Below are 57,671 nucleotides of genomic sequence, written 5' to 3' on the forward strand. Positions count from 1 at the left end.
CCACCGAGCCCTCCGCGCCGCCCGCCCCGCGCGTCGAGCCGGAGGTCATCCTCCGCACCCACGGCCTCACCCGCGCCTTCGACAAGGTGAAGGCCGTGAATGGCGTGGACCTCGAGCTGCGGCGTGGAGAGGTGTATGGCTTCCTGGGCCGCAACGGCGCGGGCAAGACGACGACGCTGCGGATGCTGATGGGCATCCTCCGCCCGGATTCGGGTGACATCGAATTGATGGGCGAGCGCGTGGGCCGGGTGCGCGCCGCGCAGAAGCGGCGGCTGGGTTACGTGTCGCAGGAGCAGGTCTTCTACCCGTGGATGACGGCGGTGGAGCTGGGCCGGTTCGTCTCCGGCTTCTATCCGGACTGGGATGACGCGGCCTTCCAGCGGCTATTACGCGTGCTGGACGTGCCGGCGGACCGCAAGGCGGCGCAGCTGTCCGGCGGCACGCGGATGAAGCTCGGGCTGGCGCTGGCCCTCGCCCACCGCCCGCCGCTGCTCATCCTCGACGAGCCCACCGCCGGCTTGGACCCGGTGGCGCGGCGCGAGTTCCTCGACATCCTCCGCGACCAGGTGCGCAGCGAAGGCCAGACGGCGCTCTTCTCCTCCCACCTCGTGGGCGAGCTGGAGGAGGTGGCGCACCGCATCGGCATCCTCCACGAGGGCCGGCTGCGCTACCAGGGCCCGCTGGACACGCTCCGTCAGTCCGTGCGCCGCGTGGTGCTGGACGCCGCGCCGGAAGTGCCACCGCCCGGCCTCTCCCTGGTGAGGCGCGAGCGCCTGCCGGATGGCCGTGCCGGCCTGGTGTTCTTCGGCGCGCCGGAGGACTGGGCGGCGAGTCCCTTCCCGCCCGAAGCGGTGGAGGCGCTCTCGCTGGAGAGCATCTTCCTCGCCTACGCGCGGCGCTCGGACGAGTCATGAGCACGGGCCTGCTACGCAAGGAGTGGCGCGAGCACCGGGGCGCGGGGCTCCTCTTCCTCATCTTCTACGGGCTGCTGCTCCTGCTGCTCGTGACCGCAGGAGACCGCTACGCGACGCGGGGCAGCATCTTCGAGCTGCTCAAGCTGCCCACGGTGATGCTGAGCACGGTGGGGGCCATCTTCGTGTCCCACCGGCTCGTGGTGCGTGAGTACGGCCAGCGCACGCAGCTCTTCCTGGAGGCGCTGCCCCTGTCGCGCGCGCGCATCCTCGTCACGAAGCTGGTGCTCGGCGCGGCCGTGCTGCTCCTGCCGCTCGCGCTGACCCTCGGCATGCTGGGGAGCATGGAGGCGGTACACAAGGACGTGACGCCCCACTCCCTCCTCCCGCTCTGGCTGCGCTCGGCGACGCCGGTGCTGCTGGGCTGGACGTTCTTCGCGCTCGCGGGGCTCGTGGGCCGCTTCCGCAATCCGCTCTACATCCTCCTCGTCATCGGCCTCTTCGCGGCGGACCAGCTCACCGACTTCGAACTCGCGAAGTCGGGCCCCTTCGCGCTGCTCGGCCCCGACTTCTCCTTCGAGCGCCAGCGCCTCCCCTGGGAGCACCTGGCCACGTGCTGGGCCCTCATCGCCGTGGCCACGGGGTTGTGCTTCGGGCTCGTGCTGTACCGGGACGGGACGCTCACGGAGCTGCTCTCCCAGCGGATGAGCCACCGCGAGAAGGTGTTCGTCGCGTGTGTCCTCACCGGGCTGTTCGTCGTCATCACCATGATGGACCAGGCGAAGCGGCGGCAGCCCTTCTCCCTGCGCGACGCGGCCCGGGGGCAGGTGGCGCACTCGACGGTGCAGGTGGCCTCCGGCATCGGGTTCCCGAGGGAAGATGCGGAGCGGATGGCGGAGCGGCTCGCCACGGACCTCGGGGCGCTGAGCGGCTATCTCGGACTGGAGCGGCTGCCGGCGGTGGCGGTGATGCCCATCCGCGAGCTGGACGCGGACGTGTTCCAGCGCGCGAAGCTGGAGGAGGCGGACGGCGTGGTGGTGCGCGCCAACCTCGCGGCCCCGGACTTCGACGTGCGTGCCTTCGAGGCGTTCCTCTTCCGGGAAGTGCTCATCTGGGCCAGCGAGGGCGTCGTGCTGCGCGAGGAGCGGCAGTGGCTGCTGGACGGCTTCACCACCTGGTGGGCGCACCGCGACGGCGAGGCGCGGCTGTCCCCGCGCGCGGCGGTGGCCTCGCGGGACGACTTCGACACGCGGCGCTGGCTGGGCACGCGCGAGCGGCTCGGGCCCTGCCTGTCGGGCGCGCTGGCCGCGCTAGGCGTCCAGGTGCTGCGCGAGCGGCTGGGGGACGGGGACTTCCAGTCGCTGATACAAGGTCTCCTCGCGCCGCCCCGCCGGACGGGCTTCTGGGGTCTCGCGATGGAGCCGCGCCTGGGCGCGCTGCTGAGCGAGCACGGGGGACTCACCGAGGACGAGCTGGCGCGACGGTGGCGCGAGGCGCTGCGCGGTGAGCGCGAGGCCCACGCGGCACTGGTGGAGTCGCTCGCCGCGCTGAGCCCCGCGCTCTCGGTGGTGGCGGAGTCGGAGGAGACCTTCCGCCTGGAGCACGCGCTGCGAGGTTCGAAGAACGTGGAGCTGCCCGCCCGGTACGCGCTCCTCTACGGCAAGCTGACGCCCTTCGGGCACGAGGTGTCCCCCGACACGCTGTCCCGGCAGGACGCGCCCTCCTCCGCTCCGGACGGAGCACGGCTGCCGCGGACGCTGGTGCGGGGAGAGCGCTGGCTCTTCGTGATGCAGGTGGAATCCGCCCCGCTCGGCTGTCCCGTGCGCGTGCTGGCGGAGCGGAGGGCCATCCCATGAGACACCCGCTCGTGGCCAAGGAGCTGCGCGACCAGCGGCCATTCCTCTGGCTCGCCCTCTTCTTCATCGCCGTCGAGGTCATCTCCACGCTGTGGACGGAGCCCCTGGGCTTCGCCCCCTATGCGAGCACCTTCGTGGAGCGCTTCAAGGCGGGGGGCGACCTGTCCATCCTGACGTCCATCTTCACGTTCGCGCTGGGCAGCGGCCTGATGGTGCGTGAGCAGGACGACCGCACGCTGGAGTTCCTCGACGCGCTGCCCACCTCTCGCTTGCAGCTCTTCGGAGTGAAGGTGCTCGTCGCGCTGGGCACGGTGCTGGTGTACCCGCTCGGGGTGAGCTTGTGGCTCCTGGGAGCGCACGTGCTGTCGCGCACCTCGCTGGACCCGGGGCTGCACCTGGACATGCTGGCCGTGGGCACGGTGCTGCGAGTGGCGCAGGCCTTCACGGTGCTGGCGCTGGCGCTGGCGCTGGCCCCGCTGCGGCGGCTGGGCTGGACGGCGCTGGCGGTGCTGATGCTGGCCCAGTCGCTGCTCCAGGAGCGGGTGCCGTGGCTGTCCGCGCTCAACCCGCTGCGCCTCACCGAGCCGGAGTTCGAGGGCACGCGCTGGCGCTGGCCCCTGGAGGCACTGGGGCTCCAGCTCTCCGTGGCGTGCGTGCTGATGGCGCTGGCGCTGGCGCAGTTCCTCGGGCTCGGGGAGCGGCTGGCCGGCGCCATGCAGCGGCGGCTTCAGGGCTCGTGGATGGGCACGCTGGCGACGCTGGCGACCATCGGGATGTTCTTCGCGGTCCTGGTCCAGGTGTTCGAGAACGAGGGCGAGGAGGCGAAGGAGGACGTCGGCGGCAGCTCCAAGGTGGAGTTCCCCTCCATGACGTCCGCGCAGGCGGACACGGGGCACTACCGGTTCACCTACCCCTCCCACCTGAGCCGGCGGGCGCAGCCGCTGCTGCAAGACGCGGACTCCGTCTTCGAGGAGGTGCGCACGTTCCTCGGCGTGGAGGCGGGCGCGCCCATCCAAGCCGACCTCGGCGGCAGCGCGCGGCACACGGCGGGCACGGCCTATTGGAACACCCTGCGGCTGAACCTCGCCGGGCTCGACGACGCGAGCGGCGCGCGCGACGTGCTCCGCCACGAGACGACGCACGTGCTCGCCCAGCGCATCACCGGCGTGGAGGCCGCGCCCCGCCTGTCGGCCATGAGGCTGCTGAGCGAGGGACTGGCCACGTATGTCGAGCACCGCTTCGGTGCGAACGCCGAGGAGCTGGAGGCGTACGAGGTGATTGCCGCGGCGGCCCGGGCGCGGCGCGAGGTGAAGACGGAGGAGCTGCTGGACCTGGACCGGCTCGCGGCGGAGCGGGACGAGAACTGGGTGTACCCGCTGGGCCGCGCCTTCATCGAGGTGCTGGTGCGGCGGCACGGGGACGGGGCTCCGGCGCGCGTCCTGGCGGCGCTCGGGAGGAAGGACGCGCCCGAGGGGCTGGAGGGCGCGCTGGCGTGGCAGGACGCGTTCCAGACCGCGGGCATCGACCTGTCGCGGGTGTTCGACGACTTCTTCGCCTACCTGGACGAGCAGGCGCTGCGACACGCGAGCGTCATCGACTCGCTGCCGCGCCCGCGCGGCGCCGTGGAGCGGAAGGACGAGCGGGTGGGCATCCGCGCCGTGGTGGATGGACCCATTCCAGAGGGGTGGCGTGTCGTCTGCCGCTTCCGGCCGGAGGAGACGTCGGAGCCGCACGAGGTGGATGGGCCCTACTCCGGGCCCGGGCCCCACTGGCGCGAGCCGTCCGAACTGTCGGAAGGAAATCTCTGGTACCAGCTGGGGCTGCAGGGACCGCACGGTTTCGTTCTCTACGAGCCGTGGACGCTGGTTCGCGCCCGCTGAGTGTGGACTGATGGCGGCCGTGGAGGGCCTTGGGATGGCGCACTCACGGGACTACATGGCGAGGCTGGGCTTCGACGCGCGGGAGCTCGCCAGCCGTCGCCTCTTCTTCCAACTGGGCGATGACGACCTCGCCCGGCTCGCGACGCTGCGGCCCTTCGCCGAGCGGCACAACGACGCCATCGTCGATGCCTTCTACAACGAGCTGCTCCTCCAGCATCCGGAGAGCCGCCTCTTCTTCACCGACCCGGCCGTGCTCCACCGGGCCATGAGCGCGCAGAAGCAGTACTTCCTCCAGCTCTTCTCCGGCGTCTGTGACTTGGACTACGTGGAGGACCGGCTGCGCGTGGGCACCACGCACCAGCGCATCGGCGTGGACCCCAAGTGGTACCTCGGTGCGTATGCCCACTACCTGCGGCTCATCGCCGCACGCCTCTTCCAGGAGCAGGGCTCCACAAGCGATTCCGATGCGCTCTTCCGGAGCATCCAGAAGAGGGTGTTCTTCGACATGTCCATCGCCATCGAGACGTACATCGCGGTGGGCGTGGAGACGATTCAGCGGCAGGAAGCGGCCATCCGGGAGCTGTCCACGCCGGTCATCCAGATTGCGGACCAGGTGCTGCTGCTGCCGCTCGTCGGCGCCCTCGACGCCGAGCGCGCGCGGCAGGTGATGGAGGCGCTGCTGGCGCGCGTGGTGGAGTCACAGGCCCGGGTGCTCATCGTGGACATCGCGGGCGTGCCGGTGGTGGACACCCGCGTGGCCAACCACCTCCTCCAGACGACCGAGTCGGTGCGGCTGCTGGGCGCCACCACCATCCTTACCGGCATCCGCGCCCAGATTGCGCAGATGCTGGTGCAGATTGGCGTGGACCTGTCCGCCATGCACACCTGCGCCAGCCTGCAGGAGGGGCTGGTGCTGGCGCTGAGCATGACGGGCCGGGTCATCCGCTCGAAGTGAGTGGAGGGCCCGCTACTTCGCGGGGGCCGGCGGAGCGATGAGCTTCAGGTCCAGCTGGTCCAGCTTCGACAGGACGCGGTCGAACCGGAAGGGCGGCGGCGTCCGCGGGTACACGTAGGCGGTGTACGGGTCTCCGAGGGTGCGGAAGAACGGCTCGAACAGGCCCGGGGTGAGCAGGCCGACGAAGCGCGTGTAGTGGCTGTTGAGCTGGTAGGCGTGAATCGTGCGCGCGGGCGCGTGGACGAAGTCACCTGGGGACAGCGTCAGCGTCTGGTCATTGACCCGCATCGTCATGGAGCCATCCAGGCACATGAAGGTCTCCGTGTGCTTCTCGTGGAAGTGCGCGGGAATCATCGGCCCGGAGGGGCCCTCGGTCATGACGATGAGGAACCTGCCGTCGCTCGTCCGCGAGTCACCCAGGAAGGAGAAGAGCTGGTCACCCGCGACGAGGCGCTCGCCCTCCCCGGAGGCCAGGACGTAGGGGGCCTTCCTGCCGGGCAGCGTGCCGTTGGTGACGCGCTTCGGGGTGCCCCTGCCCGGTGCCTTGCCCGTGAAGCGGACGTCTGCGCTGGCCTCGGCCTTCTTGAGCAGCTCCCTGGACAGCTCGGGCTTCGCGTCGGGCGGCTGCACATGGCCCGCGTAGGGCTGGCCGAGCGCCTTGTAGAGCGAGGACATCTCCTTCCCGGTGCTCCAGGAGACGAGCCGGGTCCGGTGGCTGCGCATCGAGAAGGCGTGCGGGGTGCCTTCCGGGATGCTCGCGTAGTCCCCCTGGATGAGGAGGTAGTGCTCCTGTCCGAGCCACAGCTCCACCTCTCCGTCGAGGACGAGGAGGGCCTCGTGCGTGCGCGCGTGAGTGTGGAGCGGGAAGTTCGCGTCGCGTCCGCCCGTGAGGACGGCGGCTTCGAAGAGTTCGCCGGTGTCGTTGCCCCGTGCCACCAGGTCCGCCACCAGTCCGCCCACGAGGTACCGCTCGCCCTCCCCGCTCCGGATGAAATAGGGCACCGCCGAGCCCGGCAGCTTGCCCTCGGGAACGACCTTCTGGATGTCCATCGCCAGGGAGCCCTGGCTCCAGCCGAGGGCCATTGCCAGCATCGCCGCCAACATGTGTCTCATTGATTCCTGCCTGTAGTTCGAGATGTGCACGGCAAGAATGTGGAGGGCACGTCGAGCAGTCCAATCGATTAAAAGGGCGTCTGTAATCATTCGAGGTGATGAATGGAGCTGCGCCATCTCCGCTACTTCGTGGCGGTTGCCGAGGAGCTGCACTTCGCGCGCGCGGCGCGGCGGCTGCACATCGTCCAGCCCGCGCTGAGCATGCAGATCAAGGCGTTGGAGGAGGAGCTGGGGACGCGGCTGCTCGAACGGACGCGGCGGCACGTGGAGCTCACCGAGGCGGGAAGGCTCTTCCTGGAGGAGGCCCGTCAGACGCTGGAGCAGGCGGAGCGCGCCGCCCGGGTAGCGAAGCGCGCGGGCCGGGGAGAGCTGGGACGCATCGAGCTTGGCTACTCCGTCAACGCGGCCTACTCGGGCGTCCTGGCAGGGACGCTGAAGGCGTTCCGCCAACGGGCGCCGGACATCGAAGTCCGGCTGCACGAGCTGCATGCGTTCGACCAGCGCGAGGCCCTGTTGGAAGGCCGCATCCACGTGGGCTTCATCACGGCCCCGGGGCTCCGCCTCCCACCAGAGCTGGCCGGGGTCCGGGTGGGAGCCTGGCCGCTCATGGTCGCCCTGCCCTCCGACCACCCGCTCGCCAGGCGGGAGCGCATCCCGGCGAAGCTGCTGGTGGAGGAGCCCTTCGTGGACTTCACCGGCGCGAAGGACGAGCAGGGCCTACCGCTCATGCAGCGGCTCGGGGGCTTCTCGCCCCGAATCCGCTACCGCAGCACGAACATCATGGCGGTCATCAGCCTCGTGGCCGCGGGGTTCGGCGTCGCCCTGGTTCCCGCCTCCATCGTGCCGCTCGACATTGGAGGCGGCGTTGCCTACCGGCCGCTCACCGGCGTCACGGAGGTGATGGAGCTGCTGGTCGCGTACCGCCGCAACGAGAAGGCCCCGGTGGTACGGGCGTTCCTGGAGGTCCTCCGGGCCCGGCCTTGACACCCCGAGGACCCGGGCCCACGCATTGTGCGGCAGGTCGCCCGCCTCACTTCATCGCTTCCAGTCCAGGCGGGCCTCGGGTAGAGGCCCCCCATGGCAATGCTGGACCTGCTGCTCCTCGCGCTGGGACTCTCCATGGACGCCACGGCCGTGTCCGTGGCGAGCTCGCTCGCGGCTCCGCGTGTCCGGGCACGAGACGCCCTGCTGCTGTCCTTCCTGTTCGGCCTCTTCCAGGCCGTCATGCCAGTCATTGGCTGGGCCGTGGGGGCCCAGTTCGCGGCGGCCATCGCCGACTGGGACCACTGGCTCGCCTTCGTGCTGCTGGGAGGCATCGGGGCCAAGATGCTCCACGAGGCCTACACCCACCGTCACCCGGGGACAGACGCCGCGGACAAGGAAGACGCGCGCAAGGCGAACGAGGCCCCTGGTGAGCGCGACCCGTTCCACCTGGGCCGGCTCGTCATCATGGCCTTCGCCACCAGCATCGACGCGCTCGCCGCCGGGGTGACGCTGCCCGTGCTGGACGTCCACATCGCCACGGCGGCCGCCATCATCGGTGGCATCACCTTCGCCCTGTGCCTGCTGGGCGTGAGCGTCGGCCGCCGGTTCGGCGACGCGCTCGAGGGCAAGCTCGACATCGTCGGCGGCCTCGTCCTCATCGGGCTCGGCGTGAAGACCTTGGTCGAGCACCTGAGCGCTGGGTGACGGGAGAGGACGAGGGGCGTCACTCCACTTTGAGCGTGCCGCTCTTCCATTCCTCGAGTGTCATCGACGCACTGAGTCCCATCAAACTCAAAGGCGGGGCCGACAGCGCAGACAAAGTGCGCGCTGCCTCGTCTGGCGCAAACCCCAAGGCAGCGGTTGCCGCCCAGTACCGTGTGCCTTGTTCAGGGTCGGTCAGGAGCCTCAAAATGGGCTCCTGCACTTCAGCCCCACGAGCACGCAACTCCGCCCTGAGGGCCGCAGCCAGATCGTATTCCTTGTTGGCCGCCCTGGTGTTGCGTGCGTTCAGCAGGCGTCCATGCCTGGCCGAAACCTCCCGGAAGCGCTCAATCAGCTCTCCCGCTGTCAGCATCTTGAGTTCGCCGGGTTTCATTGGATGGCTCCGAACCTCCTCATGATTCGCAGCCCAAATGCACGCTGCTGCTCGTACGATTGCTCGCGCAGCCACTCGCGGACGACTCTGCCGCCTGCGACGTCTTGTCTGGATGAATAGAATGCACTGATCTGCTCGTGGATCTGCTCGTCGATCGCGATGACATTTTCCGTGTTGTGAATGGCTTCTGGGCCGAACCGCTGCACATTGCTCGGCGTCTGCTCGACAATGTGGTGCCACTGTTTTCCAGGGCCCGCCGGTCCCATCGCCTTCTTGAAGCCGCTCATGGACTTCCATGCGCGGAATGCAGCCGGCTGAGTGCCAGTCGCAGCGCCGGTCGAGCCGTGCGATGACATGGCCACGGCACCTGGCGCGAGGGCGAACGTGAAGCCGTCCGCGGCGATGGCTACCGTTTCGACCTGCCCCACCGCCGTGTACACCAGTCCGGCTTGCGCCTCGGCCCTCACGGCGGCCTGCGCGGCTCCAGGCAGCCCCCGTACCGTCGTCCCCAGCGTGGCGCCCGTGCTCCCGATGGCCGCTGTCGCCAGCATCACGAACGCCCGCGCCGCGTTCCGGCCCATCACCTTCCCGAAGCGCTCCCCCGCCTCCCGCAGCTCATCGAATGTCACGGCCCGGTCGCATTCCGCCATCAACTGCCGGAAGCCCTGGATGAGCCCCCAGAACGTGTCCACCCCCACGTAGATGATGAGCGCCGCCGTGAGCACCGCCGCCACGCCCTTGGTGGCGGGCTCCGGCACCGTCCAGAGCAGCGCATACGTGGCTGCCGTCCAGAGCGCCGCCTGCATCAGCGCCTCTGGATGGGCCATGTCCTTGACGGCCTCCCAGAGCTCGTTCATCACCGCGCCCTTCGCCAGGGCCAGGGCGAGCGTGAAGCGCGCGTCTCCCGTGACGGAGGGACCTTCCTTCAGCAGCCCCAGGCAGTCCCCTTGACGCCCCGTCCGCTCACACCAGCGCAGGTAGGCGCGCGTCAGCTCGACTTCGGCCTGCGGAAGCTCGGACGCCAGGTGCTCACCGGACCCAAGCGGGGTGATGCGCCGGCTCCTCACGTCGAAGAGGTACGAACCGCTCCGAGGCGCTACTTCGAACAGGCGCCGAGCAGCCTCCTGGGGCCGCTGCGACGGATGAAGGGTCCGGGCCAACCTGGCCACAGCCTCCTTCACTTCATCTTCGTCCAGCGCGACCGGCTCGGCGGCCTGTTCCGAGCGGGGAACGTGGACGCTCGGCGCGCCCCGGCCCGTGTCGAGGCGCACGACCCGGGTGGTGCCACCGCACCCCGGCAGGACCACCCACGCAAGGAGAAACAGCCACCTCAGCAACATGCAAAGTCCCCGGCCCTGATTGCCCTGGCAGGACATACCACGCCAGAAATGCGGGCTGGCTCTGCTCCTCGGCGGTTCAGGACGGTGCTGAGCCGTTTTCTCCTGGCGAACCTCCTCCAGCGCGAAGCGACACCGGGAGGCCCGCGCTATCGCCCACGCAGGCTGCCCATCTCCAGGAGCAGTCCAGGAAGGCTGCTCCGTCGCACGTGCTATCGCCACGCTCCGCCCCACCAGCCGCAGCTCAAGGGTTCCCGCGTCCACTCGAGGCGCCGTAGATCTGCCCCGTGGTGTAGCTCGCGGCGGCGCTCGCGAGTTCCACGTAGACGCTCGCGAGCTCCGCGGGCTGGCCGGGGCGGCCCATGGGCGTGTCCTGGCCGAGCTTCGTGAGCCGCTCCTGCGTCTGGCCACCGGTCACCTGGAGCGGTGCCCAGAAGGGCCCGGCGCCACGCCATTCACGCGGATGCCCTGCTTCGCAAACTGCTTCGCGAGGGACTTGGCGCGCGTCAGACGGGAGCCGTCACGAGGCCCGGCAGGGCGTTGAAGCCGCCTCCGGCGTCTCGTGACAGCACGCGGGCCCGGGGCGCGCCCGTCCACGACGAAGTCAGCGTCTCCGGCGCCACGGGCGACGGCGAGTGCACGCCCACGTCCGCGAGCAGCTCCGCGGGAGGCAGCGTCTCGCGTCCAATCTTGAGGACGGCGCGCACCACCGCGCGGGCACACAGCTCGCCGCGGCGCTCCAGGCGCTGCTCGTAATAGAGCCACTTCTCGTCCCACGCGGCCACCTGCGTCACCAGGGTGCAGCGCTCGAACGCGCGCACCTCGCGGCGGTACTGCACGGACACGCCGCCCAGCAGCGGCCGGCAGCGCCGCTTGAACATCGCCGGGAGCAGCCCCGTGCGCAGGCCATGGTCCAGCCGGCCATGGTCCATCAGCGTGAGATAGCGCCCGTTGTTCACGTGCGCCCAGATGTCGAGGTCCGAGGGCCAGATGCGCAGCGGCAGGTCCACCTCCGCGAGCACATGCGTGTTCGGGCGCGCGAGGCTGCCCACCGAGGTGACGGCCATCCGCGCCAGATAGTTGCTCAACATGTCGGCTCCTCCACTGGGGACTTATACTTCCATCAGCCGACTGATACTTCTATAAGCGCCCCCACTCCTGTCAAGCGTGTGGACTGGTGCCTGCCTGACGGCTCGCTGTGGATTTGGGAAGGACGAGCGCCCCCGGGCGAGCAGGATGGTGGCGTGAGCAAGGAATCGATGCAGAGCGCCGGGCGCGCCGACATCCTCACGGCGGCGCTGCGTGAGTTCGCCGACCACGGCTTCATGGGCGCCACCACGGCGGGCATCGCCCGAAGGGCGGGGGTCACACAGCCGTTGGTTCACCACCACTTCGGCTCCAAGCAGGGCCTCTGGAACGCGGTGCTGGCCGACGTCTTCGGGGACCTCGACTCCGTCCTCGGGCGCACCATCCAGGAGGTGGAGGGCGAGGACCGGCGGACGCGGCTGGCTCGGCTGCTTCGCGCCCTGGTGGGCTTCTTCGGCCGGCGCCCCGAGCTCAGCCGCCTCATCCGCACCGAGAGCAGCGCGGGTGGAGCCCCCTTCGACGAGCTCTACACCCGGTGGCTCTCCGGAATGGTGGACCTCTTCCGGCGCGAAGTGAGTGCCGCCGTGGAGGACGGCGCGCTGCGACCGGTGGACCCACGCCTGGCCTACTCGTTCATCATCGGCGCCTGCGCCCAGCCCTTCGCCGAGCCGGAGACGGTGCGGCGCGCCTTCGGGCTGGACATGCGCGACCCGGCCACCGTCGAGCGGTACGCGGAGTTCGCCGTGGACGTGCTGCTGCGGGGCCTGGGCCTCCCGCCCGAGCCGTCCCGCCCTGCTCGAAAGCGGCGCCGCTGACGGGCCCTCTTGCCAAGAGGGGCTCCATGTCGACTCGGCGCGTCGAGTCACGTCGATGCATCTGCCATTGCATGGCCACGAGGTGGGGGCTGGCGCGGGGTTCTCGTCAGGCTCGCGGCAAAGAACGTCGGGCGGAAGAACCCGATCGGCGGATGCCCCTCACGCAAGAGGCTCCAGGCGTGCTTACGTGAGGCCGTGGTTCACCGACACCGGGTCGCCGGACCCTCGGGGGGAGTCTCCATGGGAAGTGTCGTGGACGGGCAGACGGTCAACGCGGGCAGGGTCCTTCTCCTGCTCTTCCTCGCCAACCTGCTGAACTTCTTCGACCGCACCATTCCTGCGGTCGTCATCGAGCCGCTCCGCAAGGAGTACGCGCTGAGCGACCTGCAATTGGGGCTCGTCTCCGCCGCCTTCACCCTCATCTATGCGGTGGCCGGCATTCCCCTCGGGAAGCTGGCGGACACGGGCTCGCGGCGGAAGGTGCTCGGTTGGGGCCTGCTGGTGTGGAGCGGCTTCACCGGGCTCAACGCCCTGGCGTGGAACTACTGGTCCTTCTTCCTCCTGCGGCTGGGCGTGGGGGTGGGCGAGGCCAGCTACGCGCCGGCGGCGAGCTCGCTCATCTCGGACCTGTACCCCGCGAACCGGCGGGCGCGCGCCACGGGCATCTACATGCTCGGGCTGCCGGTGGGGTTGATGCTCGCCTTCTTCACCGTGGGCGGCATGGTGACGGCCTTCGGCTCCTGGCGGGCACCCTTCCTCATCGCCGCGGTGCCGGGGATGGTGCTGGCGCTCTTCATGTTCTTCATCCGGGAACCGGAGCGCGGGGCGAGCGAGGAGGCTCGCATCTCCCAGCAGCCCGTGGCTCAGCCCATTCGCACGCTGCTGCGCATTCGCACGCTCACCTGGCTGACCCTCTCGGGGGTGACGCTCAACTTCGCCACGTACGCGGGCAACGGCTTCCTGGTGCCGCTGTTGCAACGCTATTTCGAGCTGCCGCTGGTGCAGGCGGCGGTGGTGACCGGCTTCATCACCGGCGTCACCGGGCTGGTGGGGTTGACGCTGGGCGGTTGGGTCGCGGACCGGGCGCATGCGAGGTCCGAGCGGGGACGCCTCACCTTCGGGACGCTCAGCCTGCTGGTGGGCGCGGTCGGTACGGGGCTCGCGCTGCTCTCGGGCAAGGCGTCGGTACCCCTGTTCGCCGTGTGCTTCGGCCTGGGCTGGCTCGGGCTCTACAACTACTACACGAGCGTCTACCCGGCCATCCAGGACGTGGTGGAGCCGCGCCTGCGGGCGCAGGCGATGGCGCTCTTCTTCGCCGGGATGTACGTGCTCGGCGGCGCGCTGGGCCCGGCGGTGGTGGGCGGGCTCTCGGATGTCTTCACCGTCTCCGCGATGCGCGAGGCCGGGGCCGTCGAAGTGACGGAGGCCTTCAAGGCGACGGGGCTGCACAGCGCCATGTTCCTCATCCCCGTGATGCTCCTTCTCACCGCGGTGTTCATGCACCTGGCCTCACGGAGCTTCGTCGCCGACGCGCGGCGGATGCGGGAATCGCTGGCGCGAGTGGAGGTCGATGGGGCGCGGGGACTCCGAGAGGTGGCCTGAGCCGGGAGGGGGGACCTCCTCAGCGGTTGGACGGAGCGCCCGGCAACACGGGCGCCTTCAGCGCGGTGAATGGCACGATCAGGAGTGCCCGTGACTGGAAGGACCCGATCCAGAGCTCGTCATCGACCACGATGGCACTCGTGCCCGCGCTGAAGGTGATGTCCGATTCCCGCTCGTAGAGGGTGGTCGCCTGCAGGGTCGTCGCGTCGACACGGGCCACCTCCGTGGGGATGCCGCACCCGAGCGTGAAGCACAGGCCGAGGCGCGGGAGGCTCACGGGGTGCCCGGTCGCGAGGATTGCTCCATCGGGCGCGAACCGGAGGTTGTCGGGGCGGAATCCGAGCTCCACCGACCGCGCGTCCCCCTCCTTGCCGCCCAGGGGGACCTTGTGGAGCCTTCTGCCCATGTACTCGGCCACGTAGAGCCAGGCGCCGTCCGGCGAGACCAGGATGCCGTTGTCGTAGCTGAAGCGCGTGCCCGGCACCTCGGCCCATTCGCCTCCGGGCGCCCAGCGCAACACCTTTCCCTTGGACGTGGCCGACGGATGGTGCGGAATCGTGATGACCAGTCCTCCGTCCGGCAGCGTCGCAACGGAGTTCGCCGCGTGCTCGGGGGGCAGCACGACGCAGCCGCTCCAGCTCAGCTCCGGCCCCCGGTCCGAGACGCGGACGTCGAACACCTCGATCGACTCGCGGCCACCGTGGTTCACGACGTAGAGCGCGTGCGCTCCGTCAGGCCCGGAGCGCAGGGCGATGCCGTGGGCGGAAAGCGACGCCCTGTCAGGTGCTCCGGGACAATCGCGGTAGGGCGGCGCGGCGGGCCGCGAGAGGTCGGGCGTGATGGCGTGGAACGCCTTGTCGCGAGTCCTGATGGCGTAGAACCCGCCCTGCTTCCACTCGTCGTTGCCCATGTTGCCGGCCAGCACCCACTCGCTGTCCCCGAGTCGGAGCAGGTCCTCCGGCTTGTTCATCGCGCACAGGGCGCGCATGCCGCTCGTGGCCTGGCACGGGCCGCCGACGCCCCGTCCCGCTGGCGTGAAGCCGCCGAGCACCGCGACGACCAGCAGGACAAGTCCGATGAGCGCCACGGCGCCCCACAGGACGCGTCGGAGACGATTACGTGATGGCATCGCGGTTCCTCCTCCAAGGTCGTGGCCCGGCCTCAAGGGCCCGGCGGGTTCGGGCGGTGGGACACCCGGGCTTCGGCGCTTCGTTGCTTCGAATGGCGATTGGCGCGGAGCAGGAGCGCCAGCGCCAACCACAGCGCCAGCACCGAGAGTGGATAGGCGAGCGCGGCGGGAAAGAAGAACCCCAGTGCCGCGACCGCGACCAGGATGGCCGCGAGTCCGCGCTCGATTCCGCTCTCGACGGAGCCGAGCGAGCGCGTCCCGGACGCCGCCGCTGCTCCGACGGCCCGGGCGAACCTCACGAACCCGACGCGTGATTCGCCAGAGCCCCAGGGCAACCCGGCGCTTCGGCGTGACACCGGAACGACGTGGCGCTTGCCACTCAGGATGATCTCGGTGCTGTTCGCGAGGTCTCGCAAGAAGATGGCCGCGAACTCGCGCGCGACCTCGGGGGCTTCGATGGCGATGTCGAGCTCATAGTTGCCGATGAAGCTGGCGAGGTTCAGGTTCGAGGACCCGACCCGCGCCCACCGCTCATCCGCGACCGCGGTCTTCGCGTGCACCATCGAGCCGTTCCATTCGAAGATGCGCACCCCTGCTTCCAGCAGCGGGCGGTACCCGGCCCGCGACAGCCGGCCAATCATCGGCAGGTCCGTGGTCGAGGGAACCAGCAGCCGGACGTCCACGCCCGCGAGCGCGGCCCGCCGGAGCGCCTGGACGTAGGGCGCGAAGCTCACGAAGTAGGCGTCGGTCAGCCACAACGTCCGCTGCGCGGCCGCGGCAATCAGCTGGTCCAGCCGGAACAGGTCCGTGGACGCGGGCTCGCCCGCGATGATGCGCACCGGGACAGTCCCTGCGGCCGGGAGGGCTTCGGGGGCCGAGAGCACATCGACGGGCAGCGGCGCCCCTGTCGCGTCCCAGACCTCCTTGAATGCCCGCTCCGCCCAGGCGACCGCCGGTCCATGCAGCATGACGCCCGTGTCTCGCCAGGGAGGAACCCCCCGCTCGGGCGCTCCGAGCCAGCGCGTGCTGACGCAGAGCCCGGAGATGAAGGCGACCTCGCCATCCATCGCGAGCATCTTCCGGTGGTCGCGGGACAACCAGCCCAACGGACTGCCGAACCGGGGCGGATTGAAGACCCGCACCTCGACGCCCGCGTCCTGCAACGCGCGCCAGAAGGCGCGGGACGCCTCGGAGCGCGAGCCCAGCCAGTCGCGGATGAGGCGGACCTTCACGCCGGCGCGAGCCCGCTCCTTGAGCGCCTCGGCGAACTCCCGCCCCACCTCGTCCTCCGCGATGATGTAGTTCTCGAAGAAGATGGAATGACGCGCGGCGCGAATCGCCTCCAGCCACGCGGGGTAGTTCTCCTTCGCGTCGAGGAGCACCCGAACCGAATTCCCCGGCACCCGCGGTGCACCGGAGGCACGGTCGAACGCGCGATGCACGAGGTCTGAATCCGATGCGCTCATCGAAGGCGACGCTACCTGCATTGGCGCCGCGATGTTCGGAGAGATGTGGAGGCCGTCGGCTACTCACCTCATGTCCCCGCGGCTCACCCGTGAATCAGGCGCCGATGAGCCCCTGGCCGCAGGCGCGCACGGTGTTGCCCGTCAGCCCGTACGCCCCGGGGCTGCCGAGGAAGGTGATGAGCTCCGCCACGTCACGCGGCAGGCCGCCCTGCGACAGGGAGTTGAGGCGGCGGCCCACCTCGCGCGTCATGAGGGGCATCTTCGCCACCATGGCCGTCTCGATGAAGCCCGGGGCCACGGCGTTGGCGCAGATGCCGCGCGGCGCGAGCCTCGGCGCGAGCGCCGCCACGTAGCCGATAAGGGCCGCCTTGGTGGCCGCGTAGTTCGTCTGCCCGAAGTTGCCCGCCACGCCGCTGATGGACGAGAGGTAGACGAGACGCCCCTCGTCCCGCAGTGCGCCGGAGGCGAGCAGCGCATCATCGGCGGCGACGATGGCGGCGAGGTTGACGGCCAGCACCTGGTCCCATGCCTCGGGCGTCATCTTCGCGAGCGTGCGGTCTCTCGTGATGCCCGCGTTGTGCACCACCACGTCCACGCCGCCATGGCGGCCCTTCAATTCCTCCACGAGGCGCGCGGGCGCATCCGGCGCCGTGACGTCGAGCGCCAGCGCCTCGCCGCCGACGCGAGCAGCCGTGGCTCCCAGCGCCTCCTGCAGCGCGGGCACGTCCAGGAGCACCACGCGCGCGCCCTCCTGCGCGAGGCGCTCGGCCGTGGCCGCGCCGATGCCGCGCGCGGCGCCCGTCACCAGCGCCACCCTGCCCCGCAGCGCGGACACCCTGGGCACCGAGGCCGGAGCGCGCGCGGTGGACGTCACCCGCACCGCCTGGCCGGAGACGTACGTGGTCTGCACGCCGCAGAAGTAGCGCACGGGCCCGGCGAGCCGGTCCTCGGCGCCCCGCGCGACGTAGGCGAGATTCGCCGTCGCGCCGCGCCGGCCCACTTCCTTGCCCAGGCTGCGCACGAAGCCCTCCACCCCACGCGCCACGGCGGCCGCCGCGGGCCCCGCCGCCTCCTCGGGCAGGCTCGCGAGCACCAGCACGCGCGCGTTGCGCGCCAGGCGCGGAACCACCGGGTGGAAGAAGTCATAGAGGGCGCGCGCATCGGTGGGGGTGGCGAGCCCCGTGGCGTCGAAGACCACCACGTCCACACCACGGCCCTCCTGTGCCGGCGGCGCGTCCAGCACGCGCGCGCCCGCGCCCGAGAGCGCGCTCCGGGCGGCCTCCGTGGCGAAGCCGCCGGGCGCCGCGCCCAGTACCACCCCGCGGTCCACGAAGGGCTGGGCCACCCAGCCCTCCTTCGCGCGCGCCAGGGCCGGCGGGGTGGGCAGTCCCAGCGCCCGCACGAGTCCGCCCGTCAGCGGGCTGTTGGCCAGCTTCGTCAGCGTGTCAGCCATGGTGTCGTCGCTCCCTAGGTTTCGAGGATGGCGGTGACGGCCTGTCCGCCCGCCGCGCAGATGGAGATGAGGCCCTTCTTGCCAGGGCCCGCCTCCGACAGGGCCTTGGCCAGCGTGCCCACGATGCGGCCGCCCGTGGCGGCGAAGGGGTGCCCCGCCGCGATGGAGCTGCCCTTCACGTTGAGCCGGGCGCGGTCGATGGCCCCCAGTGCCCCGGACAGTCCGAGGCGCTCACGGCAGAACGCGTCCGACTCCCAGGCGGCGAGCGTGCAGAGCACCACCGCGGCGAAGGCCTCGTGCACCTCGACGAAGTCGAAGTCCCGAAGGCCGAGGCCCCGCTTCTGGAGCATGCGCGGGACGGCGTAGGCGCCGCCCATCAGCAGCCCCTCGCGCTCGTCGATGAAGTCCACCGCGGCCACCTCGCCCGCCGTCAGGTACGCGAGCACGGGCAGGCCGCGCGCGCGGGCCCACTCCTCGCTGGCCAGCAGCACCGCGGACGCGCCGTCGGTGAGCGGCGAGGCGTTGGCGGCGGTGATGGTGCCCTTCTCCCGGTCGAAGGCGCCCGGCAGCTTCGCCATCTTCTCCAGCGTGGTGTCCGGCCGCAGGTTGTTGTCCCGCGTGAGCCCCTGGTACGGCATCACGAGGTCCTGGAAGAAGCCCGCGTCGTAGGCGCGCGCGAGGTTCTGGTGGCTCGCCAGCGCGAGCGCGTCCTGGGCCTCGCGGGAGATGCCGTACCGGTCGGACGTGATTTGCGCGTGCTGGCCCATGGATTTGCGCGTGCGCGGCTCGGCGTTGACGGGAATCTCCGGCACGAGCGCGCGCGGGTCGAGCAGTCCCAGGGCCGCCGCGAGCTTCGCCCCTTGCGTCTTCGCGCCGTTCAACGCCATCAGCGCGCGCTGCATCCGGCGGCTCACGGCGATGGGCGCGTCGGACGTGGTGTCGGTGCCGCAGGCGATGCCCGCGTCGATCTGCCCGAGGGCAATCTTGTTCGCCACGAGGATGCAGGCCTCGAGGCCGGTGCCGCACGCCTGCTGCACGTCAAAGGCGGGCGTGGCGGGGTCGAGCCCACTGGACAGCGTGCACTCGCGCACCAGGTTCCAGTCGCGCGAGTGCTTCATCACCGCGCCGCCCACCACCTCGCCCAGCCGGACGCCGCCCAGGCCCGTGCGCTCCACGAGGCCGCGCAGGACGTCCGACAGCATGTCCTTGTTGGACAGGCGCGCGTACGCGGTGTTGCTGCGCGCGAAGGGAGTGCGGAGGGCCGAGACGATGGCGACCTTGCGGACCGGGCCGTGGTTCATGGGCTGTTCCCGTCGGGAATGCGAGGTACCAGGCACTCGCGCCGCGAGGCCTCGTGAGACACCTTGCATTATTGTCTCAGGGTGAGTTGAAGTGTCAAAAGGTTCCATAGGAAGCGGATATGCCCTCCAAAGGCCGCGCCACCCGCCCAGCGCGGGAGGCGCCCCCGAAGACGACCCGGCTGTCGCGCGCGCTCGCGGGCGCCGAGACGCCCGTGCGTGCCACCCCGCTGGACGCCTTCCGGCTGGCCCGGCGCAAGTGGCTCGCCGGAGAGCGCATCGACATGGGGGCGCTGGCCGACGAGCTGGGTGTCGGCCGCGCGACGCTCTTCCGCTGGGTGGGCAGCCGGGAGCTCCTCCTCGGGGAGATCATCTGGTCGGTGCAGGAGCCCTTCATCCAGCGCGCCCGCGCCGAGGTGCAGGGGAATGGGCCCACGGCCATCGCCGAGGTGTGCGAGCGGGTGATGCGGGCCGCGCTGTCGCTGCCTCCCCTGCGCACGTTCATCGAGCGCGACCCGGAGTACGCGCTGCGCGTGCTCACCTCGAAGAGCAGCACGGTGCAGAGCCACAACATCGAGGCCATGCGCGCCGGGCTCGAGGAGCAGGTCGCCGCGGGCCACCTGCGGCCCAGGCTGCCGCTCGACACGCTCGCCTTCGTCATCGTCCGCCTCTCCGAGGCCTTCGTCTACGCGGACGTCATCAGCGGCCGTGAGCCCGCGGTGGACCAGGCCGCCGCGGCCATCCGCGTCCTCCTTGAAGGAAACTGAACATGCCCAATACCCGCCCCAATCCCCTCCTGTCCGACCGCGACATCGCCTTTCACCTCTTCGAGGAGCTGGACGCAGAGAGCCTCACGCGCCTGCCCGCGTTCTCCGCGCACAGCCGCGAGGGCTTCGAGCTGTTTCTCGACAGCTGCCGGCGCTTCGCGCGTGAGCAGCTGTTTCCGCTCTACCGGCCCATGGACGCGGAGCCCCCTGTGCTGCGCGATGGCCGCGTGCGCGTGCACCCGCGCATGGGGGACTTGTGGCGTGGCATGACGGAGCTCGGCCTCATCAACGCCATGCGGCCCGAGGCCGTGGGCGGCCAGGGCCTGCCCGTCACCGTCTTCACGCTGGCCACCGCGTACCTCATGGCGGGCAACCTGTCGGCCTACGGCTACGTGGGGCTGACGGCGGGCGCCGCGCACCTCATCGAGACCTTCGGCGATGCGGCCCTGAAGGACGCCCTCATGCGGCCCATGTACGAGGGCCGCTGGACGGGCACCATGGCGCTCACCGAGCCGCAGGCGGGCAGCAGCCTCGCGGATGTGCGCACCACCGCCACGCCGGCCGCTGACGGCACGTACCGCATCCGCGGCAGCAAGATCTTCATCTCGGGAGGAGACCAGGACTTCGCCGAGAACACGGTGCACCTGACGCTCGCGCGCATCGACGGGGCGCCCGCGGGGACCAAGGGCATCAGCCTCTTCGCGGTGCCCGCGCGCCGGCTGGGGCCGGATGGCCAGCTCGTGCCCAATGACGTGCACGTCGCGGGCGTCATCCACAAGATTGGCTGGCGCGGCCTGCCCAGCCTCGCGCTCAACTACGGCGAGGAAGGCGACTGCCACGGCTGGCTGGTGGGCGCGGCGGGCCGGGGCCTGCCGCAGATGTTCCAGATGATGAACGAGGCGCGCCTGATGGTGGGCATGAACGCGTGCGCCTCCGCGTCCGCCGCGTACCACGAGGCGCTCGCCTACGCGCAGGAGCGCACGCAGGGGCGGCCCCTCACCTCTCGCGACCCATCGAGTGCCCCGGTGCCCCTCGTCGCGCACGCGGACGTGCGGCGGATGCTCCTGCGGCAGAAGGCCATCGTGGAGGGCAGCCTCTCCCTGCTGGGCTACACCGCGCTGCAGGGGGACCTCAGCCACCACGCGGACAGCGAGGACGCACGCGCCCGGGCCTCGCTCCTGTTGGACCTGCTGACGCCGGTGGCCAAGACATTCCCCTCGGAGAAGGGCTTCGAGGCCAACGCCCTGAGCGTGCAGGTGCACGGCGGCTACGGCTACACGAGCGAGTACATGCCCGAGGCATGGCTGCGCGACCAGAAGCTGAACACCATCCACGAGGGTACCAGCGGCATCCAGTCACTGGACCTGCTGGGACGCAAGGCGGTGGCGGGCGGTGGGGAGGCGCTGCGGCTGTACGGCGAGGAGGTGGCGCGCACGGTGGAGCGAGCGCGCGCGGCCGGGGTGGAGGGCGCGCTGTGCGACGCGCTGGCGGCGGCCACGGACGGGCTCCTCTCGCTGACGATGGAGGTCGCGGGCCGCGGCCTGGCCGGGGATGTGGACGGTATGCTGCGCCACAGCTCGCACTACCTGGACCTCTTCAGCACGCACGCGATTGCCTGGCGCTGGCTGGAACAGGCCGCGGTGGCGGAGGAGGCGCTGCGCCGTGGTGCCGGTGCCACCGACGCGGCGTTCTACGAGGGCAAGCGCCGCGCGGCGGCGTACTGGCTGCGCACCGAGCTGCCACGCTGCGCGCCGCTCGCGCAGCTCATCCGGAGCAACGAGGACAGCTACGCGGCAATGCCCGTGGAGGCGTTCTAGCTTCGCGCCCGAGGCGCGCCGGTGAAGCCGGCGCGCCAGGAGCCTATTTCCTTGGCTGGATGTCCAGCTCGACTTGGGCCCGTGACATCAGCAGGAACTTCGTGTCGCTCAACCAAGCCTCGATGGTGCTCTTTCCTGGATGCAGCGCCCGATACGTAGAGGCCGTGCTGGACTGCTTCGTCAAGCGAAGCTCCGCCGGGTTGTTCTGGATTTGAATGCGCAGCTTCTGCGATGCCTGGGACTGCTTGGGATGGACCTGGATCTCCACCTCCTCGTCCACCTGGAGCTGAGACTTCGACACGGTGACCTTGTCGATGCGCGGCAAGCCCTGGGACAGGGTCTGGCTCACGTGCCGCTCCATGAATCCCTGGAGGGAGCGCGCGAGGGGCTCCACCGAGATTCCACTGGTATCTCTCAGCTCGACGTACACGTTGTGGAAGACCCAGAACACCACCTGAAGCGGGGTGCCGGGCATCTGGACGGAGAGCTGACCCAGCCAGCCCGGGCCCCGGACATACGGAATCCTGGGCATGGAAGTGACGGACACGTCCGAGAGGAAGTGTTCCCGCGCGGCGGCGGCCCCGGTGCTGCAGACGTTGATTCTGAGGATGAGAGTGGCCCCACCCCGCCGGAAGCTCCAGCTCCGCGTGACAAGGCCACCTGGCAGCATGGAGACATCCTCCGAGAAGGGTTCCCAGCCCGCCTCTCGCGTGGGGAGGTACTCCTTCACGCCATCCCAGTCCGCCACCACTCCGATATCCGGGTTCGCGCTGACGACGAGCTGATCGAAACCGATCCGCTCCTTGAATTCATTCAACTTCCGTGGATTGACCAACATGGGTTCACCGGATGCAGTGCCACACAAAGCCCAGCCCAGCAGAATCACACCCAGGACCGAACGAATGTCCATGAGTCACTCGAGCGTTGTCACAGGCGGATAGATGAAGATATCGCTTTCCAGCCCAGCTCTTTCCCAGTTGGGATAGGGATAGAGTTTCGGGTCGGGGTCGATGCTGTTGTCGATATACTCCTGGGTCGTTTCCGTCCCGGTGTGGGGCCCCGCGCAAGCATCCAGAATCTTGCCATCCATTCGGCAAAACGCATGGTTGCTGAACGATGTCCGTTTGGGGTCGTAGCGCATGACGACCTTGTCGCTACCCGTGTCCCTGTAGAACGGGTTGTTGCAGGCGCCGACGCCGACCAGGTTCGTCGTGTGGATGAACCCATAGGGTTCCATGTAGAGCCACTCAGTGCTGACCCCCAACGCCGCAGCAAATACCTGCACGGCGGACGCTTGGTCGTAGCAGCAGCACTCGGGGTCTTCACCTTTCATGTAGGAATTGAGCCTGAACTGCCGCGCACGCATCCTCCCATAGCGTGGAGCGCCCTCCTTGGTGTCGTACTCCAGCCCGTGCCCCGTGTGACAGTAGCGGGTGATCTTCTCGATGATCTCCGCGCGAGTCCTCAGGCCCACCACGCCCACCCTGTTGCAGAGGAAGCGGAGTGCCTCGGCCCAGACCGCATCCGCGAATGGGATGATGGGGGCCGCAGGGAGGAAGAAGACCTCCACCTCGGACCCGCCCAGGGCGATGGAAGCGCCCGGATCGGCAAAGGACACTCTCCATTCGATGCTGCCGCGGTACCAGGCAATCTTGTTGGGCAGCGTCTCGAACTGGGCCTGGACGACGTGCTCCCCCGGTCCCAGCGGGAGCTTCGCGGTGATCTCCAGGTCGCTGGCTACTCGCCCTCGAACTTCGCGTCGAAGGAGTACATCATGGAGTCCACCGGTCGGAGTAGGCACACACCGGACCCGGAGCACCTGTCCGGCCGGTGAGGAGCACAGCTCTTGAAATGCATCCGACAAGCCTTCTCCGAGATGCGGCTCCGTTCCCTCCAGGTGCCCGCGTCCCGGTCGGCCCGGCAACATGAAGAGTGATGCCCTCATCCTCACCTGGCGAGTGCTCACGCTCTGCCTGCTGGCCATGACGTGGGCCTGCAGGAGCGAGCCTCCGCCGAGCTACATCCGGCTGGCCGGGCCCGCCCCTGTGCTCGCGGACGTGCCGGGCTCCCGCGCGCTGCTCGTGGTGTTCTGGGCCTCCTGGTGCCCTCCCTGTGTCGAGGAGACGCCCCAGCTCCGGGCCCTGGCTGAGTCACCGCCCGAGGGACTCCAGGTCGTCGTCTTCAGCCACGATGCGGACGCCAGGGCGGTGGAGTCCTTCTTCAAGGGCCCTCCCCCGCCGGACTTCCACCTCCGCGTGGATGTCGGCAAGAAGGTCGCCCGCTCGTACGGCGTGGAGCAGCTCCCGACGAGCATCCTCGTCGTCGATGGGCGGCTGGTCGCACGCTTTCCGGGCCCTCGGGACTGGGACTCGAAGGCAATGCGACGCCTCCTCGAAAGGTTGACCCGCGAGCCCGCCGACCGGGCGGCCGGCCCGGCGGATTGACTCCCCCCGGCGTCCTTTGTAAGCCACCTGTTGGATGCAGCTCTTCCTGCGAATCCTGGCCGTGCTCCTCGTCCTGATGACGGGCGGCGTCTTCCAGACGCTGGCCTTTGCATCGGACACGCACGCCGACTGCGCGGAGGAGGAAGAAGGCGCTGACGACTGCACGGACTGCGCCCCCAGCTGCGCCATGTGCCAGTGCTGCCCGCTGAGAGCGGCCCCCGCGCCGGTGCCCGTCATCGAGCAACCCGAGCCCGGGCCCGCGCTGCCACCCGTCCCCAGCCGCGTGGACGAGCCGGTCCTCTCCGGACCGGGTGCCGACATCTTCCAGCCGCCCAGAGCCTGACGCCGCCCTTCACGGGAGACGTGTGTCCTGCGTGGACCCTCCAGGGCCCATGCGCGCGCACGCGCGTCTTCTCCGCCTGACGTCATGTCCGTCTTCCCGCGCACTCTCGCGCGGGCATTCACCGCCGTGGGCGACGGCCCCGGCTGGAGTTCCCTCATGCGTTCGCTGCGTACGCTGTCCGTGGTCGTGTCCCTCCTGGCCGTCCCCGTCCTCCCGGCCCTGGCCGAGGAGCCCAAGCCCGCCGAGAAGTCCCAGACGGCCGAGGCCGAGAAGCCGAAGTGTGAGCACGGCGTTCAGAAGACCCTGTGCACGCGCTGCAACCCGAAGCTGGCGGCCGTCTTCAAGTCCAAGGGCGACTGGTGCCCCGAGCACGACCGCCCCGAGTCCCAGTGCTCCATCTGCCACCCGGACCTGGCCAAGAAGGGAGTGAAGTAGATGTCTGCCTCCCGTATCGGCCCGGTGGTGCTGGCGTGCCTGCTCGTCATGAGCGCCAGCTGCTCGAAGGAGTCCAGCTCCGCCGCGGCGGAGAAGTCCGCTCCGCCTCCGGCCGCCGCGGGAGGCGCATCCGCCCAACAGGTGAAGCTGTGCGAGCACCGGGTGCCGGCGGAGCTGTGCACCCGGTGCAACCCGGACCTCATCGACGTCTTCAAGGCGCAGGACGACTGGTGCGAGGCGCACGGGGTGCCCGAGTCCCAGTGCTTCCAGTGCCACCCGGACCTCACCTTCACCGCGCGGTCCACCGCGCCGAAGGACTGGTGCAAGGAGCACGCGGTCCCCGAATCCAAGTGCACCAAATGCAATCCCTCCCTCGTCGCGAAGTACATCGAGGTGGGGGACTACTGCCGCGAGCACGGCTTCCCGGAGTCCGTCTGCCCGTACTGCCATCCAGAGTTGGTGAAGGCCGCGGGCGCGGAGCCACCCACGTTCCCCGAGCCGGGCACGCGCGTCCGCCTGGCCTCCGCCGAGACGGTCCGCGAGGCCGGCATCCAGACGCGGCGCGTGGAGAAGCGGCCCTTTGCCCGGACGCTGGACGTCGTCGGCCAGCTCGACTTCAACAACAACCGGCTGGCCTGGCTGTCGGCGCGGAGCGAGGCGCTGGTGCTGGAAGTCCGGGTGGACGTCGGCGACGAGGTGAAGGCCGGTCAGCCCCTCGCGGTGGTGACGTCCGGCGCCGTGGGAGCGGACCAGGGGCGCCTCTCCGCGGCCCAGGCGCGATTGGAGGCGGCTCGCGCCGCGCTCGTACGCGAGCAGACGCTCGTCGAGCGGGGCATCAGTGCACGCAAGAGCCTGGAGCAGGCCCAGGCCGAGGTGGCCGCCGCCGAGGGCGAGCGCGCCGCGGCCCGCGCGTCCCTGACGGCCGCGGGAGCCTCCGTCACCAGCCAGCAGGGCACGTACGTGCTGACGGCGCCCTTCTCCGGCACGGTGGTGGCCCGTGACGCCGTCCCCGGCCGGCACGTGGGCGCGGGACAGACGCTCCTCCAGGTCGCGGACCTGAGCACCATGTGGGCCCTGCTGGAGGTGCCCGAAGCGGACGCGGGCGCGGTGCGCGCGGGCCAGAAGGTCACCCTCACCTTCGAGAGCATGCCCGGCGAGACGCGCGAGGCCACCCTCACCCGCGTGGGCGCTTCCGTCGACCCCGCCACCCGCACCGTGCGCGCTCGCGTGGAGCTGCCCAATCCCGAGGGCTCCCTCAAGGCGGGGCTCTTCCTCCGGGCCCGCGTGCAGGTGGCCGCCGAGCACGAGGCCCTGCTGGTGCCCCGCGAGGCCATCCAGCGCGCCGAGGGCCGCACGCTCGTCTTCGTGAAGAAGGAGCCGGGCCTCTACGAGCCCGTCGCGGTGGAGCTGGGCGCGGGCGGCCGTGAGGAAGTGGAGGTGGTGAAGGGGCTCTCTCCTGGCGTGGAGGTCGTCACCACGGGCGCCTTCCTCCTCAAGACGGAGATCCTCAAGGAGTCCATTGGCGCGGGGTGCTGCGAGACGGAAGGGGGCGAGTAGCCGCCATGCTGACCCGAGTCATCGACTGGTCGCTGGCGCACCGGTGGGCCGTCCTCCTCGCGACCCTGGCCCTCGTCATCTCGGGGCTGCTGGCCTTCCGCGCGCTGCCCATCGACGCCATCCCGGACACCACGCCCACGCAGGTGCAGGTGAACACCGTCGCGCCGGCCCTCACCCCCATCGAGGTGGAGCGGCAGCTCACCATCCCCGTCGAGCAGGCGCTGTCGGGCCTGCCCCACGTCAGCGAGCTGCGGTCCATCTCCAAGTTCGGCCTATCGCAGGTGACGCTCCAGTTCAGCGACGGCACGGACCTGTGGTTCGCGCGGCAGCAGGTGGCCGAGCGCCTGGGCCGGGTGCAAGTTCCGGCGGGCATCGAGCGCCCCTCGCTGGGCCCGGTGGCCACGGGCCTGGGCGAGGTCTTCCACTATCTCGTCAAGAGCCGGACGAAGAGTCTCGAGGAGCTGCGCACCCTGCATGACTGGGTCATCGCGCCCCAGCTGCGCAGCGTGCCCGGCGTGGCGGAGGTGAACGCCTGGGGCGGCGAGGAGAAGCAGTGGCACGTCGTCGTGGAGCCGCGCCGCCTGCGGCAGTTCAACCTCTCGCTGGGAGACGTCTACCGGGCGCTGGAGGAGAACAACGGCAACGTGGGGGGCGGCGTGGTGGAGCGCGGGGGCGCGGCGAGCCTCGTGCTCGGCGTGGGCGTGCTGGAGGACGGCAACGCCATTGGGGACGTCGTCGTCGCGGCGCACAACGGTGTGCCGGTGCGCATCCGCGACGTGGCCCGCGTGGAGGTGGGCCATGAAATCCGCCGGGGCGCCACCACGGCGGACGGCGAGGGCGAGGCCGTCCTGGGCCTGGGCTTCATGCTGGTGGGAGAGAACTCCCACACGGTGACGGAGGCGCTGGCCCGGCGGCTCGAGGAGGTGAAGCGCACCCTGCCCCAGGACGTCACGGTGGAGCCCGTCTACGAGCGCACCGAGTTGGTGGACCACGTGCTGCGCACGGTGCGCACCAACCTCCTGGAGGGCGCGCTCCTCGTCATCGCCGTCCTCTTCTGCTTCCTGGGCAACTGGCGCGCGGGGCTCATCGTCGCGGCGGCCATTCCCCTGTCGCTGCTGTTCGCCTTCAACGCGATGCTGCGCTTCGGCATCGCCGGCACGCTCATGTCGCTGGGGGCCATCGACTTCGGACTCGTCGTCGACTCCTCCGTCATCCTCGTGGAGAACGCGGAGCGGCGGCTCGCCGAGGCCCGAGGGGAGCGCACCCTCCTGGAGGTGGTGCGGGATGCCGCCGTCGAGGTGCGCAAGCCCACCCTCTTCGGTGAGCTCATCATCATGGTGGTGTACCTGCCCATCCTCGCGTTGGAAGGCGTGGAGGGAAAGCTGTTCCGCCCCATGGCGCTCACCGTCATCTTCGCCCTGCTGGGCAGCGCGCTGCTCTCCATGACGCTGATGCCGGTGCTGGCCTCCTTCGCGCTGAAGCGTGGCGTGCGGAGTCACCACGAGCCGCGCCTCGTCCGCTTCCTCAAGCGCTGCTACCAGCCGGTCCTCGAATGGGCTCTCAGCCACACCCGGGCCGTCCTCGCCGGCGCGGGGCTCCTCATCGTGGGCGCGGCTGTCGCCGCCACGCAGCTCGGCAGCGAGTTCGTTCCCCGCCTGTCCGAGGGCACGCTCGTCATCAACACCGTGCGCCTGGCCGAGGTGTCCCTCACCGAGTCCGTGCGCTACGGAAGCCAGATTGAAAAGGTGCTCCTCGCGCGCTTCCCCGACGAGGTGCGGCGCGTGTGGACGCGCACCGGCACAGCCGAGGTGGCCACGGACCCGATGGGCATCGAGCTGTCCGACGTCTTCATCACCCTGAAGCCACGGGAGCAGTGGAAGCGGGCCACCACGCAGGACGAGCTCGTGGCGGAGATGAAGGCGGAGCTGGCGGACCTGCCCGGGATGCGCATGGCCTTCCTCCAGCCCATCGAGATGCGCGTCAACGAGATGATTGCCGGCGTCCGCGGCGACGTGGGCATCAAGCTCTTCGGAGACGACCTCGACGTGCTGAAGGCCAAGGCCCGTGAAATCGAGGGCCTCGTCAGGGCCATCCCAGGCGCCGCCGATGTCACCGTGGAGCAGGTGACGGGCCAGCCCGTGCTGGAGGTGACGGTGGATCGGGCGGCGGTTGCGCGTCACGGCATCCCGACTCGCGCGGTGCTCGACGTGGTGGAGGCGGTGGGCACACGGACCGTGGGCGAGGTGCGCGAAGGCGAGCGGCGCTTCGACCTGGCCGTGCGCCTCTCCGAGGAGTACCGGGACGACCCGGCGAGGCTGGCCACGGTGCCGGTGACGGCGCCGGGCGGAGAGCGCGTCCCGCTGGGGCGTCTGGCCTCCATTCGCGAGGTGTCCGGCCCTACCACCATCCAGCGCGAGTGGAGCAAGCGCCGCATCGTCGTCCAGGCCAACGTGAGAGACCGGGACCTCGGCGGCTTCGTCGAGGAGGTGCGCCACACGCTGGAGCAGAAGCTGGAGCTGCCGGCGGGCTATTACCTCCGTTTCGGCGGACAGTTCGAGCACCTCGAACGGGCCCAGGCGCGTCTGCTCATCGTGGTGCCCGCCGCGCTGGCCCTCATCTTCCTCCTGCTCCACCTCACCTATCGGCGCGTCCTCGACTCGCTGCGCATCTTCGCGGGCGTGCCCTTCGCCCTGGTGGGCGGCGTGCTGGCGCTGCTGCTGCGCGGCCTGCCCTTCTCCATCTCCGCCGCGGTGGGCTTCATCGCGCTCTCGGGGGTGTCGGTGCTGGGAGACATGGTGCTCGTCTCTCGCGTGCGCGGTCTGCTGGACCGTGGCCATGCTCCGAGCGACGCCATTCGGGAGGCGGCCCTCTCGCGGTTGAGGCCCGTGCTGATGACGGCCGCGGTGGCCGCCATCGGGTTCCTGCCCATGGCGCTCAACACGGGGATTGGCGCGGAGGTGCAGCGGCCGCTGGCCACCGTGGTGGTGGGCGGAATCCTGTCCTCGACGCTGCTGACCTTGCTGGTGCTGCCCGTGCTGTATTCGGTCTTCGGCGCCGCCCGGGGAGGACGGGGCGAGAGTGAAGCGCTTGTGGATGGGACCGAGGGCGACCCCGCCGACGAAAAGGAGGAGCCGGTCCATGCCGCGCTCTGAGAAACGCAGCGGTGTCCTCCTGCTGGCGTGGGTGCTCCTGGTCGCGCTGCCTGCCCATGCGGCGGAGCGCGCGCTCACGCTGGACGAGGCGCTGCGCCTTGCCCTGGAGAGGAACCCGGACGTCCGAGCCGTGGAGGCCGAGGTCGGTGCGGCCCGGGCGCGGCAGGCCGGCGCGAGCCTGCTGCTGCGCAACAACCCGGAACTGGAGGCCGCGCTGGGGCCCCGTCGGGACGGAGGCGACAGCACGATGCAGTATGGCGTGTCCCTCACCCAGCCGGTGGAGGTGGGTGGACAGCGGGCGGCACGCAGGGAGGAAGCACAGGCACTGCACATCGCCGCCGAGGCCCGGCTCGTTGCGCAGCGGGTGTCCCTGGTGGCCCAGGTGCGTGAGGCCTTCGGTCGCGCGCTGGCCGCTGGGGCGCAAGTCGAGCTCGCGGCCGAGGCGGTGGAGCTGGCCGGCCAGGCACTCCAGGCCGCCGAGGAGCGCTACCGGGAGGGAGATGCCTCGCGCATCGAGGTGAACACGGCTCGGGTGGAGGCCGGCCGTGCCCGGCGTGAGCGGCTGGTGGCCGAGGGCCGGCGGAAGGTGGCGCTCGGGGCCCTGATGCTGCTGGTGGGGCTGGAGGCCGACGAGTCCGTGGCCGTCCAGGGAACGCTGGAGCCGGCCTCGACCGGCCCGCTCCCGGAGCTGTCCCAATGGATGACACGTGCCCGCGACGGCCGGAGGGAGCTGGTGGTCGCACGCGAGGAGCTGCGCGCGGCCGAGGCGGGAGAGCGGCTCGCGGCTCGCGAGGCCATTCCCTCTCCGCGGCTCGGCGTGGCCTACAACCGCGAGGAGGACGCTCACATCGTCCAGGGCACCCTGGGGCTCACCCTGCCCCTCTTCCAGCGGAACCAGGCCGAGCGTGGCGCGGCGCGGGCCCGTGCCATCCAGGCCCGCGCCGCGCTGGAGGGCATGGAGCGGCGCGTGGCGCAGGAGGTGCAACTCGCCATGGAGCGGCGCCGCGTGGCCGATGAAGCACTCCGGTCCTTCACCGGTGAAGTCCTCGAGGCGGCACGGGAGAACGCGGAGCTGGCCACGGAGGGTTACCGGGCCGGGCAGCTCGACTTCCTCCAGCTGGTGCTGCTGCGCCGCGAGGCGCTCGAGGCCCGGCGCGGCCACATCGAGGCGCTGGAGGAACTGAACGCGGCCAGCGCGGAGCTGGAGCGCGTGGTGGGCGCTGGGCTCCCCGCCCTGGCCAACGAGGAAGCCCGGCACTGAAGCCCCAACGTCAGTGCACCGTGGGAGGAGCAGGCGGCGCGGCGTGGGGCGGCTGTCCGGCGGCCCGGGCCTGTTCCTCCAGGAAGGCGCGCACCGCCGCCTCCACCGTCGGATGGAGGTGCTCCGGCCCCAGTCGCTCCGCCAGCCCCGAGCGCCGCAGCATCCTGCGCAGCGGCGCGCGGGCCTCGGCGATGACCAGGGTCACCCCCTCCTCCTCGAACTCCCGCCGCAGCTTCTCCAGCCCTTCCGCCGCGGTGATGTCCAGGTCGAACACGGCGGACGCATCCAGCAGGAACCACCGCACCGGAGCGAGCGAGCCGGCCACCAGGGCGCGGGCCTCCTCGCGCAGGTGGCGCGCGTTGGCGAAGAAGAGCGGCGCGTCGAAGCGGTAGATGATGAGGCCGGGAATCGTCTCGGCGCCCGCGTACCGCTCGACGTCGTGGTAGCCGGGCATCCCCGCCTTCTTTCCGAGCACCGCGTCGTGCGGCCTCGCGGCCCGCCGGATGAGGTCTCCCAGCGCCAGCACCACCGCGATGAGGATGCCCTGGAGGATGCCCAGCACCACCACGCCCACCATCGTCACCACCGCCAGCACCGCCTCCACGGGCCGCACGCGCCACAGCCCGACGATGGCGGGCACGTCCATGAGGTACACGGCCGCCACGATGACGATGGACGCCAGGGCCACCATGGGCAGGTTGCGCAGCAGGGGCGTGAGGAACAGCGCGAAGACGAGCACCACCACCGAGGCCAGCACCCCCACGAGCTGGGTGCGCCCTCCCATGGTCGCGTTGACGGCCGTGCGCGAGTCGCTGCCCGTCACCGGGAAGCCCTGGGTGAAGGCGTTGGCGAGGTTGGCGGCCGCCTGCCCGAGGAACTCCTGGTTGCTGTCCATCCGGTAGCGGAACTTGTCGGCGAAGATGCGGCCCGTGAGCACGGAGCTGGCGTAGTTGACGAGCGTCAGGCTGAAGGCGGCCGGCAGCAGGGCGCGCACGTCTCCGAAGCCCACGGACGGCAGCCCGAAGGCCGGCGGCTCCGCGGAGATGGTGCCCACCACCTTGATGCCACCGTGCGCGAGCTGGAACAGCTCGCCCGCCACCGTGGTGAGCACCACCAGGATGAGGGGACCGGGGGCCCGGGGCAGCAGCCGCCGCAGCAGCACGAGCACGCCGATGGAGCCCAGGCCCAGCAGCAGCGTCGGGACGTGGACCCTCGAGAGGCCCGCCCCCACCTCGTAGACCTGCCCCGCGAAGCTGTTGGCATGGCGCTCCAGCCCGAACAGCCGCGCGAGCTGGCTGCCGATGATGATGAGGGCGGCCCCGTTGATGTAGCCCACCAGGATGGGCTTGGACAGGAAGTCCGCGAGCGCGCCCGCCTTGAGCAGGCCCCCGAGGAGGCTGACGACGCCCACCAGCAACGCGAGCAGCGCCGCCAGGGAGGCATGACGGGCCGGGTCGGCTCCCGAGCCCACCAGCGCCAGGGCCGACGCGCTGATGATGGCCGCACCCGCCTCGGGACCGACGATGAGGTGACGCGAGGGCCCAAACAGGGCGTAGGCCAGCATGCCCGCGACCCCCGCGTAGAGGCCCGCCGCCGGGCGCACTCCGACAATCTGCGCGTACGCGAGCCCCTGGGGAATCAGCATCGCGCCAATGGTGAGCGCGGAGAGCACGTCCGCCCGGAGCCACCGACGCGGGTAGTCTCGAAGCTGTTGCAATCCGGGGACCCGTCGTCGCACCGCCGGCCACATGTGCATGCGTGCCTCCCCGGGGTTCGACGGCGCGCATGTCGACGTCACCGTGCGGCAAAGCTGGACCTCGCGCTCCATGGCGGCAACACGGGCAGGGACGAGGGAGGTCTGGCCTCCGGGGGGGGACAACGCGCGGATGTCGACGCATGGCACCGCTCTCGGTCCGATGGTCGCAGCGGGCCACGCCTCCCACGTTGGTCACCCATGACACCGACCACTGTGGGACTGCTCTTGCTGCTGGGAATGGCTCCTACCGAGAATGCGTCCGCCGCTGAACGCGACACCGTCGCGGAAGCCCCGGCGTGCCACGACGACGATTCCCGTCGGCTGGGCGGCCACACCTTCCTGTTTCCCATGCTCCAGCAGAGCGCCTTCGTGACCACGCACGTGGGCCTGCGCGAGGGCATCGCGCGCTATGACGTGCCGGACCTGCCCGTGGGCCGGCTGGGCAGGACGGACGTGCTGCTCACGGGTGTCCAGCAGACGCTCGACCTGGAGCTGGCCGTCACGGACTGGCTGGGCCTGGCGGGCTTCGCCCGGGGCACCGTCATCACCGGGGCCAACACCCGCTCGCTGCTGGTGGACGGCGCGTCGGTGAACCTGGTGGGCCAGGCGGGCGCCATCGTGCGCGTGTGGCGCAACGCGAACAGTGGAACGCAGCTCTCGCTTCGCGGCAACTTCGGCTACGAGGACGGCAGCGAGGTCACCGTCCTCCCGCTCGTCAGCGGCATCCTGAACAACCCGCTGCTGACGCTCGAGGACGTGGTGCAGGGCAGCCTCGGCGAGTTCATCCTCGTGCCGAGAACGGAGACCTCGGTGAACGGGGGCGCGTTCCTGGCCCAGGCCCTCGGCCGGACGTTCTCGCTGCAGGCCGCCGCCAACGCCGAGTACGGGTGGCGGGAGCGCGAGCCCTTCGACGCGGAGGCCGGAGGCCGCGTCACCCAGAAGACCCATGCGGCGCGCGTCAACCTCACGGCCGCGCTCACCGCGGACTTCTCGCCCCATGGCGTACCCGTGGCCCTGATGGGCGAGTACCTGTTCTCCTTTGGAGAGGAGACCGAGGTGGGCCTGCCCGACAGGACCTTGAAATCCAGCACCGTCGCACTCGGCGTCTACTACTCCGGCAGGCCCAACCTGCAGGTGGGCCTGGGGGCGGTGACCACCTTGAACGCCGCGCCCCGCTTCGGGCTTGGCGAGGCGGACCAGCGGCTCGAGTCTGACGACCCGACGCTCAGCTATGGCCAGCTCATCCTCCGCTACATCTGGTGAGCCCCGGCCGAGGTCCACCCGGGCGGATGGCCCCGCCCGCGCGCATGCCCCGCCCGCGCTGGCGCCGGTGGTTGCGTGTCCTCGCCTGGGCGATGGGCGGCGTGCTGTTGCTGGAGGTGCTGCTCAACCTCGCGCTCAACACCCCCCTCGTCCCGGCGCTCGTCCACCGTGCCACCCCGCGGACCCGGCTGGGCTGGAGCCGGGCCTGGTGGCCGTGGCCGGGGCAGCTCCAGGCCCGCGACTTCTTCCTGGAGCGGCGCGACGCGCACGCTCGCTGGCGCGTCGAGGCGGAGGACGTGGAGGCACATCTCGACGTGGTCGCCCTGTTCCGCCGCCAGCTCGTGGTCGAGGGAGTCCGGGCCCGGGGCGTCCGTGCGCGGGTGGAACCCCTGCCGTCCGGGGAACAGGCTCCGCCGAAACCTCCCAAGCCGCATCCCTGGCGCATCGAGCTGCGCGGCCTGGAGGTACAGGCCGCGCGTGAGCTCGTCGTCGGCACCGTGCGCTACACCGGCCCCGCGGAGGCTCGGGGCACCGTGCGCCTCATCGCCGGTCAGCGGCTCACGGTGGAGGCCGGGCAGCTCCGGCTGACGGACGGCTTCGTGGAGGTCCAGGGACACCGGGCCGCGCGGCTGGAGTCGCTGTCCACGAACTTCTCGCTCGAGGCCTTCCGGCGCGCTCCGGAAGGGTGGGAGGTGTTCGGAGGACTGAGCGGGCGGCTCCAGGCGAAGGCGGACCTGCTCGCCCTGGACTGGCTCGGAGCCAGCCTGCCGCCGCACGCGCGGGTGGACCTGCGAGAGGGCGCCGGCACGATGGAAGCGGAGGTGCGCATCCAGAAGGGGGTGCTGGAGCCTGGCAGCCGCGTGGAGGCCCAAGGGGCTCCGCTCCAGCTGTGGGTCGGCCCCGCGCACGCGCGGGCGCCCTGGCGGGTCCACGGCACGGTGGAGGCGGACGCGGATGGCGAGGCGCGAGGCCGGCTCCGGCTCTCCTTCTCCTCCGTCCACGTCGACGGGCCCCACGCGCGGCTGCTGGAGCTGCCCGAGGTGGCCCTCACCTTCCACGCGGAGCCCCGCCTGGGGCTCGCGGCGCCAGTCATCCAGCGGGAGCTGCACGTGGCGCCCAGCAAGCCGGTGGACCTGCGGATGCTCAACGCCTGGACGGGCCAGACCTTCCGCGTGGACTCCGGCAGCGCCACCCTGAAGGCCTCCGGCCACGGCGACTCCGAGCACGCCCGCGGTTCGCTGCGCCTCACCGTGGACTCCGACCTCGTCGAGGCCCGGGCCGGGGACACCCGGCTGCTCGGGCGCGCGTCCGCGGAGTTCGACACACGGCGGCTCTCGCTCCAGGGAAGGCGCGTGGGGCTGGATGGGACGACGCTGTGGCTGAGCCAGGTGTCCGCGGACCTGGACACCGCGACGCTCCGCGGGTGGAGCGGCACCTTCTCCCTTCCCCAGGCCACGCTGTTGCTGTCCCCCCCGGAGCTGGAGGCCCGGTTCTCCGGCCGCTTCGCCAGCGCGGCCCCCTTCGTCGCGCTGCTCACCGGCAGCAAGAAGCTGCCGCGCTTCCTCGCCCCGCTGCTCCAGGCCCGGGAGCTGGAGGTGACGGGGCGGGTGCTGCTGGGCCCGCCGGGCCTCCAAGTGCGGGAGCTGCGCATCACCGACGAGAACCTCCAGCTCCAGGGCCGCATGGACCTCTCTCGCGGCGCCACCCACGCCCTGGTGCTGGCCACGCTGGACGGCATCACCGGCGCGGTGGAGGTGACGCCCGAGGACACCCATGTCCAGCTCCACGACGCAAGGCGCTGGTACGAGGAGCGGCTGGCGGCGCCGCCCTGACCGTGCGCCCGGGACACTGCGCGGCGCCATGGGGCGATGGGTTGGAGGGTGGCACGGACCTAACTCCCCGACACCGGACACAGCCCCCCGGACGGAGGCACAAGACTCATGGCTCGGCCTGACGACATCCCGCGCGAAATCCTGCCCATTCCCGACACCCAGCCCTCCGGGCTGCTCACCTACGACGCCAAGGACCCGAACGCGAAGTTCCCACCCATCCGGGATATTCGGCCGCCGAAGGGCGCGCCCAACGTGCTCATCGTCCTGCTGGACGACGTGGGTTTCGGGGCCTCGAGCGCCTTCGGCGGCCCGTGCCAGACGCCCCACTTCGAGAAGCTGGCGGCCAGCGGCTTGAAGTACACGCGCTTCCACACCACCGCGCTGTGCTCGCCCTCGCGCGCCGCGCTCCTCAGCGGACGCAACCACCACTCGGTGGGCATGGCCGGCATCACGGAGGCCGCCACGCCTCCGCCCGGCTACAGCTCGGTGCGCTCCAACGCCAAGGCGCCGCTGGCCGAAATCCTCAAGCTCAACGGCTACTCGACGGCGCAGTTCGGCAAGTGCCACGAGGTGCCGGTGTGGCAGACGAGCCCCCTGGGCCCCTTCAACGCGTGGCCCAGCGGCGGCGGCGGCTTCGAGCACTTCTACGGCTTCATCGGCGGAGAGACGAACCAGTACTCACCCTCCCTCTACAACGGCACCGTCCCCGTGGAGCCGCCGGACGACCCGAACTACCACCTCACCGAGGACCTGACGGACAAGGCCATCGCCTGGGTGCGCCAGCAGAAGGCGCTGATGGCCGACAAGCCCTTCTTCATGTACTTCGCCACGGGCGCCACCCACGCGCCGCACCACGTGCCCAGGGAGTGGGCGGACAAGTACAAGGGCCAGTTCGACGACGGCTGGGACACGCTGCGCGAGCGCACTCTCCAGCGGCAGAAGGCGCTGGGCGTCGTCCCCAAGGACGCGAAGCTCACCGCCCGCCACGAGGGGATTCCGGCCTGGGAGGACGTCCCCGCGGAGATGAAGCCGGTGCTGGCGCGGCAGATGGAGGTGTACGCCGGCTTCCTCTCGCACACCGACCACCACGTGGGCCGCCTGCTCGCCGCCCTCCAGGACCTGGGCGTGATGGATGACACGCTGGTGTACGTCATCATCGGCGACAACGGGGCTAGCGCCGAGGGCACCCTCCAGGGCACCTTCAACGAGCTGCTGTCCCTCAACGGCCTGACGCGGGTGGAGACGCCGGAGTTCCTCCAGGCGCGCATCGACCAGTTCGGCGGCCCCCACTCGTACAACCACTACGCGGTGGGCTGGGCGCACGCCATGAACACGCCCTACCAGTGGACCAAGCAGGTGGCCTCGCACTGGGGCGGCACGCGCAACGGCACCATCGTCCACTGGCCCAACGGCATCGACGCCCGGGGCGAGCTGCGCCACCAGTTCTGCCACGTCATCGACGTGGCCCCCACCCTCCTGGAGGCCGCGCGCATCCCCGAGCCGCGGATGGTGAACGGGGTGACGCAGAGTCCCATGGAAGGCACCAGCATGCTCTACAGCTTCGACGACGCCCGAGCGCCGGAGCGCCACGAGGTGCAGTACTTCGAGCTCGCCGGCAACCGCGGCATCTACTTCAAGGGCTGGTCCGCCGTGACGAAGCACCGCACGCCCTGGGAGACGGGACAGGTGGAGCTGCCGCCCTTCGACGACGACGTCTGGGAACTCTACGACGGGAGCAAGGACTGGACGCAGGCGAACGACCTGTCCAGGCAGATGCCGGAGAAGCTGCGCGAGCTGCAGCGGCAGTGGCTCATCGAGGCCATCAAGTACAACGTGCTGCCGCTCGATGACCGGGGCGCGGAGCGGCTCAATGCCGACCTCGCCGGCCGGCCCCAGCTCGTCCGCGGCAGGTCGCAGCTCCTGTTCAGCGGCATGGGCCGGCTGAGCGAGAACAGCGTCATCAGCGTGAAGAACAAGTCGTTCTCCGTCACCGCCGAGGTGGACATCCCGGATGGCGGCGCCGAGGGCGTCATCATCGCCCAGGGCGGCAGGTTCGGCGGCTGGAGCCTCTACGCCAAGGGAGGCCGACTGAAGTTCGCCCACAACTTCGCGGGCCTGGAGACCTACCACACCGAGGCCACGCAGCCCGTGCCTCCGGGACGGCACCAGGTGCGCATGGAGTTCCGGTACGACGACGGCGGCGTGGGCAAGGGCGGTGACGTCACGCTGTTCCACGACGGCAAGGCGGTGGGCTCGGGCCGCGTCGAGCGCACGCAGCCTTTCACCTTCTCCCTCGACGAGACGACCGACGTGGGCAGCGAGACGGGCACTCCCGTGTCCGCGGACTACGACCGCCGCGGCAGCGTCTTCACGGGGAAGATTCACTGGGTGCAGATAGACCTGGGCAAGGAGGACGCCGACCACCTGGTCTCTCCCGAGGAGCGGCTCAGCGTCGCCATGGCGAGGCAATAGCAACACGGATGCCCGTTCCACCCGGGCGTGCACGGGCAGTCGTCGCGACCCCGAGTCCCCCGGGCGCGCGGCCGGCGGTGGCCGCGCGTCCTCGCCAGGCGTCCACTTCTGGCCCAGACCCTGCCCGTGGGGGCCGGTGCCTTCGGCCCCGTGTCGGTTCAGATTGCCACCCGTGGAACGTGGAGCCCCATCCCCGCCCTTCCCGAGGAGCCAGGCATGAGCACCGACATGAGCAGCGAGGCCGTGAGGCTCGACCCGGAGCCCTCCGGCGCTTCCGAGCCCTCCGCGGGCGAGGCCCCCTTCCCCGACATGGTGTGGATTCCCGGCGGCACCTACTGGATGGGCTCGGACCACCACTACCCCGAGGAGGCGCCCGCCCACCAGGTGACGGTCTCCGGCTTCTGGATGGACCGCTTCACGGTGACGAACATGCAGTTCGCCCGCTTCGTGGACGCCACGAAGTACGTCACCGTGGCCGAGCGCCCGCTGAACCCCGCGGACTACCCCGGCGCGCTCCCGGAGCTGCTGGCGCCCGGCTCGCTCGTCTTCCGCAAGCCCCCCGGCCGTGTCGACCTGCGGGACATCTCGAACTGGTGGGCCTACGTGCCGGGCGCGTTCTGGAGGCACCCGGAGGGGCCCGGCAGCAACCTCAAGGGGCGCGGCAAGCACCCCGTGGTGCACCTCGCCTTCGAGGACGCGGAGGCGTACGCGAAGTGGGCCGGCAAGGCGCTGCCCACGGAGGCCGAGTGGGAGAAGGCCGCGCGCGGCGGACTGGACCGGCGGGAGTACTGCTGGGGGGACGAGCTCGCTCCCGGCGGCAAGCACCTGGCCAACACCTGGCAGGGCGAGTTTCCCTGGCAGAGCCTGCGCGAGGACGGCTTCGAGGGCACCTGCCCCGTGGGCAGCTTCCCGCCCAACGGCTACGGCCTGCACGAGATGGCGGGCAACGTGTGGGAGTGGACCACGGACTGGTTCCAGTCGCGCCACACCGGCAACAAGGGCAAGGCGTGCTGCATCCCCGTCAACCCGCGCGGGCCCGCCCAGCCGGCCGGCAGCCAGGACCCGGCCCAGCCCCAGGTGAACATCCCCCGTCGCGTGCTCAAGGGCGGCAGCCACCTGTGCGCGCCCAACTACTGCCGACGCTACCGCCCCGCCGCGCGCTCTCCGCAGGCCGTGGACAGCGGGGCCTGCCACATCGGCTTCCGCTGCATCGTGCGGCCCGCGGCCCCGTGAAGCCGCGCCCTCAGGTGGGAACGCTGCCGGGAGGCAGCCGGCCCGCCCGCTCCGCTCGGCCTCGCCGCTTCGCCCAGGCCTTGTAGGGAATCAGCCCGAGCAGCCGGACCAGGACGATGGCGCCCACCACCGCCGCCACGTGCAGCGCCTGGAGGCGGGGGTAGCTCTGGGTGATGATGGTCATCGTCAGCGCCGGCGGGGCGAGCGCGGCGGCCAGGGCCACGGCCTTGCGGTCCTCGAGCCGCGGCCCGCCCGCCCAGTGTCCCAGGAAGGCCGAGGCGGACACGAGCACCAGCAGCGCCAGCACGGTGGCCCCCCCGAGGTCCCGCAGGCGCGGCGCCGCCAGGTAGATGCCGAGCACCGCGACCGCCACCAGGAGCACCAGGAACAGGCGGTTGCCCCACACGGCCAGCACCTTCGCCACGCGCGGGAAGAAGTGTTGGATGGTCATTCCCACCAGCAGCGCCGGGAAGATTTTCACCAGCAGGGTGCTCAGCACCAGCCCGGGACGGGCCTGGAGTTCCAGGCCCATCACCCGGTCCAGGATGGCGACCCAGAGGGGCACCGAGACGAGGGTGCACAGGAGCAGCAGCAGCAGCAGGTTGAGCGACGTGGTGACGCTCGCGCCCAGGGACTTCGCATGCCTCACCAGCAGGGGCGCCCCGGGGCAGACGGCCGTGAGGACGATGGCGCCCGCCGCCACTGGAGGGAGCCTGAGCAGCCGCACCAGCGCGTACGCCACCAGCGGCACCGCCACCAGTATCACCGCCAGGGCCCGCCCGTAGAGCGCCGGACGTTGAAACACCTGCCGCAGCTCCGCCGGGCGCGCCGCCAGCCCGGTGCAGAACGTGAACAGGACGATGGTGTTGGACAGGGCGAAGATGGCGATGGCTCTCAACATGCTCCACTCCCCTTTCAGGGCAGCCCTTCGTGAATCTGTTTGAGGACCTTGAGGAACTCCCGGTCCAGCATCAGCAGGATGGCCAGGGGCGCGAGCGCCGCCCCGACGACGGCCACCAGCGAGCGCGGGTCGAACGGGAACAGGCGCATCTTCCGGGCGGTGACGAAGGCGCTGCCCAGGTCGGCCAGGGAGGAGAATTCGGGCGCCCCCAGCAGCTCGCCGCCTTCGCGGTCGGCAAACCACTTCCGCTCGAAGCGCCGCGAGTGCCAGGCGGCGAGCTCGGAGAACCGCAAGTCTCCCCGGCGCTTGGCCCGGACGAGCTGGGGCGTGAAGAAGCCCAGGGGCGCGTAGACGACGATGGCCGAGATGCCCCCGAGGACCGCCAGGGGAACGAGGTACGGCAGCGGCATGCCCACGACGCCATCGGGCTGGTCGCCCCACACTTCCGAGGCCACCGCCGCGGCCAGCGCGAACACCACGGGCGCGAAGCTGGCCTGGCAGATGGCCAGGAACCCCAGGCCCCCTGTCATGTCCGGATGCGTGGGCACCAGCGTGAGCGGCAGCCGCGAGACGCGAAACAGGAAGCGGGCCCACAGCACGCCGCGCCACAGCCAGCGCAGCGCCAGGAATCGGAACAGGGGCTGGCTCACCGCCAGGTACCACCAGCCCGCCAGCGATGGGGACTCCCCCACCCCGTCGAAGATCCACGTCCGGGCGGGGTCGTGCCGTGACAGGAGCCCGAGCGCGAAGGCGGCCACCAGCAGGCAGACCTCGGCGAGCGCCCTGTCGCGCCAGCGCATCGCGTCGCGCGCGGCCTGAACGAAGGCGGGCCGGCTCCCCACCCCCACCAGATGGGAGGCGAGGAACTGGCGCGCGGCCAGCGAGAGGCGCCCGTCGACATACGGCTCGGCGGCGATGAGCACCGCCAGCGCGAGCAGCAACTGGGCGTGGACCTGCAGCTCCGAGAACAGGGCGTCCAGCGCCGTGCCACCCCGGAGCAGCGTGAGGAGGGGGATGGGCAGCCAGGCCAGCATGACGAGGGCCAGCGTGCACCGGAACCCGCCAGGCCGCTCGGACGGGACGAGGCGGAGCGCGCGCTCGACCCTGAAGAGCGGCCCTCCCTTCAAGAGCGAGAAGTCGGGAAGTGGAGCGGACACGTCCATGGGCTGGCATCCACGCAGTCACGGGAGCCCGGCCAGGCGGGCATCCGCGGGCACCCTCCACACAACGGTGCGTCCGCGCCACGGGATTGACAATCCAACCATTCGTCCTGGGGCTCGCGTGCTCCTGCTCGGGTTGGATGACAGCCCCCGCTCGCGGGCAGAGCTTCACGGCATCCGGAGCGCAGCCCGCGCCCGCCGTCTCGCCAGGAGGCTCCCCATGAGTGAACCCGCCACACCCCCACCGCGGGGCGAAGAGGACCAGGCCGTGGCCTTCCTGCTCGACCTCGTGCGGGCGCTCCACCTCGCCTACCTGCCCGCTCACAGGCTGGAGTCACTCGCGCGGGGGGCCGCTCGAGGTCTGGGACTGCGCATGGAGCTCTTCACGCTCCAGAGCTTCGTGGCGACGGAGACCACCTCTGGAAACCAGCGGCGGGTGGACATCGAGCGCCTGCCCTTCAACCCCCACTGGAACCTCCGCCGGACGTCGGGCCTGCTCCTGCTCACCCGCGCGGTGACGGCCGGGCAGCTCACGCTGGCCGAGGCACGCGCCGAGCTGGACCGCATCCTCCACCAGCCCAGGGCCTGGCCGGAGTGGCTGGTGTTCGTCGCCTACGGCGTGTACGGCGCGGCCGTGGCCGCCCGGGTGGGCGGGCGGTGGTGGGAGATGGCCGCAGCGGGCGTCATCGGCGTCCTGGCGGGCCTCATCCACTTCGGCACGCTCCGATCGATGCGCATCGACCTGCAGAAGAGCTTCCTCGCCGCGTTCGTCGGGACGCTGGTGGCCCTGGGCCTCGCTGAGGTGCTGCCACCCTTCGACCTGGTCCGGGCCCTCTTCGGTGGGGTGACGCTGCTCATCCCCGCCATGGTGGTGACGCTGGGCGCCGACGAGCTGGTGAGCGAGTCGGTCGAGGCGGGGATGTCACGCCTCACCTACGGGCTCCTGCGCTTCCTGCTGGTGGGCGTGGGCCTCATCGCCGCGTCCCGGCTCTGGACGCTCTTCCTGCCGCCTCCCGCCCACCTCCAGGCGAGCCCGCTGCCCGAGCCCGTGGTGCTGGCCCTCGTGGCGCTGGGCGGCGTCGCGCTGACGGTCTGCATGGGCGGCCAGCAGCGCGAGCTTCCATGGATTGTCGGCGCGGCGCTGCTGGCCTTCGGCACCCAGGAATTGACGAAGCTCCTCGTCGGGGGACGCGGCAGCCCGCTGCTGGCGTCCTTCGTGCTGGGCGTCGCCGGGGCCCTGTATGCCCGGCTCCCCGGGAGGACCGCGACGACCGTCATCATGCCCGGACTGCTCCAGCTCGCGCCGGGCTTCCTCGGCACCCAGGCCGTCGTGGCCCTGCTCCGGCCGGGAGCGCCCGCCTCCGGAGAGAACTTCTTCGACGTGCTCCTGGTGGCGGCGCAGATCGTCATGGGGCTGGTGTTCGCCTCCGCCCTCGCCCAGCCCCGGCCCCAGGCGCTCAAGGAGGAGGCGCGGACGTGACGAAGACGGTCTTCCAGTCGTCGCGCATGCTGACGACCTGCCAGCCGCCCTCCCGCGCCGCGCGCAGGGAGGCCCCGTCCTTCTCCTGGTAGGCGAACTCCCTCGCCGCGTCGTCGTGGTTGACGAGGAGCTGGAACGAGGGCCCGCGCCGCTGCCGCGAGGCCTCCAGCATGGCGATGTCTCCGCCGCTGCGGACATTGCCCGCGACGAACACCGGGGGCCGGCCGATGTGCAGGTCGTTGCCCACCGGCTTGCCCTCCTTGTCGTTGACGTGGTCCACGCGGGGCTCGCGCCAGAGCACGTCCCTGCCGCCGCGCTTCTCGTACTTCGTCTCCAGGCTGCTGCCGATGACCTGCGCTGGTGGGACGCCGTACAGCTCCTCGGAGAAGACCCGCATGAAGTCGATGCCCCCGCCCGAGCTGACCCATGTCTGGAAGCCGTTGTCACGCAGGTACTGGAGCAATTCGAGCATGGGCTGGTAGGCGAGCTGCGTGTACGGCACGCCGAGCTTCGGGTGGCGCGCGGTGCGAAGGAATCGCCGCACCTCCGCCTGGAACTGCTCCTGCGTCATGTTCGCGTGGGTGGCGGCGAACAGCTCCATCAGCGCCTTCTCGCCCCCCTCCATCAACGCGTCCACGTCCCGCTCCAGCACGGCCTTGTAGGGCTGCCGCTGCCGGAGCGAGGGGTCCTTCTCGACCAGGGCCTGGACCCGGTCGGCCAGGAAGGCGCCCTGGACGGCCGGCTTCTCCTGCCACAGCGTGCCGTCGTTGTCGAAGACGGCGATGCGCTGCTCCACCGGGAGGAAGTCCGGGCCGCCCTCCTTCGTCACGCGGGAGACGAAGTCGATGAGGGCCTGCTTCACCGGGCCGTCATTCCATGACGGGAGCGGATCTGCCTTCGCGGCCTGCGCCCGGGTGGCGGCCGGGAAGACCAGCCCGAGGGCGAGCACGAGCGCGATGAAGGGGGAGTGACGGCGGGGACGGCGCGGGAGCTGGGACATGGATGGGGGCACCTCTCCCGCGACACGCTGGGCCCGCCGTGTCGCCCGCGCAACGCTCGCGGGGAGCCGGGCGGAGGGGGTTCCGGTGGGGCCGCCTACTGCTTCGGCTTCGAGCCCTTGGGAAAGAGGAACGCGAGCTGAAGGCGCAGCTGCCAGTCGGCGCCACCGTCCGGACGCACGACGTTGTAGTACGCGCTCACCGAGCCGTTGAGGGACTGCCCGCCAACCTTGAAGACCTTGCCGGCCCCCGCGCCGAACGGCACGACCCACTTGTCCTCGTCCGCCTCCCAGTTGGCGGTGAGGATGGGCGCCGACGTCACGTACCAGCCGCCTGGCAGGTTGTAGGTGATGAAGTATTGCAGGAGCAACTGGTTCACGGATGCCCGGTCTTCACTCCCGAAGACGGACCACACGTTGTTGGCCAGCACGCCCACCGACCAGGGCTCGGGCTGGACGAGCACCACCGCGGAAGGTCCGATGGACCACTTCCCCGTGCCCAGGACGTCGTCCGTCGCCGTGGGCAGCAGCAGCGCCGGTCCCACGCCCCAGATGAGCGCCCCGGGCTTCGCGGGTGCCACGAAGAACGTGGCGGACGTGTCTCCCAGCCCGAACGTGCCCCCGCTGTCCGCGGCCACATCCGGCTGGTAGGCGATGGGCAGGATGACCCGGGTGATGAGGTTCCAGTCCAGCGTCAGCGGCAGCGGCACCACGGGCTGGATGTTGAGGGTATTGCGCACCCGGTTGAACGGACCGATGCCGAAGTCCACATTGTCCTGCAGCGGCACGCTGATGAGATTCGCGACCGGGTTCTGAACGGCCTTCGCCAGGTCCTGCTCGGCGGGTGGTGTCTCCGGCGCTTGCGCCAGCGAGACGGGCGCCCACGCCAGCAATCCCAGGAGCCCGGCCCCCACGCCCACGTTCCGCCGCCATGAGCGCATCACTCCCTCCAGTCCTCTGCCGGGCAAAGCTGCGAAGCCCCACCCGGCCTGCCCATGGCCCCCGGGTCGCACGTCCCTCCGGCGGGAGGGAACGAGAGGAGGATGAAGCCGAGCACCCGCCTCACTGATGCCCTGGCTCCTCGTGCCCTCCGCGACGCTCCCGCGGCCGGCGCAGGCGCCTTCTGCGGTGGAAGACCCTGCGCTCCAGCAGGCCCACCAGCCAGCTCGTGAGGGCGACGGAGGGGGCCACCACCGAGGCGAGCAACGGGCTGCCCAGCGCCACCTCGCACCCCACGGCCGCAGCAATCCAGATGGACGCGGCCGTCGTGATTCCGAAAATGGCGCGCCCCTTCTTGAGGACGCTCGCCGCCCCCACGAACCCGATGCCGGAGGCGATGCCCTGGATGATGCGGAGCGTTTCGGCCTCCCTTCCCACCAGGTTCGCCCCGGTGGTGCAGAACAGCGCGGCGCCCAGCGTCACCAGGTAGTGGGTCCGGACGCCACCCGGCCGCTTGCGGTACGGCAGGCCCAGGATGATGCCCGCGCAGCCCGCCACGAGCAGCCGCACCAGCAACTCACCACTCCCGACTTCTCCCAGCCCGTCCACGGCGGCTCCCGGCCATGACGTCGGCGACGTGATGCGCTCACGCGCGGCAGGGAGGCCCCCGCGGCCCCCCGCCGCGTCAGCGCCTCAGGAGTGTGCCTGGAGGGCGCGGTGGACGAACTGCTCCACCTCGTTGGCCAGGCTCATGATCTGATCGCCCACCGTGGGCCGGCCGTCACCCTGTCGCTCGCGCATCTTCTCCTTCACCCGCTCCTTGAGGGGGCCGATGGAGAGGCTGCCCGGGGCCTGGCTCGGTGGGTATTCGATGAGGCTCTCGGCGAAGCGCTTCACCATGGCCTGGGCCGGGACGAAGAGGAACATCCGCTCGCCGTACCAGCGCACGTACTGCCCGGAATGTGTCGCGTACTCGAAGGGGTCCGAGCGCAGGTTGAAGATGTAGGGCCAGGCGGGGTTGAAGCGCTTGCCGCTGAACCACATGTCGGGGCCCTCGCCGTCCTGGTAGTTGAAGACGATCTTCCAATCGTCGTACCGGATGGCGGCGAGGTTGCCGCTGTCGAGCACGTAGACGAACTCATGCCGGCGGCCTGGCTCCGTGCCCGCCAGCAGCCCGCGCTGGTCGTAGCCGTCCAGATAGACCCTGAACGTCTTGCTCCCCACGGTGTAGCCCTTCTTGCACCGCTCGGCGAGGTCCTCCGGGCCGCCCGCCGCCGCCACGAGCGTGGGCATCCAGTCCTCGTGGGCGAAGATGTCGTTGATGACGCTGCCCGGCGGGATGGTGCCCGGCCACCGCACGACGCAGGGCACGCGCACGCCGCCCTCCCAGGTGGAGCCCTTCTCGCCCCGGAACGGCGCGTTGCCGCCGTCCGGCCAGCCCATCTTCTCCACGCCGTTGTCCGTGGAGAAGATGACGATGGTGTTGTCGGCGATGCCCAGCTCGTCGAGCTTGGCCAGCAGCGCGCCCACGTGGTCATCCAGCTCCGTCATGGCGTCCGCGTACAGGCCCTTGCCCGTCTTGTTGCGGTACTTCTCCTGCAGGAACGTCCAGACGTGGGTGCGCGTGGAGTTGTGCCAGATGAAGAAGGGCTTGTCGTCCGCCACCGCGCGCTCCATGAAGGCCAGCGAGGACTGGAGGAACTCCTCGTCCACGGTCTCCATGCGCCTGGCCGTCAGGGGGCCGGTGTCCTCGATGCGCTGCCGGCCCACCCGGCCCCAGCGCGCGTCCTCGGTCGGGTCGTCGCGGTCGGTGGCCCAGGTGTGGAGCACGCCCCGGGGCCCGAACTTCGCCTTGAAGGCCGGGTCCTTCGGGTAGTCGGGGCACTCGGGCTCGTTCTCGGCGTTCAGGTGGTACAGGTTGCCATGGAACTCATCGAAGCCATGGACCGTGGGCAGGAACCGGTTCGAGTCGCCCAGGTGGTTCTTGCCGAACTGCCCGCAGGTGTACCCCAGTGGCTTGAGCAGCTCCGCGATGGTGGGGTCCGAGTCCTGGAGACCGTAGTCCGCCCCCGGCATGCCGATGGTCGTCAGGCCGGTGCGCAGCGGGTTCATGCCGGTGATGAAGGCGGCGCGGCCCGCGGTGCAGCTCTGCTGCCCGTAGCAGTCCGTCAGCAGCGCGCCCTCGCGGGCGATGCGGTCGATGTTGGGCGTGCGGTAGCCCATCATTCCCAGGTTGTAGGCGCTGACATTCCAGATGCCGATGTCATCGCCCCAGATGACCAGGATGTTTGGCTTGCGCCCGGCCCCGCTCTTGCCATGGCCGTTGCCGCTGGGGCCATTGGAACCATTGCCTGCCTGTTTCGTCTTCGCCATGGGAGTCCTCTTGCCGGTTCGCGCTCCGCCGCCCGCCGCGGGCCTCCGACCGAGGGAGGGCGTCGCATCACATGAACGGAAAGGTGCTCAGTCCGGTAGGTGGAGCTACCTGTACCCGAGGGTTGGCCACCCTCTTCGGAGCTCGGGGGCCTCGGACATCCCAGGGCCCGTTCCCCTGCCCTTCGGGGTTTGCGCCGGGAAGGAGGTGTCCCTACCCCTTAACGCGACCATCACCTTGCAAACACAATCGCGTGCCAACCGCCGCGGGGTTGTCTTTGTCCAGGAGGAGCGGGCCCCATGGCACAGCCCCAGAAGACGAGGCCCGCGGCCTCCTTGCTTGCCCGTGCGGTGCCCTTCGCCTCCACGGTGCGCGACTACCGCCCCGCGTGGCTGAAGCGGGACCTGGTGGGCGCCCTCACCATCACCGCCCTCCTCATCCCGGAGGGCATGGCGTACGCGGAGCTGGCGGGCCTGCCGCCGACGGCCGCCTTCTACGCGGCCCCCGCGGGGCTGGTGCTGTATGGGCTGTTCGGCAGCTCGCGCCAGCTCGTCGTGGCCGTGTCCGCGGCGGTGGCGGTCCTCTCCGCCGCCACCGTGGGTGCCCTGGCCCAGGCGGGCTCGCCGCGGTTCGTCGTCCTCACCGCGGCGCTGGCGCTGATGGCGGGCCTCATCTCGTTGCTCGCGGGCGTGCTGCGGCTGGGGCGCGTCGCCCAGTTCTTCTCCGCCTCCGTCCTCACCGGCTTCGTCTTCGGCCTGGCGCTCGTCATCGCCATCAAGCAGGTGCCCAAGCTCTTCGGCCTGGAGGCCGGCGAGGGCAACTTCTTCGAGCGGCTGTGGTTCCTCGCCACGCACCTGGGCGGCACGCACCTGGTCACCCTGCTCGTGGGCGCTGGCAGCCTGCTGGTGTTGCTGGGGCTGGAGCGGGTGTCGGAGCGGCTCCCCGCGGCCCTGGTGGTGCTGGCGCTGGCCATTGGCGTGACGGCCCTGTTGGGGCTGGACGGGCGCGGTGTGCACGTGGTTGGCAAGGTTCAGGCGGGGCTCGCGGCGCCCCGGCTGCCGGACGTGGGCTGGAAGGACTTGCTGGGCCTGCTGCCAGGGGCCTGCGGCATCGCGCTGGTGGCCTTCGCCGAGGCGATTGGCCCCGCGCGCATGCTGGCGGCACGCCACGGCTATGAGGTGAATGCCAGCCGGGAGCTGGTGGGCCTGGGCGCCGCCAACATGGGGGCCGGGCTCTTCCAGGGCTTCTCCATCGGCTGCAGCCTGTCCAAGTCCGCCGCCAACGACGCGGCCGGTGCGCGCACCCAGGTGTCCTCCATCCTGGCCGCGGTCCTCACGCTGCTGGTCGCGCTGTTCCTGACGCCTCTCTTCCGCCTGCTGCCCGAGGCCACCCTGGGCGCCATCGTGGTGGTGGCCGTCTCGGGGATGATGGACGTGCGGGAGATGCGGCGGCTGTACCGGCTGCGGCGGGCCGACTTCATCGGGGCCGCGGTCGCGCTGGTCGGCGTGCTCGCCCTGGACGTGCTGCCCGGGCTGCTGCTGGCGGTGGGTGTGTCGCTCTTCCTCACGGTGTACCGCGCCAGCGTGCCCCGCCTGAGCGAGCTGGGACGCGCGCCGGGCACCCTCGCCTTCAGTGACGTGCGGCACTCGCCCCGCCCGCTGACGGTGCCGGGCATGCTCCTGCTCCGCCCCAACGAAGGCATCTTCTTCGCCAACGCCACCTCGCTGCGGGACGAGGTCATCGAGCGGCTGCGCCGCGCCCCCGGCCGCGTCCAGGCCGTGCTGCTGGACCTGGAGGTGACGGCGGACCTGGACGTCCCCGGCGCCGACATGCTGGTCAGCCTGCACGACGAGCTCGCGCGGCGGGGCGTCACCCTGGAGTTCGCCCGCATCATGGCGCCCACGCGGCGGATGCTGGACAGCACGGGCGTGACGGCGAAGGTGGGCGAGGCCCACCTCCATGCCCAGGTGCTGGACGCGGTGGTGGGCCACCTGACCCACTCCTCCTCGGTGACTTCGGAGGAGCACGAACTCCTGCACGACGGCCTGCGCCGGCTACGGGGCCTGGTGGAGGAGGCTGACTCCATGCTCGATGAGAAGGAGACGGCGGATCGCCAGCGGCTCCAGGAGCTGGGCCAGCGCCTGAGGCGGGCCGAGTCCGAGCTGGAAGGCCCGGGAGGCGCGCCGCACTGAGCAGATGCTGTCGCGCTTTCCTCCCAGGCCCGGGCGGTGAGCGCCCTGGACGCCCGTTACTTCCTGGAGCCGTTGAGGGAGGCCTCCATCCGCTCCATCGCCTGGTCGATGGTGAAGCTGGCCGCCTTCTGTCTCGGCGGGAACTCCTTGAACGTCTCCAGGAACCGGGCGACGAGCGCCTGCGCGGCCATGATCATGTAGCCCTTGGTGACGAACCAATCCCAGTAGGTGTTCGAGGTGGTGTCGGCGCGCTCGAACGGGTCGGTGCGCAGGTTGTAGAGCTTGGGGACGCGCAGGGGGGTGAACGGCTCCGCCCAGATCTGCATCGTTCCCGGGACGCGCTGCTCCATGAAGACCAGCTTCCAGTTGTCGAAGCGCATGGCGACGAGGTCCCCGTCGTCGCTGAAGTAGATGAAGCCCTCGCGCGGGCTCTTCTTCTCCTTTCCGGTCAGGTACGGGAGGAGATTGAAGCCGTCCAGGTGCAGCTTGAAGGTGAGGTCGTCTCCCGCCGTGTAGCCCTTGAGCAGCTTCTGCTTGATGTCCGGCTCGCCGGCCGCCGCCAGGAGCGTGGGCAGCCAGTCGTGGTGCGCGACGATTTCGTTGGAGACCACGCCCGCCGGAATCCTGCCCGGCCAGCGGATGACGAGCGGGACGCGGAAGGCCCCCTCCCAGTTGGTGTCCTTCTCGCTCCGGAAGGGCGTCATCGCGGCGTCGGGCCAGCTGTTCATGTGCGGCCCGTTGTCGGTGGTGTAGAGGACGACGGTGTCCTGGGTGACGCCCAGCTCGTCCAGCAGCGCCAGCATCTCGCCCACGTTCTTGTCGTGGTCGACCATCGTGTCGTGGTACGGCGACTGCCACCGTCCGGCCTGGCCAAGGCTCTCCGGCTTCGTGTGCGTCCGGAAGTGCATGTGCGTCGTGTTGAGCCAGCAGAACCAGGGCTTGCCCGCGCCATGCTGGCGCTTGATCCAATCCCTGGCGGCGCCGACGAACTCGTCGTCGCACGTCTCCATGCGCTTGCGGGTCAGCGGGCCGGTGTCCTCGATTCTCTGCATGCCCACCCGGCCCCAGCGCGGGTCGACGGTCGGGTCATCCTTGTCGGTCGCCCAGGAATGGATGACGCCCCGGGGTCCGAAGCGCTGGCGGAACTGGGGCAAGTCCTTCGCGTTCGGGTAGTCGGGGTCCTCCGGGTCCTCCTCGGCGTTGAGGTGGTAGAGATTGCCGAAGAACTCGTCGAAGCCATGGACGGTGGGCAGGAATGGGTTCTGGTCTCCGAGGTGGTTCTTGCCGAACTGGCCCGTCGCGTAGCCCAGGGGCTTGAGCAGCTGCGCGATGGTCGCATCCTCGGCCCGCAGCCCCACGGGTGCTCCGGGGAGGCCCACCTTGGTGAGGCCGGTGCGGAAGCCGGACTGCCCCGTGATGAAGGAGGCGCGCCCCGCCGTGCAGCTCTGCTCGCCATAGGCATCCGTGAACCGCATGCCCTCATTGGCGATCCGGTCGATGTTGGGCGTCCTGTAGCCCATCATCCCCGAGCTGTAGCAGGAGAGATTCCATATGCCGATGTCGTCCCCGAAGATGACGAGGATGTTGGGCTTCTTCGCTTGGGCCATGCCTGACTCCCGTGTGAGGCCTTGAACCCTTCAGGCTGTGGCTTCCCTGGGCGTGGCGGAATCACCTCTCAGCGCACCATGGAGTCCTCGGTTACGCAGTTGCGATGACTTCCTCACGCACGCCTCCAGGCGCGCACCACCAGTATTCCGAGGACGCCTGCCCCCAGCAGTCCCAGGCCCACCAGCGCGTCCTGGAGCTGGGCCAGCAGCGCCCAGGCATCCACCAGGGCGGCCACCGGGTCCGCGCCGCGCCAGGTCGCGCACGCGCAGCGCGCTCACGTCCAGGTCCGAGCGCCCCACGCGCTCGGCCAGCTCCGAGCGGGGTGGATTCAGCGTCGCGCACGCGGAGAGGAGCGCCGCGTGCACCACCGCCGACACGCGGCGCCAGGGTTGAAGGACCGGAGACATGGGACGGGCGCAAGCTGCGCATGCCTGCCTCCTCCGCCGACCCTCACCTGGAGCCGGTGGGCCCGTTCCGCTCCGGACACCCCACGCCACCTGGCGAAGCTCCAATCCGGGTGCAGAAGCCAATCGGTTCGGAAGCACGGGCTCCTGGCTCCCTCCAGTTGGAGGAGATCGAGCCCGAGCAGCACTTCATGTTCAACGTGGGCGGCGGCCTCTCCATCCCCATCTCGGACGCGGGAGACCGCTTCGTGACGGGTGGCGGCTTCCAACTCCGTGCTGGGCTCGCTCCAGGACCGGTTCGAGCCGGGCCCGGACGGCTCGGTGGAGCTCTACTTCGGCCCCAGCGCGCCAGGAGCGTCAGTGGATACAGACGAACCGCCCCGAGGCCGCGAGCCTGGATGGCTCGTGGAGGCTCGTCGACGTGACGCGGGATGAGCACCACCCGCCATGACCACACGGCCACCCGGCTGAAGGACGGGAGGGGGTTGGTGACCGGGGGCAACCCCGTGCAGGACCTCAGCGGCTCGTCCGAGGTGTTCAACGCGGGCACGTGGACGGCCACGGGGGCCACGAGCCAGTCGCGCTTCCACCACACCGCCACCCTGCTGAAGAGCGGCCACGTGCTCATCGTCGGCGGCTTCAGCAACTCGGCCTGGGGCACCTACGAGCTGTACTACCCGCCATTCTACCGGCGGCGGTAGGCGCGCCTCGGCGGAGCCTCCACCCTTCATCTCCGCCTGTGTTGACGCCGTCCACCCGTGGACGCTTAGGATATCCGGAGATTGCGTCAAATGGGACTAATCCGTGAGCACTTGGATCGAGCACCTCGGCCACACCAGCTTCGCCGTGACGCGAGAGAGCCTGAGGCTCCTGCTCGATCCGGTGCTCGTGCGCCAGGACCTCGACTTCCGCCAGCCCACCTGCCCCCGTTGGGTGACCGAGGACCTGACCACCGTGAGCGCGGTGTTCCTGTCTCACGGCCACGATGACCACCTGCATCCGCCCAGCCTCCTCGGGCTGCCGCGGGACACGCCCATCCACTTCCTCGACGAGGACCCGGCGACCTGCTCCTGCGACGAGAGCCCGCGCCGGCTCCTGTCCTCGTTGGGCTTCCGCGTCCTCAACCCCTTCCGCCCAGGCGACGTCATCTCGCTACCCGGGGACGTCCGCGTCCGCATCCTCCCGGCCCGCCGCTCGGCGGAGGGCGAGGAGCAGTGCGCGTTCCTCATCGAGACCCCCGACGTGCTCATGCTGGACGGGGTGGACATCCAGGATGCGTCCACCACGCGCGAGGCCCTGGAGCCGTACCGCGAGCGCGTAGACGTCGCCTTCCTGCCCACGGGCGCCTCGCTCCAGTTCCACGGCTTCTGGAACCAGATGGACATGGTGGAGGCGGGGGCCTTCATCGAATGGCTTCGCCCGGCCCTGGTCGCCACCTGCGGCGGCTCGACGTCCATGTCCGCGCGGCCTCGCGCCGGCACCTTGGAGCGCTACCCGCATGACCGGGCGGACTGGCTCGCCTTCGCCGCGGCGCACCTGGAGCCGGGCCGCTTCCTCGCGGCTTCCCCTCCCGTCCGTCTCCACTACGAGGCCCACCGGCTGGTGCGCACCGTGCCCCAGGTGCCCGGCACCCGCTTCATGCCCGGTGGCGGCGCGCCCCGGCCCCACGCGCTCGTCGCGACGTTCTTCGGCGGCTACCACCCGCGCATTCCCACCCGGAAGTCGTGCTGGCCCAGCACTCCGCTCGCGGAGTGGCTCGAGCCTCTCCAGCCCCTGCGGGATGCCATCCTGGCCGCGCAGCACGAGCTGAAGGCCCTGCTCGCACGCTGCCAGCCGACGGCCAACAAGACGCCCGCCGGCGTCCTCGCGCCGTGCACCCTGCGCCGGCTCGTCCAAGGCGGGGCCCTGGAGCTCGCCGCCCGCCTCTGCACCATCATCCCGCCCACCGTCACCGAGCCGGACGCGCTGGACGCGGGCTTCTTCGCCGTGGCCGAGTGTCTGCTGGAGAGCGCCCCCGGGCTCGCCGAGTCCTTCCTCGCCGACCTGCGCACGAGCCTGTGGCTCGACCGCCGGATGTTCCAGATGCGCGTGCTCGCGACGCGGCTCAGGACCCTGTCCAGCACCCCGCCCGGGGAGGCGGAGCGCCTCCGGGGCGAGCACCTGGCGGCGCTGCGCCGCACGGCCCATCAGCGACGCGTGGCGCTCGGGCCCCACCACTTCTGGCTGACGCGCGAGCAGGTGCCCCTGCTCACCGGCGCGCCGCCCGCGAGCGATACCGCCGCCCTGCTCTGCTTCCCTGGCCACGCGGGCGTCCACCAGGTGCCACTCAACGAGCTCGAGGCGCTGATGCTGGAGCGCTGTGACGGCAGGCACTTCACGCAGCTCGTCTCGCAGCTGAGCCAGTTGCTGGAGCTGCCGGCGTCCGAGGTGGACGCAGTGCTCTTCGGCCTGCTCGCCCGCCTGTCCCAGAATTCCGTTGTGCTGTTCGACTGGAGCCAAGGATGAATGACATCAACGCGTACCTGTTTCCCCCCGCACTCGACACAGCCAAGAAGGCCCAGGTTCGTGAACGCATCCAGGTTCACCGTGCCTCGGTGATGGACGCGTACCTGCCCATGCTCCAGGACACGGCGATGACCACCCGGCTGGGCGCGGAGCGCAGCGCGGCCCTCCAGGACTTCATCTCCGAGCTGCTCGTGCTGTCCACGCGCGCCCCCGAGCGGCTCACCGAGCTGATGTCCCACTGGGCGCCCGCCTCGCTCCTCAACGCCCTCGTCTCCAAGGAACCGCGCGTCGACGCGCAGCTCGACCAGTACGTGGGCAACCTCCAGGCGCTGCTCATCGGCTACCACCTCGAAGGCAAGGGCGTCTCCCCGAAGGTGCGCTTCCGGACGACTCCCAGCCTGTATGACCTGCGCACCTCCACGCGCATCCAGGTGCGCGGCGTTCCCGAGGGCCAGAAGGTGGAGTGGGACTTCGCTGGCAACTCGCTCACCCTGCGGCACGCGGGAGGTGCCCCCATCCAGGTGCCCCTCCCGCTCGCGAACGGCGGCGCCGTGGAGCGCACGCCGCTGACGTGGTCGAAGTCGTGGAACGTCCCCATCATCGAGGACAACGCGGTGCTGGGCATCGTGGGCACCACGCCCCAGGAGCTCCGGAAGGAAGTGGAGGACCCGAACTGGGAGCCCCTGTCCCTGCACGACAGCGCCGAGGCGGCCTACCGCATCATCGCCGACCTGTGGCCGGAGATGCTCGACTGGAGCCCGCTGCTCTGCACGGGGCTCGTCGACATGAATGGGCCGAGGTCCCCGCACGTGCACCGCTCGGCGTCCTACGGCCCGGCCAGCCCCATCTTCGTGACGCGCGTGGATGACCCGTTCAAGCACGCGGGGGACATCGTCCACGAGCTGCAGCACCAGCGCATGCACCTCATCATGGACACGTCGGCCTTCGGCAAGTGGAACGACCCGACCCAGAACACCGCGTCCCCCTACCGCAGCGACCCGCGCCCCATGCGCGGCCTGCACCTGGGCATCCACGCCTTCCTCGCCGTCAACCGGCTGCGGCTGCGCCAGCACGCCCGCGCCGAGTCCCCGGATGAGCACTACCGCTATCTGCTCAACGCGCACCGCATCAACCTCTTCACCTTCCGAACCCTGCTGGAGTTCGAGGACATCCGCCCGCACGGCCGCGCCATGTTCGCCGAGTACGCCCGCGAGCTCCTCGCGCAGCACGAGCTCATCGAGCCCGGGGCGAGCCGCGAGATGAGCGAGACGTTCGACCAGCACATGCGCGCGCACATCCAGGCCGTCGCCGGCCGGGCCACGGAGAAGATCATCAACACGGGTCCGGAGTTCATGGACTGGGCGGAGATCGCGAAGCTCGCGGCGCGCTACGCCGAGCGGGGAAGCGCCTCATGAGGACCACGGGCCGGCGTTACAAGGACGAGTGGCTGCCCAATTTCTTCCCCTCCCGGAAGGTAGGGCCGGACCACCACGTGCGGCTGTCGCGCACGGGGGCGCTCCAGATCCTCTCCGGGACCGAGGATGCGCAGCTCTCCGAGATCTTCATGGACGCGGCGCTCTTCGAGCGCCTGGAGCAGAGCGGCCACATCGTCACGGCGAAGAACGCCGCGCAGGTGATGGAGGACCTGAAGACCTGGCACCTGAAGACGTTCGCGGGCGCCAGCCTGCACATGGCCGTCCTGACGAAGCGGTGCAACCTCAACTGCACCTACTGCCACATGAACCCGGAGCCGATGGACGCGCGGCACCTGGACATGCAGCCGGACACCATCGACGCGCTGGTGCGCTTCGCGCTCTCCACGCCCAACCCGCTCATCCACTTCGAGTTCCAGGGCGGCGAGCCGTTCCTGAACTTCCCGGGCATGGTGCACCTCGTCGAGGAGGCCCACCGGCAGAACGAGAAGGTGGGCAAGAAGCTCGACTTCGGCGTGACGACCAATCTCATGGTTGTCACCAGGGAGCACATGGAGTTCTGCCGGAAGCACCGCATCAACGTGTCCTACTCGTTGAACGGGCCCCCGGACGTCCACGACAGGTTCCGCATCACCCGCACCGGCGCGGGCTCGTACCGGTCGGTGGTGGAGAAGCTGCGGGAGTTCCAGAAGGAGTTCCCGGACATCCTCAGCACCTCACCGCTGTGCGTGGTGGGCAGCGCGAACGCCCCGGACTTCCGGCGGACCATCGACTTCTACCATGAGATGGGCTTCAAGAACGTCGGGGTCATCAAGCTCAAGCACCTGGGCAACACGGTGAAGAACGGGCTGCGCTTCGACATGCGCGACTTCCTCAAGCACTACCTCGACGCGCTCGACTACATCTACGAGAAGAACCAGCGCCTCAACGCGGACTACTCCGAACGCATGCTGCGCGTGCTGATGGTGAAGATCCTCTTCAAGACGGACGTGGGCTACGTGGACTGGGCCAACCCCTGCGGCGACTTCAGCGGGGCCATCGTCTACGACTACGACGGGGAGATCGTCCCCTCCGACGAGGCGCGCTCGCTGCGCGACTACTTCGGGCTGGGCAACGTGCGCGACGTCACCTACGAACAGCTCATCCAGGACAAGAACACCTTCCGGACGATGAACCTCTCGCTGCGCGACCGGGACGCGGAGTGCCGGGAGTGCGCCTACAACCCCTACTGCGGCGTGCTGCCCGTGCTCGACTACGCGCGCACCGGCGACCCGACCCCGCGCCCGCATGGCTCCGACGAGTGCATCCAGGTCCTGGGCATCCTCGACTGGGTGTTCAAGAAGCTGGTGGAGGATCCGCTGCCGCTCTTCCGCATGCTCCCGGGCATGGAAGGCGCGCTGATGGAGCTCGCCAACTCGCTGGAGGCGCCGCAGGCCACCACCGCCTAGAGGACACGGTCCATGCACCCGCTCGCCAAGGCCGTTGCTCCGCAAGGTCTGCTCGGCTTCCCCAGCAAGCTGCAGATCCAGACCATCAACCGGTGCAACTACACGTGCCCCATGTGCCCGTACCCCGAGGTCGCGGGGGGCCGGGAGGGCGTCAAGCTGGACGGCGCCCTGTTCCACCGGCTCATCGACGAGGTGCGCGCGGCGAAGCGCCGGGTGAAGCTCTGCCTCATGCTCCAGAACGAGCCGCTGCTGGACAAGCGGTTCGTGGAGCTGCTCGACGAGGCGCACCGGGCCGAGGACGCCATCAGCTCCATCTCCACCGTGACGAACGGCAGCGTGCTGACGCCGGAGCTGCTCGACCGGCTGCTGGCGTACGAGCGCTTCTTCCTCACCGTCTCCGTCAACGCGACGGACGCGAAGCGCTACCAGGAGATCCACGGCAAGGACTTCTGGGACCGCGTGCACGGGCTGCTCACGGGCTGGAAGGGGGCGCGGCAGCGCGTGCGCCTGTCCTTCGTGCTCGACGCGTACTCGGTGGAGGCCGGCCGGGCCTTCCAGGACTACTGGGGCGGCATGGGGTACTCGGTCCGCTTCGTGCCCATCAACACCCGGGTGGACAGCATCCCCGGCAACGCGCGCATCCACGAGTTCGACGCGGACTACGGGCACTGCCACTACCCGGTGGACACGCTCAACATGCTCGCGGACGGCAGCGTCATCCTCTGCTGCAACGACTGGAAGCACCAGGACCGCTTCGGCAACCTGCGCGAGCAGTCCATCGCCGAGGTGTGGAACAGCCCGCGCCTCACCCGCCTGCGCCGCGCGGCCATCGACGGGACGCTGCGGGAGCACGCGATGTGCAAGGGCTGCGACTACCCCATCCGCTCCTCCCAGCGCCTGCTGCTGGAGGCGCGCGTGGC

Annotated in this window: 47 protein-coding genes (1 of these 47 running past the window's edge); 27 read left to right on the forward strand and 20 right to left on the reverse strand. The window is 70.5% G+C overall.

The window, feature by feature from the left end:
* From HG543_RS06945 to HG543_RS06960, 4 genes are all read left to right on the forward strand, one after another.
* Window positions 1–914 (forward strand): ABC transporter ATP-binding protein (locus HG543_RS06945; RefSeq protein ID WP_169343894.1); only part of this gene is annotated, 914 nt, incomplete at its 5' end.
* Window positions 911–2,767 (forward strand): hypothetical protein, encoded by a 1,857-nt coding sequence (locus HG543_RS06950; RefSeq protein ID WP_169343895.1) that lies wholly within the window; start codon window positions 911–913, stop codon window positions 2,765–2,767. The genes HG543_RS06945 and HG543_RS06950, both read left to right, overlap by 4 nt.
* Entirely contained in the window at window positions 2,764–4,647 is a 1,884-nt protein-coding gene (locus HG543_RS56215; RefSeq protein WP_169343896.1) for an ABC transporter permease, read from the forward strand. The genes HG543_RS06950 and HG543_RS56215 overlap by 4 nt, the downstream gene beginning before the upstream one ends.
* A gap of 34 nt (window positions 4,648–4,681) precedes the next feature.
* Window positions 4,682–5,602 (forward strand): protoglobin domain-containing protein, encoded by a 921-nt coding sequence (locus HG543_RS06960; RefSeq protein ID WP_169343897.1) that lies wholly within the window; start codon window positions 4,682–4,684, stop codon window positions 5,600–5,602.
* A gap of 12 nt (window positions 5,603–5,614) precedes the next feature.
* Here HG543_RS06960 and HG543_RS06965 read toward each other — a convergent pair whose 3' ends face one another.
* Complete coding sequence (locus HG543_RS06965) at window positions 5,615–6,715, reverse strand: quercetin 2,3-dioxygenase (protein ID WP_246356822.1); 1,101 nt, start codon at window positions 6,713–6,715, stop codon at window positions 5,615–5,617.
* Between the two features lie 102 nt (window positions 6,716–6,817).
* Here HG543_RS06965 and HG543_RS06970 point away from each other — a divergent pair, with 102 nt between their 5' ends.
* Window positions 6,818–7,699: a LysR substrate-binding domain-containing protein gene (locus tag HG543_RS06970; protein WP_169343898.1), complete on the forward strand. Its 882-nt coding sequence runs from the start codon at window positions 6,818–6,820 to the stop codon at window positions 7,697–7,699.
* Between the two features lie 93 nt (window positions 7,700–7,792).
* Entirely contained in the window at window positions 7,793–8,404 is a 612-nt protein-coding gene (locus tag HG543_RS06975; protein ID WP_169343899.1) for a manganese efflux pump MntP, read from the forward strand.
* A gap of 19 nt (window positions 8,405–8,423) precedes the next feature.
* Here HG543_RS06975 and HG543_RS06980 read toward each other — a convergent pair whose 3' ends face one another.
* The 4 genes from HG543_RS06980 to HG543_RS54400 all read right to left on the reverse strand — a co-directional run bounded on the left by HG543_RS06980 (window position 8,424) and on the right by HG543_RS54400 (window position 11,223).
* Complete coding sequence (locus HG543_RS06980; protein WP_169343900.1) at window positions 8,424–8,795, reverse strand: DUF2019 domain-containing protein; 372 nt, start codon at window positions 8,793–8,795, stop codon at window positions 8,424–8,426.
* Window positions 8,792–10,135 (reverse strand): SitA5 family polymorphic toxin, encoded by a 1,344-nt coding sequence (sitA5, locus tag HG543_RS06985; protein WP_169343901.1) that lies wholly within the window; start codon window positions 10,133–10,135, stop codon window positions 8,792–8,794. Before sitA5 ends, HG543_RS06980 begins: the two co-directional genes overlap by 4 nt.
* A 241-nt stretch (window positions 10,136–10,376) precedes the next feature.
* On the reverse strand, window positions 10,377–10,550 hold the full coding sequence (locus HG543_RS54395) for an SDR family oxidoreductase (RefSeq protein WP_343073293.1): 174 nt from the start codon (window positions 10,548–10,550) through the stop codon (window positions 10,377–10,379).
* An 88-nt stretch (window positions 10,551–10,638) separates the two neighbouring features.
* Window positions 10,639–11,223, reverse strand: coding sequence for an acyl-CoA thioesterase (locus HG543_RS54400; protein WP_211193782.1), 585 nt, complete (start codon window positions 11,221–11,223; stop codon window positions 10,639–10,641).
* Window positions 11,224–11,376: 153 nt separating this feature from the next.
* Here HG543_RS54400 and HG543_RS06995 point away from each other — a divergent pair, with 153 nt between their 5' ends.
* A complete protein-coding gene (locus HG543_RS06995) occupies window positions 11,377–12,033 on the forward strand; it encodes a TetR family transcriptional regulator (protein ID WP_169343902.1) in 657 nt (218 codons plus the stop codon).
* A gap of 240 nt (window positions 12,034–12,273) precedes the next feature.
* Complete coding sequence (locus tag HG543_RS07000) at window positions 12,274–13,635, forward strand: spinster family MFS transporter (protein WP_169343903.1); 1,362 nt, start codon at window positions 12,274–12,276, stop codon at window positions 13,633–13,635.
* Between the two features lie 19 nt (window positions 13,636–13,654).
* On the opposite strand, the gene HG543_RS07005 is transcribed toward HG543_RS07000, so the two are convergent.
* The 4 genes from HG543_RS07005 to HG543_RS07020 all read right to left on the reverse strand — a co-directional run bounded on the left by HG543_RS07005 (window position 13,655) and on the right by HG543_RS07020 (window position 18,984).
* Window positions 13,655–14,764 (reverse strand): SMP-30/gluconolactonase/LRE family protein, encoded by a 1,110-nt coding sequence (locus HG543_RS07005; protein ID WP_169343904.1) that lies wholly within the window; start codon window positions 14,762–14,764, stop codon window positions 13,655–13,657.
* Window positions 14,765–14,796: 32 nt separating this feature from the next.
* Entirely contained in the window at window positions 14,797–16,146 is a 1,350-nt protein-coding gene (locus HG543_RS07010; RefSeq protein ID WP_343073294.1) for a phospholipase D-like domain-containing protein, read from the reverse strand.
* A gap of 178 nt (window positions 16,147–16,324) precedes the next feature.
* Entirely contained in the window at window positions 16,325–17,683 is a 1,359-nt protein-coding gene (locus HG543_RS07015) for a 3-oxoacyl-ACP reductase (RefSeq protein ID WP_169343906.1), read from the reverse strand.
* A 14-nt stretch (window positions 17,684–17,697) separates the two neighbouring features.
* On the reverse strand, window positions 17,698–18,984 hold the full coding sequence (locus tag HG543_RS07020) for an acetyl-CoA C-acetyltransferase (protein WP_169343907.1): 1,287 nt from the start codon (window positions 18,982–18,984) through the stop codon (window positions 17,698–17,700).
* A 119-nt stretch (window positions 18,985–19,103) separates the two neighbouring features.
* Here HG543_RS07020 and HG543_RS07025 point away from each other — a divergent pair, with 119 nt between their 5' ends.
* Together HG543_RS07025 and HG543_RS07030 are read left to right on the forward strand one after the other, a co-directional pair.
* Window positions 19,104–19,748 carry a QsdR family transcriptional regulator gene (locus HG543_RS07025; protein ID WP_169343908.1) on the forward strand — a complete coding sequence of 215 codons (645 nt, stop codon included), beginning with the start codon at window positions 19,104–19,106 and terminating at the stop codon, window positions 19,746–19,748.
* A 2-nt stretch (window positions 19,749–19,750) separates the two neighbouring features.
* A complete protein-coding gene (locus HG543_RS07030; protein WP_169343909.1) occupies window positions 19,751–21,565 on the forward strand; it encodes an acyl-CoA dehydrogenase in 1,815 nt (604 codons plus the stop codon).
* Between the two features lie 43 nt (window positions 21,566–21,608).
* Here HG543_RS07030 and HG543_RS07035 read toward each other — a convergent pair whose 3' ends face one another.
* Window positions 21,609–22,451, reverse strand: a complete 843-nt coding sequence (locus HG543_RS07035; protein ID WP_169343910.1) for a hypothetical protein — start codon at window positions 22,449–22,451, stop codon at window positions 21,609–21,611.
* Between the two features lie 27 nt (window positions 22,452–22,478).
* Window positions 22,479–23,429 carry a hypothetical protein gene (locus HG543_RS07040; RefSeq protein WP_169343911.1) on the reverse strand — a complete coding sequence of 317 codons (951 nt, stop codon included), beginning with the start codon at window positions 23,427–23,429 and terminating at the stop codon, window positions 22,479–22,481.
* 61 nt (window positions 23,430–23,490) lie between these two features.
* Between HG543_RS07040 and HG543_RS07045 the strand changes: the two genes are divergently transcribed.
* From HG543_RS07045 to HG543_RS07070, 6 genes are all read left to right on the forward strand, one after another.
* The gene (locus HG543_RS07045; RefSeq protein WP_169343912.1) at window positions 23,491–24,009 is read left to right on the forward strand and encodes a TlpA family protein disulfide reductase; all 519 of its coding nucleotides are present in this window, start codon (window positions 23,491–23,493) and stop codon (window positions 24,007–24,009) included.
* A gap of 34 nt (window positions 24,010–24,043) precedes the next feature.
* Window positions 24,044–24,352 carry a hypothetical protein gene (locus HG543_RS07050; protein ID WP_169343913.1) on the forward strand — a complete coding sequence of 103 codons (309 nt, stop codon included), beginning with the start codon at window positions 24,044–24,046 and terminating at the stop codon, window positions 24,350–24,352.
* Between the two features lie 156 nt (window positions 24,353–24,508).
* A complete protein-coding gene (locus HG543_RS07055; RefSeq protein WP_169343914.1) occupies window positions 24,509–24,787 on the forward strand; it encodes a hypothetical protein in 279 nt (92 codons plus the stop codon).
* Window positions 24,788–26,344 (forward strand): efflux RND transporter periplasmic adaptor subunit, encoded by a 1,557-nt coding sequence (locus HG543_RS07060; RefSeq protein WP_169343915.1) that lies wholly within the window; start codon window positions 24,788–24,790, stop codon window positions 26,342–26,344.
* A 5-nt stretch (window positions 26,345–26,349) separates the two neighbouring features.
* Window positions 26,350–29,496 carry an efflux RND transporter permease subunit gene (locus HG543_RS07065; RefSeq protein WP_169343916.1) on the forward strand — a complete coding sequence of 1,049 codons (3,147 nt, stop codon included), beginning with the start codon at window positions 26,350–26,352 and terminating at the stop codon, window positions 29,494–29,496.
* A complete protein-coding gene (locus tag HG543_RS07070; RefSeq protein ID WP_169343917.1) occupies window positions 29,483–30,757 on the forward strand; it encodes a TolC family protein in 1,275 nt (424 codons plus the stop codon). The genes HG543_RS07065 and HG543_RS07070 overlap by 14 nt, the downstream gene beginning before the upstream one ends.
* 10 nt (window positions 30,758–30,767) lie before the next feature.
* On the opposite strand, the gene HG543_RS07075 is transcribed toward HG543_RS07070, so the two are convergent.
* The gene (locus HG543_RS07075; protein ID WP_169343918.1) at window positions 30,768–32,513 is read right to left on the reverse strand and encodes a SulP family inorganic anion transporter; all 1,746 of its coding nucleotides are present in this window, start codon (window positions 32,511–32,513) and stop codon (window positions 30,768–30,770) included.
* Window positions 32,514–32,711: 198 nt separating this feature from the next.
* Here HG543_RS07075 and HG543_RS07080 point away from each other — a divergent pair, with 198 nt between their 5' ends.
* The 4 genes from HG543_RS07080 (at window position 32,712) to HG543_RS07095 (ending at window position 39,313) form a co-directional block, all read left to right on the forward strand.
* Complete coding sequence (locus HG543_RS07080; RefSeq protein ID WP_169343919.1) at window positions 32,712–33,776, forward strand: hypothetical protein; 1,065 nt, start codon at window positions 32,712–32,714, stop codon at window positions 33,774–33,776.
* Between the two features lie 71 nt (window positions 33,777–33,847).
* On the forward strand, window positions 33,848–35,608 hold the full coding sequence (locus HG543_RS07085; RefSeq protein WP_169343920.1) for an AsmA family protein: 1,761 nt from the start codon (window positions 33,848–33,850) through the stop codon (window positions 35,606–35,608).
* A 108-nt stretch (window positions 35,609–35,716) separates the two neighbouring features.
* Entirely contained in the window at window positions 35,717–38,080 is a 2,364-nt protein-coding gene (locus HG543_RS07090) for an arylsulfatase (protein ID WP_169343921.1), read from the forward strand.
* Window positions 38,081–38,296: 216 nt separating this feature from the next.
* Window positions 38,297–39,313: a formylglycine-generating enzyme family protein gene (locus HG543_RS07095; protein ID WP_246356824.1), complete on the forward strand. Its 1,017-nt coding sequence runs from the start codon at window positions 38,297–38,299 to the stop codon at window positions 39,311–39,313.
* A gap of 10 nt (window positions 39,314–39,323) precedes the next feature.
* On the opposite strand, the gene HG543_RS07100 is transcribed toward HG543_RS07095, so the two are convergent.
* Together HG543_RS07100 and HG543_RS07105 are read right to left on the reverse strand one after the other, a co-directional pair.
* The gene (locus HG543_RS07100; protein WP_169343922.1) at window positions 39,324–40,214 is read right to left on the reverse strand and encodes a hypothetical protein; all 891 of its coding nucleotides are present in this window, start codon (window positions 40,212–40,214) and stop codon (window positions 39,324–39,326) included.
* A 14-nt stretch (window positions 40,215–40,228) separates the two neighbouring features.
* Window positions 40,229–41,377, reverse strand: a complete 1,149-nt coding sequence (locus HG543_RS07105; RefSeq protein ID WP_169343923.1) for a hypothetical protein — start codon at window positions 41,375–41,377, stop codon at window positions 40,229–40,231.
* A gap of 217 nt (window positions 41,378–41,594) precedes the next feature.
* Between HG543_RS07105 and HG543_RS07110 the strand changes: the two genes are divergently transcribed.
* Entirely contained in the window at window positions 41,595–42,854 is a 1,260-nt protein-coding gene (locus HG543_RS07110; RefSeq protein ID WP_169343924.1) for a threonine/serine exporter family protein, read from the forward strand.
* On the opposite strand, the gene HG543_RS07115 is transcribed toward HG543_RS07110, so the two are convergent.
* From HG543_RS07115 to HG543_RS07130, 4 genes are all read right to left on the reverse strand, one after another.
* The gene (locus HG543_RS07115) at window positions 42,832–43,854 is read right to left on the reverse strand and encodes an HAD family hydrolase (protein WP_169343925.1); all 1,023 of its coding nucleotides are present in this window, start codon (window positions 43,852–43,854) and stop codon (window positions 42,832–42,834) included. The two genes, HG543_RS07110 and HG543_RS07115, sit on opposite strands and share 23 nt — an antisense overlap.
* Window positions 43,855–43,949: 95 nt before the next feature.
* Window positions 43,950–44,792: a neuromedin U gene (locus HG543_RS07120; RefSeq protein WP_211193783.1), complete on the reverse strand. Its 843-nt coding sequence runs from the start codon at window positions 44,790–44,792 to the stop codon at window positions 43,950–43,952.
* A gap of 121 nt (window positions 44,793–44,913) precedes the next feature.
* The gene (locus tag HG543_RS07125; protein WP_169343926.1) at window positions 44,914–45,399 is read right to left on the reverse strand and encodes an MgtC/SapB family protein; all 486 of its coding nucleotides are present in this window, start codon (window positions 45,397–45,399) and stop codon (window positions 44,914–44,916) included.
* 84 nt (window positions 45,400–45,483) lie between these two features.
* Entirely contained in the window at window positions 45,484–47,163 is a 1,680-nt protein-coding gene (locus HG543_RS07130; RefSeq protein WP_169343927.1) for an arylsulfatase, read from the reverse strand.
* Between the two features lie 297 nt (window positions 47,164–47,460).
* Between HG543_RS07130 and HG543_RS07135 the strand changes: the two genes are divergently transcribed.
* Window positions 47,461–49,353, forward strand: coding sequence for a SulP family inorganic anion transporter (locus HG543_RS07135; RefSeq protein ID WP_169343928.1), 1,893 nt, complete (start codon window positions 47,461–47,463; stop codon window positions 49,351–49,353).
* 56 nt (window positions 49,354–49,409) lie between these two features.
* Here the strand turns inward: HG543_RS07135 and HG543_RS07140 are convergent, their stop codons facing one another.
* Window positions 49,410–50,960, reverse strand: a complete 1,551-nt coding sequence (locus HG543_RS07140) for an arylsulfatase (RefSeq protein ID WP_169343929.1) — start codon at window positions 50,958–50,960, stop codon at window positions 49,410–49,412.
* A gap of 113 nt (window positions 50,961–51,073) precedes the next feature.
* Window positions 51,074–51,196 (reverse strand): hypothetical protein, encoded by a 123-nt coding sequence (locus HG543_RS56220; RefSeq protein WP_281404366.1) that lies wholly within the window; start codon window positions 51,194–51,196, stop codon window positions 51,074–51,076.
* A 600-nt stretch (window positions 51,197–51,796) separates the two neighbouring features.
* Between HG543_RS56220 and HG543_RS07150 the strand changes: the two genes are divergently transcribed.
* The 5 genes from HG543_RS07150 to HG543_RS07170 form a co-directional block, all read left to right on the forward strand.
* The gene (locus HG543_RS07150) at window positions 51,797–52,066 is read left to right on the forward strand and encodes a Kelch repeat-containing protein (RefSeq protein ID WP_169343930.1); all 270 of its coding nucleotides are present in this window, start codon (window positions 51,797–51,799) and stop codon (window positions 52,064–52,066) included.
* A 103-nt stretch (window positions 52,067–52,169) separates the two neighbouring features.
* Entirely contained in the window at window positions 52,170–53,870 is a 1,701-nt protein-coding gene (locus tag HG543_RS07155; protein ID WP_169343931.1) for an MBL fold metallo-hydrolase, read from the forward strand.
* A complete protein-coding gene (locus HG543_RS07160) occupies window positions 53,867–55,285 on the forward strand; it encodes an aKG-HExxH-type peptide beta-hydroxylase (protein WP_169343932.1) in 1,419 nt (472 codons plus the stop codon). The genes HG543_RS07155 and HG543_RS07160 overlap by 4 nt, the downstream gene beginning before the upstream one ends.
* A complete protein-coding gene (locus HG543_RS07165; protein ID WP_169343933.1) occupies window positions 55,282–56,751 on the forward strand; it encodes a radical SAM/SPASM domain-containing protein in 1,470 nt (489 codons plus the stop codon). The genes HG543_RS07160 and HG543_RS07165 overlap by 4 nt, the downstream gene beginning before the upstream one ends.
* Window positions 56,752–56,763: 12 nt before the next feature.
* Window positions 56,764–57,671 carry the 5' portion of a radical SAM/SPASM domain-containing protein gene (locus HG543_RS07170; RefSeq protein WP_169343934.1) on the forward strand. It continues 370 nt past the right edge of the window, so the window shows 908 of its 1,278 coding nt (coding positions 1–908); it begins with the start codon at window positions 56,764–56,766; its stop codon lies beyond the right edge, outside the window.

The sequence above is a fragment of the Pyxidicoccus fallax genome (assembly GCF_012933655.1).
GTDB classification, from domain to species: domain Bacteria; phylum Myxococcota; class Myxococcia; order Myxococcales; family Myxococcaceae; genus Myxococcus; species Myxococcus fallax.

Excerpts from the sequence above, each read along its gene's own strand:
- HG543_RS07095 (WP_246356824.1), top strand. The coding sequence starts at position 38,297 with ATGAGCACCGACATGAGCAGCGAGGCCGTGAGGCTCGACCCGGAGCCC.
- HG543_RS06950 (WP_169343895.1), top strand. The coding sequence starts at position 911 with ATGAGCACGGGCCTGCTACGCAAGGAGTGGCGCGAGCACCGGGGCGCG.
- HG543_RS07055 (WP_169343914.1), top strand. The coding sequence starts at position 24,509 with ATGCGTTCGCTGCGTACGCTGTCCGTGGTCGTGTCCCTCCTGGCCGTC.
- HG543_RS07165 (WP_169343933.1), top strand. The coding sequence starts at position 55,282 with ATGAGGACCACGGGCCGGCGTTACAAGGACGAGTGGCTGCCCAATTTC.
- HG543_RS54400 (WP_211193782.1), bottom strand. The coding sequence starts at position 11,223 with ATGTTGAGCAACTATCTGGCGCGGATGGCCGTCACCTCGGTGGGCAGC.
- HG543_RS07070 (WP_169343917.1), top strand. The coding sequence starts at position 29,483 with ATGCCGCGCTCTGAGAAACGCAGCGGTGTCCTCCTGCTGGCGTGGGTG.
- HG543_RS07135 (WP_169343928.1), top strand. The coding sequence starts at position 47,461 with ATGGCACAGCCCCAGAAGACGAGGCCCGCGGCCTCCTTGCTTGCCCGT.
- HG543_RS07020 (WP_169343907.1), bottom strand. The coding sequence starts at position 18,984 with ATGAACCACGGCCCGGTCCGCAAGGTCGCCATCGTCTCGGCCCTCCGC.
- HG543_RS07100 (WP_169343922.1), bottom strand. The coding sequence starts at position 40,214 with ATGTTGAGAGCCATCGCCATCTTCGCCCTGTCCAACACCATCGTCCTG.
- HG543_RS07045 (WP_169343912.1), top strand. The coding sequence starts at position 23,491 with ATGAAGAGTGATGCCCTCATCCTCACCTGGCGAGTGCTCACGCTCTGC.
- HG543_RS56215 (WP_169343896.1), top strand. The coding sequence starts at position 2,764 with ATGAGACACCCGCTCGTGGCCAAGGAGCTGCGCGACCAGCGGCCATTC.
- HG543_RS07050 (WP_169343913.1), top strand. The coding sequence starts at position 24,044 with ATGCAGCTCTTCCTGCGAATCCTGGCCGTGCTCCTCGTCCTGATGACG.
- HG543_RS07015 (WP_169343906.1), bottom strand. The coding sequence starts at position 17,683 with ATGGCTGACACGCTGACGAAGCTGGCCAACAGCCCGCTGACGGGCGGA.
- HG543_RS07025 (WP_169343908.1), top strand. The coding sequence starts at position 19,104 with ATGCCCTCCAAAGGCCGCGCCACCCGCCCAGCGCGGGAGGCGCCCCCG.
- HG543_RS06975 (WP_169343899.1), top strand. The coding sequence starts at position 7,793 with ATGGCAATGCTGGACCTGCTGCTCCTCGCGCTGGGACTCTCCATGGAC.
- HG543_RS07080 (WP_169343919.1), top strand. The coding sequence starts at position 32,712 with ATGACACCGACCACTGTGGGACTGCTCTTGCTGCTGGGAATGGCTCCT.
- HG543_RS06965 (WP_246356822.1), bottom strand. The coding sequence starts at position 6,715 with ATGAGACACATGTTGGCGGCGATGCTGGCAATGGCCCTCGGCTGGAGC.
- HG543_RS07150 (WP_169343930.1), top strand. The coding sequence starts at position 51,797 with ATGAGCACCACCCGCCATGACCACACGGCCACCCGGCTGAAGGACGGG.
- HG543_RS07030 (WP_169343909.1), top strand. The coding sequence starts at position 19,751 with ATGCCCAATACCCGCCCCAATCCCCTCCTGTCCGACCGCGACATCGCC.
- HG543_RS07140 (WP_169343929.1), bottom strand. The coding sequence starts at position 50,960 with ATGGCCCAAGCGAAGAAGCCCAACATCCTCGTCATCTTCGGGGACGAC.
- HG543_RS07160 (WP_169343932.1), top strand. The coding sequence starts at position 53,867 with ATGAATGACATCAACGCGTACCTGTTTCCCCCCGCACTCGACACAGCC.
- HG543_RS06980 (WP_169343900.1), bottom strand. The coding sequence starts at position 8,795 with ATGAAACCCGGCGAACTCAAGATGCTGACAGCGGGAGAGCTGATTGAG.
- sitA5 (WP_169343901.1), bottom strand. The coding sequence starts at position 10,135 with ATGTTGCTGAGGTGGCTGTTTCTCCTTGCGTGGGTGGTCCTGCCGGGG.
- HG543_RS06970 (WP_169343898.1), top strand. The coding sequence starts at position 6,818 with ATGGAGCTGCGCCATCTCCGCTACTTCGTGGCGGTTGCCGAGGAGCTG.
- HG543_RS07110 (WP_169343924.1), top strand. The coding sequence starts at position 41,595 with ATGAGTGAACCCGCCACACCCCCACCGCGGGGCGAAGAGGACCAGGCC.
- HG543_RS07060 (WP_169343915.1), top strand. The coding sequence starts at position 24,788 with ATGTCTGCCTCCCGTATCGGCCCGGTGGTGCTGGCGTGCCTGCTCGTC.
- HG543_RS07120 (WP_211193783.1), bottom strand. The coding sequence starts at position 44,792 with ATGCGCTCATGGCGGCGGAACGTGGGCGTGGGGGCCGGGCTCCTGGGA.
- HG543_RS06960 (WP_169343897.1), top strand. The coding sequence starts at position 4,682 with ATGGCGCACTCACGGGACTACATGGCGAGGCTGGGCTTCGACGCGCGG.
- HG543_RS07090 (WP_169343921.1), top strand. The coding sequence starts at position 35,717 with ATGGCTCGGCCTGACGACATCCCGCGCGAAATCCTGCCCATTCCCGAC.
- HG543_RS07130 (WP_169343927.1), bottom strand. The coding sequence starts at position 47,163 with ATGGCGAAGACGAAACAGGCAGGCAATGGTTCCAATGGCCCCAGCGGC.
- HG543_RS07005 (WP_169343904.1), bottom strand. The coding sequence starts at position 14,764 with ATGCCATCACGTAATCGTCTCCGACGCGTCCTGTGGGGCGCCGTGGCG.
- HG543_RS07000 (WP_169343903.1), top strand. The coding sequence starts at position 12,274 with ATGGGAAGTGTCGTGGACGGGCAGACGGTCAACGCGGGCAGGGTCCTT.
- HG543_RS07075 (WP_169343918.1), bottom strand. The coding sequence starts at position 32,513 with ATGCACATGTGGCCGGCGGTGCGACGACGGGTCCCCGGATTGCAACAG.
- HG543_RS07065 (WP_169343916.1), top strand. The coding sequence starts at position 26,350 with ATGCTGACCCGAGTCATCGACTGGTCGCTGGCGCACCGGTGGGCCGTC.
- HG543_RS07105 (WP_169343923.1), bottom strand. The coding sequence starts at position 41,377 with ATGGACGTGTCCGCTCCACTTCCCGACTTCTCGCTCTTGAAGGGAGGG.
- HG543_RS07115 (WP_169343925.1), bottom strand. The coding sequence starts at position 43,854 with ATGTCCCAGCTCCCGCGCCGTCCCCGCCGTCACTCCCCCTTCATCGCG.